The 47773-nt window shown below is 32.7% G+C and carries 45 protein-coding genes and 1 tRNA gene; 35 read left to right on the top strand and 11 right to left on the bottom strand.

The window, feature by feature from the left end; genetic code table 11:
- Nucleotides 1-1627, bottom strand: a 1627-nt coding sequence (locus F6464_RS13995) for a beta strand repeat-containing protein (protein WP_151108575.1), incomplete at its 3' end; no start/stop codon positions are given.
- 465 nt (nucleotides 1628-2092) lie between these two features.
- Nucleotides 2093-2166 (bottom strand) — tRNA-Met (locus F6464_RS13990).
- Nucleotides 2167-2318: 152 nt separating this feature from the next.
- Here F6464_RS13990 and F6464_RS13985 point away from each other — a divergent pair.
- Nucleotides 2319-2711 (top strand): START-like domain-containing protein, encoded by a 393-nt coding sequence (locus tag F6464_RS13985; RefSeq protein ID WP_151108574.1) that lies wholly within the window; start codon nucleotides 2319-2321, stop codon nucleotides 2709-2711.
- A 57-nt stretch (nucleotides 2712-2768) separates the two neighbouring features.
- Entirely contained in the window at nucleotides 2769-3605 is an 837-nt protein-coding gene (locus F6464_RS13980; protein WP_151108578.1) for an aminotransferase class IV, read from the top strand.
- Here F6464_RS13980 and F6464_RS13975 read toward each other — a convergent pair.
- Both F6464_RS13975 and F6464_RS13970 read right to left on the bottom strand, forming a co-directional pair.
- A complete protein-coding gene (locus F6464_RS13975; protein ID WP_151108573.1) occupies nucleotides 3602-4162 on the bottom strand; it encodes a YqgE/AlgH family protein in 561 nt (186 codons plus the stop codon). The two genes, F6464_RS13980 and F6464_RS13975, sit on opposite strands and share 4 nt — an antisense overlap.
- A gap of 123 nt (nucleotides 4163-4285) precedes the next feature.
- Complete coding sequence (locus tag F6464_RS13970) at nucleotides 4286-6424, bottom strand: beta-1,3-glucanase family protein (protein ID WP_151108572.1); 2139 nt, start codon at nucleotides 6422-6424, stop codon at nucleotides 4286-4288.
- Between the two features lie 59 nt (nucleotides 6425-6483).
- Here F6464_RS13970 and F6464_RS13965 point away from each other — a divergent pair, with 59 nt between their 5' ends.
- Both F6464_RS13965 and F6464_RS13960 read left to right on the top strand, forming a co-directional pair.
- Nucleotides 6484-7578 (top strand): acyloxyacyl hydrolase, encoded by a 1095-nt coding sequence (locus F6464_RS13965; RefSeq protein ID WP_151108571.1) that lies wholly within the window; start codon nucleotides 6484-6486, stop codon nucleotides 7576-7578.
- A 7-nt stretch (nucleotides 7579-7585) separates the two neighbouring features.
- The gene (locus F6464_RS13960; RefSeq protein WP_151108570.1) at nucleotides 7586-8338 is read left to right on the top strand and encodes a head GIN domain-containing protein; all 753 of its coding nucleotides are present in this window, start codon (nucleotides 7586-7588) and stop codon (nucleotides 8336-8338) included.
- Between the two features lie 16 nt (nucleotides 8339-8354).
- Here F6464_RS13960 and gldA read toward each other — a convergent pair whose 3' ends face one another.
- A complete protein-coding gene (gene gldA, locus F6464_RS13955) occupies nucleotides 8355-9254 on the bottom strand; it encodes a gliding motility-associated ABC transporter ATP-binding subunit GldA (RefSeq protein ID WP_151108569.1) in 900 nt (299 codons plus the stop codon).
- Between the two features lie 494 nt (nucleotides 9255-9748).
- Between gldA and F6464_RS13950 the strand changes: the two genes are divergently transcribed.
- From F6464_RS13950 to F6464_RS13895, 11 genes are all read left to right on the top strand, one after another.
- Nucleotides 9749-10576 carry a prephenate dehydratase gene (locus F6464_RS13950; protein ID WP_151108568.1) on the top strand — a complete coding sequence of 276 codons (828 nt, stop codon included), beginning with the start codon at nucleotides 9749-9751 and terminating at the stop codon, nucleotides 10574-10576.
- The gene (locus tag F6464_RS13945) at nucleotides 10573-11724 is read left to right on the top strand and encodes an aminotransferase class I/II-fold pyridoxal phosphate-dependent enzyme (protein WP_151108567.1); all 1152 of its coding nucleotides are present in this window, start codon (nucleotides 10573-10575) and stop codon (nucleotides 11722-11724) included. Before F6464_RS13950 ends, F6464_RS13945 begins: the two co-directional genes overlap by 4 nt.
- 67 nt (nucleotides 11725-11791) lie before the next feature.
- A complete protein-coding gene (locus tag F6464_RS13940) occupies nucleotides 11792-12643 on the top strand; it encodes a prephenate dehydrogenase (protein WP_151108566.1) in 852 nt (283 codons plus the stop codon).
- Between the two features lie 73 nt (nucleotides 12644-12716).
- A complete protein-coding gene (locus tag F6464_RS13935) occupies nucleotides 12717-13799 on the top strand; it encodes a bifunctional 3-deoxy-7-phosphoheptulonate synthase/chorismate mutase type II (RefSeq protein WP_151108565.1) in 1083 nt (360 codons plus the stop codon).
- Nucleotides 13800-13912: 113 nt separating this feature from the next.
- Entirely contained in the window at nucleotides 13913-14437 is a 525-nt protein-coding gene (locus F6464_RS13930; protein ID WP_151108564.1) for a hypothetical protein, read from the top strand.
- Nucleotides 14438-14593: 156 nt separating this feature from the next.
- Nucleotides 14594-15571: a ribosome small subunit-dependent GTPase A gene (rsgA, locus tag F6464_RS13925; protein ID WP_151108563.1), complete on the top strand. Its 978-nt coding sequence runs from the start codon at nucleotides 14594-14596 to the stop codon at nucleotides 15569-15571.
- Between the two features lie 61 nt (nucleotides 15572-15632).
- Entirely contained in the window at nucleotides 15633-16085 is a 453-nt protein-coding gene (gene dtd / locus F6464_RS13920; protein ID WP_151108562.1) for a D-aminoacyl-tRNA deacylase, read from the top strand.
- A 177-nt stretch (nucleotides 16086-16262) separates the two neighbouring features.
- Nucleotides 16263-16754: a hypothetical protein gene (locus F6464_RS13915; RefSeq protein WP_151108561.1), complete on the top strand. Its 492-nt coding sequence runs from the start codon at nucleotides 16263-16265 to the stop codon at nucleotides 16752-16754.
- A gap of 440 nt (nucleotides 16755-17194) precedes the next feature.
- Entirely contained in the window at nucleotides 17195-18433 is a 1239-nt protein-coding gene (locus F6464_RS13910) for a hypothetical protein (protein ID WP_151108560.1), read from the top strand.
- A gap of 185 nt (nucleotides 18434-18618) precedes the next feature.
- Nucleotides 18619-21150, top strand: a complete 2532-nt coding sequence (locus tag F6464_RS13905) for a hypothetical protein (protein ID WP_151108559.1) — start codon at nucleotides 18619-18621, stop codon at nucleotides 21148-21150.
- Between the two features lie 937 nt (nucleotides 21151-22087).
- A complete protein-coding gene (locus F6464_RS13895; protein ID WP_151108557.1) occupies nucleotides 22088-22666 on the top strand; it encodes a Crp/Fnr family transcriptional regulator in 579 nt (192 codons plus the stop codon).
- A gap of 3 nt (nucleotides 22667-22669) precedes the next feature.
- Here F6464_RS13895 and F6464_RS13890 read toward each other — a convergent pair whose 3' ends face one another.
- On the bottom strand, nucleotides 22670-23623 hold the full coding sequence (locus tag F6464_RS13890; protein WP_151108556.1) for an NAD(P)-dependent alcohol dehydrogenase: 954 nt from the start codon (nucleotides 23621-23623) through the stop codon (nucleotides 22670-22672).
- 308 nt (nucleotides 23624-23931) lie between these two features.
- Here F6464_RS13890 and F6464_RS13885 point away from each other — a divergent pair, with 308 nt between their 5' ends.
- The 9 genes from F6464_RS13885 to queA all read left to right on the top strand — a co-directional run bounded on the left by F6464_RS13885 (nucleotide 23932) and on the right by queA (nucleotide 31871).
- Nucleotides 23932-25422: a pyridoxal phosphate-dependent decarboxylase family protein gene (locus tag F6464_RS13885; RefSeq protein ID WP_151108555.1), complete on the top strand. Its 1491-nt coding sequence runs from the start codon at nucleotides 23932-23934 to the stop codon at nucleotides 25420-25422.
- A gap of 185 nt (nucleotides 25423-25607) precedes the next feature.
- Nucleotides 25608-25856, top strand: coding sequence for a DUF6364 family protein (locus F6464_RS13880; RefSeq protein ID WP_151108554.1), 249 nt, complete (start codon nucleotides 25608-25610; stop codon nucleotides 25854-25856).
- A complete protein-coding gene (locus F6464_RS13875; RefSeq protein WP_151108553.1) occupies nucleotides 25853-26266 on the top strand; it encodes a type II toxin-antitoxin system VapC family toxin in 414 nt (137 codons plus the stop codon). Before F6464_RS13880 ends, F6464_RS13875 begins: the two co-directional genes overlap by 4 nt.
- 199 nt (nucleotides 26267-26465) lie before the next feature.
- Complete coding sequence (locus tag F6464_RS13870) at nucleotides 26466-27662, top strand: PAS domain-containing sensor histidine kinase (protein ID WP_191963397.1); 1197 nt, start codon at nucleotides 26466-26468, stop codon at nucleotides 27660-27662.
- A gap of 540 nt (nucleotides 27663-28202) precedes the next feature.
- The gene (locus F6464_RS13865) at nucleotides 28203-28475 is read left to right on the top strand and encodes a muconolactone Delta-isomerase family protein (protein WP_151108551.1); all 273 of its coding nucleotides are present in this window, start codon (nucleotides 28203-28205) and stop codon (nucleotides 28473-28475) included.
- Nucleotides 28476-28567: 92 nt separating this feature from the next.
- On the top strand, nucleotides 28568-28930 hold the full coding sequence (locus tag F6464_RS13860; RefSeq protein ID WP_151108550.1) for a VOC family protein: 363 nt from the start codon (nucleotides 28568-28570) through the stop codon (nucleotides 28928-28930).
- Nucleotides 28931-28995: 65 nt separating this feature from the next.
- A complete protein-coding gene (locus F6464_RS13855) occupies nucleotides 28996-29322 on the top strand; it encodes a nucleotide pyrophosphohydrolase (protein ID WP_151108549.1) in 327 nt (108 codons plus the stop codon).
- A gap of 78 nt (nucleotides 29323-29400) precedes the next feature.
- Nucleotides 29401-30666, top strand: a complete 1266-nt coding sequence (gene aroA / locus F6464_RS13850; RefSeq protein ID WP_151108548.1) for a 3-phosphoshikimate 1-carboxyvinyltransferase — start codon at nucleotides 29401-29403, stop codon at nucleotides 30664-30666.
- A gap of 155 nt (nucleotides 30667-30821) precedes the next feature.
- Nucleotides 30822-31871, top strand: coding sequence for a tRNA preQ1(34) S-adenosylmethionine ribosyltransferase-isomerase QueA (gene queA, locus F6464_RS13845; protein ID WP_151108547.1), 1050 nt, complete (start codon nucleotides 30822-30824; stop codon nucleotides 31869-31871).
- A gap of 73 nt (nucleotides 31872-31944) precedes the next feature.
- On the opposite strand, the gene F6464_RS13840 is transcribed toward queA, so the two are convergent.
- From F6464_RS13840 to F6464_RS13830, 3 genes are all read right to left on the bottom strand, one after another.
- The gene (locus F6464_RS13840) at nucleotides 31945-32676 is read right to left on the bottom strand and encodes an SIMPL domain-containing protein (protein ID WP_151108546.1); all 732 of its coding nucleotides are present in this window, start codon (nucleotides 32674-32676) and stop codon (nucleotides 31945-31947) included.
- 62 nt (nucleotides 32677-32738) lie between these two features.
- Nucleotides 32739-33101 (bottom strand): cupin domain-containing protein, encoded by a 363-nt coding sequence (locus tag F6464_RS13835; protein ID WP_151108545.1) that lies wholly within the window; start codon nucleotides 33099-33101, stop codon nucleotides 32739-32741.
- Between the two features lies 1 nt (nucleotide 33102).
- Entirely contained in the window at nucleotides 33103-34611 is a 1509-nt protein-coding gene (locus F6464_RS13830) for a helicase HerA-like domain-containing protein (protein ID WP_151108544.1), read from the bottom strand.
- Between the two features lie 327 nt (nucleotides 34612-34938).
- Between F6464_RS13830 and F6464_RS13825 the strand changes: the two genes are divergently transcribed.
- The 9 genes from F6464_RS13825 (at nucleotide 34939) to F6464_RS13780 (ending at nucleotide 43289) form a co-directional block, all read left to right on the top strand.
- The gene (locus tag F6464_RS13825) at nucleotides 34939-35757 is read left to right on the top strand and encodes a MotA/TolQ/ExbB proton channel family protein (protein WP_151108543.1); all 819 of its coding nucleotides are present in this window, start codon (nucleotides 34939-34941) and stop codon (nucleotides 35755-35757) included.
- Between the two features lie 41 nt (nucleotides 35758-35798).
- Nucleotides 35799-36410 (top strand): ExbD/TolR family protein, encoded by a 612-nt coding sequence (locus F6464_RS13820; protein WP_151108542.1) that lies wholly within the window; start codon nucleotides 35799-35801, stop codon nucleotides 36408-36410.
- A gap of 19 nt (nucleotides 36411-36429) precedes the next feature.
- The gene (locus F6464_RS13815; protein WP_151108541.1) at nucleotides 36430-37011 is read left to right on the top strand and encodes an ExbD/TolR family protein; all 582 of its coding nucleotides are present in this window, start codon (nucleotides 36430-36432) and stop codon (nucleotides 37009-37011) included.
- Between the two features lie 17 nt (nucleotides 37012-37028).
- Nucleotides 37029-37820 (top strand): energy transducer TonB, encoded by a 792-nt coding sequence (locus tag F6464_RS13810; protein WP_151108540.1) that lies wholly within the window; start codon nucleotides 37029-37031, stop codon nucleotides 37818-37820.
- Nucleotides 37821-38039: 219 nt separating this feature from the next.
- Nucleotides 38040-38969, top strand: coding sequence for a substrate-binding domain-containing protein (locus F6464_RS13800; protein WP_225318097.1), 930 nt, complete (start codon nucleotides 38040-38042; stop codon nucleotides 38967-38969).
- Between the two features lie 16 nt (nucleotides 38970-38985).
- On the top strand, nucleotides 38986-40650 hold the full coding sequence (locus F6464_RS13795) for a tetratricopeptide repeat protein (RefSeq protein ID WP_151108538.1): 1665 nt from the start codon (nucleotides 38986-38988) through the stop codon (nucleotides 40648-40650).
- Between the two features lie 261 nt (nucleotides 40651-40911).
- Nucleotides 40912-41544: a 7-carboxy-7-deazaguanine synthase QueE gene (locus F6464_RS13790; protein WP_151108537.1), complete on the top strand. Its 633-nt coding sequence runs from the start codon at nucleotides 40912-40914 to the stop codon at nucleotides 41542-41544.
- Between the two features lie 2 nt (nucleotides 41545-41546).
- Nucleotides 41547-41939: an energy transducer TonB gene (locus F6464_RS13785; protein WP_151108536.1), complete on the top strand. Its 393-nt coding sequence runs from the start codon at nucleotides 41547-41549 to the stop codon at nucleotides 41937-41939.
- A 180-nt stretch (nucleotides 41940-42119) separates the two neighbouring features.
- Entirely contained in the window at nucleotides 42120-43289 is a 1170-nt protein-coding gene (locus tag F6464_RS13780; RefSeq protein WP_191963396.1) for a M43 family zinc metalloprotease, read from the top strand.
- Nucleotides 43290-43296: 7 nt separating this feature from the next.
- Here the strand turns inward: F6464_RS13780 and F6464_RS13775 are convergent, their stop codons facing one another.
- A complete protein-coding gene (locus tag F6464_RS13775) occupies nucleotides 43297-44004 on the bottom strand; it encodes a class I SAM-dependent methyltransferase (protein ID WP_151108576.1) in 708 nt (235 codons plus the stop codon).
- A 104-nt stretch (nucleotides 44005-44108) separates the two neighbouring features.
- On the opposite strand from F6464_RS13775, the gene F6464_RS13770 reads away from it, so the two are divergent.
- The gene (locus F6464_RS13770) at nucleotides 44109-44606 is read left to right on the top strand and encodes a YkgJ family cysteine cluster protein (RefSeq protein WP_151108534.1); all 498 of its coding nucleotides are present in this window, start codon (nucleotides 44109-44111) and stop codon (nucleotides 44604-44606) included.
- Between the two features lie 52 nt (nucleotides 44607-44658).
- Here the strand turns inward: F6464_RS13770 and F6464_RS13765 are convergent, their stop codons facing one another.
- Nucleotides 44659-45966, bottom strand: coding sequence for an exo-beta-N-acetylmuramidase NamZ family protein (locus F6464_RS13765; RefSeq protein WP_151108533.1), 1308 nt, complete (start codon nucleotides 45964-45966; stop codon nucleotides 44659-44661).
- Nucleotides 45967-46072: 106 nt separating this feature from the next.
- Here F6464_RS13765 and F6464_RS13760 point away from each other — a divergent pair, with 106 nt between their 5' ends.
- Complete coding sequence (locus F6464_RS13760) at nucleotides 46073-47308, top strand: ABC transporter permease (RefSeq protein ID WP_151108532.1); 1236 nt, start codon at nucleotides 46073-46075, stop codon at nucleotides 47306-47308.
- Nucleotides 47309-47773: the final 465 nt, after the last annotated feature.

The raw sequence follows: 47773 nt of genomic DNA, 5'->3' as shown, positions 1-47773 counted from the left end.
CAATTGTATTTAAAGGGGTAACTGTAATTGTTCCAGTAGTTGTCGCTGGAGTACAACCACCAGTGGTTGTAACGGTGTAGTTAAATGTTCCAGATGCTGTAGGCGTTCCGCTTATGGTAACAACATTAGAAGCCCAAGTTCCAGTCACCCCAGCAGGAAGTCCGCTAAATGTAGCCCCAGTAGCCCCTGATGTTGCTAAAGTAATGCTTGATATTGCAGTATTAATACAAGTTGTTCTGTTAATTCCTGTTGCAATTGTATTTAAAGGGGTAACTGTAATTGTTCCAGTAGTAGTTGCTGGAGTACAACCACCAGTAGTTGCAACGGTATAGTTAAATGTTCCAGATGCTGTAGGCGTTCCGCTTATGGTAACAACATTAGAAGCCCAAGTTCCAGTCACCCCAGCAGGAAGCCCTCCAAATGTAGCTCCTGTAGCACCAGTTGTTGCTAAAGTAATGCTTGATATTGCAGTATTAATACAAGCTGTTCTGTTAATTCCTGTTGCAATTGTATTTAAAGGTGTAACTGTAATTGTCACAGTATTGTTGCTAGTAATAGTATTCCCACATGAGGATATTAAAGCCAAATTTGTTACGGTAATAGTAGTTGATCCTGCATTTGCTAATGCTGTAGTAGTAAAAGTTCCAGTTCCTGGGCTACCAGCATTAAAAGTCATAATAGCCGTATATCCGGTTAAAGTATTTGAACCCGTAAGATTATAAATTACAGTATAATTCCCTGAAACCATTGTACTTGAACTAAGAGTAACATTAGATGTAGACCCTGAACAAATTGGACTTATTGCATTTGTTGCTGTTAATGCGTTAGAGGATGTACACGACCAAGTTAGAATTACTTGACCATTAGCTCCATTACCACCAACTACATCAGTTGTATTATTTCCATCTCCAGAACCACCACCACCACCACCAACAGCAGTAGCAGAGACACCATTATTTACGCTATCTCCACCATTTCCACCTATACCTCCACCAGCTGGTGCAGCTGTTGCAGCTAGTGTTGACCAGGGATTAGGTCCAGATGTTCCGTTTCCGATTATTCCAACGGCAGTTCCAGCAGATGAACCTCCTGGTCCACCTCTACCCGTAGTGCTATTTCTTCCGTACCCTCCATTACCTCCAGAATTTGTAATAGTTCCTACACCGCTAGTATTAGCTCCTCCAACTCCACCAGGAGCACCTGATATTAAAGTTCCTGAAATTCCCCCATTCCCTCCTTTGGCGAGCAAAGTTGAAGGAGTGCTAAACCAAGAATCTCCTCCATTTTTTCCGTTGTCTTGAATTCCTAAAACGACAACTCCAGTACCACCTGCTCCTCCAATACCAACAGTAACAATATAAGTAGTTCCTGGAGTAACAGCAATAGTTGAAGAACTACTGTAAGCACCGCCACCGCCACCGCCACCGCCATCTGTGTTTAAAGTGTTACCACCACCACCACCACCAGCTCCCCAAGCTTCAACTTGAATCGAAGTGACGCCAGCAGGACATGTCCATGTTCCTGAAGATGTAAATGTTTGAGATGATTGTGCAAATCCAATAAAGGTCACTAATAAAAGACCAATAAGTAAGTATATTTTTCTGTTTGTGTAAGTAATTCTTTTCATAACTTTTTTTCCCCCGAAAAATGATATTAAATGTTTATGCTTTTTTTAACACAACAAAAATATACTTCATAATTGAATTAACAAAATTTTTTATCGATAAAAAGCATTAAACATCGATGAAATACATAAAATAGTATATTTTGTAAGTAATAAAGTACAATAAATAAGTTAAACGAACATTTTTTTTAGTTATCCACTGTTTTTGCAAGTCAAAAACTTGTTTAAATCATTAGCTTTTAGAAGTAGTTTTTGGAAACAACACACTATCAATTAGTTGCAATATACTTCTAGAAGCACAAAAAAATAAATTGATTAAGGGTAAGAATTATTCTCTATTTAGAATAATCTCATTTGAATTTAAAAAATAAAAAAAAATAAATTTTAGGAAGAGAAAATAGAAAAAAATTTTTCAAATGACACATAAAAAAAATCTCTAAATGTTATGTTTAGAGATTTTAAAAAGTGTAGCGAAGACGGGAGTTGAACCCGTGACCTCAGGGTTATGAATCCTGCGCTCTAACCGACTGAGCTACCTCGCCATTATATTGCATTACTGAATACCTTAATGCGGGTGCAAATATAAAATTTAAATCATAGGGAACAAATATAAAAAGTAAAAAAAATTTTATTTTCAAAAATCCTTTTTTTTTGATTTAATATTTATATATTTCCAAAAAATTACACAAAGAAAATGGATCTAAAATCAAGATACGAATTAGAATTTCCAATAAATTCATCACCTCAGTTGCTATATCAATACATATCAACACCTTCGGGTTTATCTGAATGGTTTGCAGATAACGTAAATTCAAGAGGTGAATATTTTACTTTTATCTGGAATGATTCAGAGGAGAACGCTAGGCTTTCATCAAAAAAAACTGGGGAGAAAATAAAATTCAGATGGATAGACGAAAATAAAAAAGATACTGATTATTTTTTTGAATTGCGAATACTTGAAGATGAGATAACTAAAGATGTTTCTCTTATGGTTATAGATTTTGCCGAACCAGAAGAACTTGATGAAGCAAAGTTATTGTGGGAAAATCAAATTTCAGACCTAAAACATGTTATAGGTTCTGTTTAATATTTTGTTTTTTTAAACTTATATTTGTCCCGTGAAATCGGGACTTTTTTATTTATTATGATTAATTATAACGGAACAATTCTTCCATCTTCAACATATTTATTGCATGACAATCGAGCGTTTCTATATGGAGATGGGGTTTTTGAAACAGTTAAAATCATTAACAACACGATTCTTTTTCTTGAAGATCATTATTTTAGATTAATGTCATCTATGAGAATTCTTAGGATGGAAATTCCAATGAATTTTACCATGGAATATTTTGAAGAACAAATTAAATTAGTAACAAATGCAAATAATTGTTCGGTTGCTACACGAGCTAGAATTACAATTTATAGAAACCCAGGCGGTTATTATTTGCCAGAAACAAATACTATCTCATTTTTAATACATTCTGTTCCATTAGAGAATAAGATGTATGCAATGAATTCTGATGCATATGAAGTTGATTTATATAAAGATATTTATGTTTCAAAACAATTGTTATCAACTTTAAAAACCACCAACAAGATCATAAATATTACAGCTAGTATTTATGCAAAAGAGAATGGTTTGCAGAATTGTTTGCTACTGAATGAAAATAAAAATGTTGTAGAAGCGATACAAGGAAATATTTTTATGGTATTGGATAATACATTAAAAACACCACCAGTTTCTGAAGGATGTTTAAACGGAATAATGAGGAAACAAATTATAGCTTTAGCGAAGAAAATCGATGAAATGGAAGTACTTGAAGAGCCAATTTCACCTTTCGATCTTCAAAAAGCAGATGAATTGTTTATTACAAATGTTATAAAAGGAATTCAACCTATAACAAAATATAGAAAGAAAGAGTATAAAACAGCGTTTTCACAAAAAGTTTTAAATCTATTGAATGATTGTATTGTGACTTAATTCAAAAGTGGATTTTCAGGAGCGTTAGACCATAAAATGTAGTCACCACCTAATTCTAATATTTTTTCTTTCCAGAAATCGGTAGTCGATTTTCCAATAATCTTATTTTGATACAAATTTTCGGCAATAATCCATGAGTTTGTTGCCATTTCGTTTTCTAGTTGTTGCGCTTCCCAGCCCGTATAGCCCAGAAAAAAACGTATATTATCTTTCTTTATTTTCCCTTTATTGATTAAATTTCTAGTCAATTCAAAATCACCACCCCAAAAAATACCGCTTGAAATCTCTATACTTTCATTTATTAATTTAGGAACATTATGAATAAAATAAAGATTGTCTTGCTCAACTGGACCTCCGTTATAAATTTTAAAATTGGCCACAATATCAGGAACTAAATCTCTTATTGTATATTTTAGAGGCTTGTTTAGAATGAACCCTACTGATCCTTCTTTATTGTGTTCAGCTAATAAAATAACAGAACGATTAAATGATAAATCGCCAATTATAGAAGGTTCCGCAATGAGTAATTGCCCTTTTTTTAATTTTTCTGAAATCATTACATAGTAATTTTTAATAAATTTAACGCTATTTTTTCTAAATACACAAATAATTTTATAAAAAATAAAAAAAATTCTTCCTTTTGGAAGACTTTTTTTTATTTGAGCCAATCGAAAAAAAGATTAATTCACGTGTATTTTAAATGTTTTAACTTGACGTGAATTTTTCTGTATTACTTTCAATAGGTAAAACCCTTTCGATAAATCTGTAGTATTTATTAATAGTTCATTTTGGTCTTTAGTAACTATATTCTTAACTAATGTACCAATTAAAGAGTATATTAAGATTTCAGAGTTTTCAATTTCACCTAAAATTTTAAGATTTTGACCATTTGTAGGATTTGGATAAACAACTATTTTATCTGCCAACGCATTATTTGAAATGTTTAATGAATTACAACCTCCAATTGTTAAAGTATGTAATTTATTTACAGTAGTGTTTTCTCCACCTGTTGCTAAAGAATAAGTATAATAAAAATAAATTTTTTCTCCAAGTGTTGCACTAATTTGATAAGGTACATTTGGGGTTACATTATATCCGTTAAATGGTCCAGTTGCACTTTTACTATAATAAAGGATACAAACTTTGTTTCCAGTTGTTGAAATGGTTGGTTTAAATGTAATTGTTGGATTGGATGTATTGGTTACCGTATAACTGTATTGTCCATTTGCAGCGACTGAATTACAAGGATCAGTATTAATAGGTGTTGAATCTTCAACTGTAAATGTAATTGTTGAGAAAATGAATCCATCCGTTGCTTTTAGAGTTACAGGGCCAGAAAGTGTTGGGCTAAATAATCCATTTGGTGCTATTGTGCCATTTCCGTTAGTTATGCTCCAAATAATATTGGTTGGAAAGGCATTATTGTCAATATCATATCCTTGTGCTGAAAATTTTTGAGTTGAATTTAGATTCAAACTTGTAATTTGTGGCGTAATAGAAATTTTAGATAATGAAGCATTTTTGCCAACTAATCCTCCAATTATTACTTTTACATTAGTTGGATAAGTACATTGAATAGTTGAAGAATGATCCCCTACATCATCATAGGCGAAAGCATAGGTTTTAGAGTCATAACTTATATTGTCTTTATGAAAAAAAGCTACATATTCATTATACGGTTTTATTTTAAAAAATAAAGAGGAGTCATGCGTATATTGTATGGTTGAGCCAGTGATATTAGTATTAATAGCATGTCGATTTATTGCAGCTGAAATTTGAGCTTGAATCATTAAATCCTCATTATATTTAACAATATTGTTACTTGCATTAACAGGGGTATAAGCCATTGGTCCAGAACCATCAATTGCATTTGCAGTAGTTGGCTTAGAATAAATAGTTGCAATTGATCCATCTCTTGAATCAGTAAAGTTGAATACATCACCAGTTACTCTTCCAACCCAGACTCCATTTTCGCCAATATTTATTGTCAAATCTTTTGATGAATAGGTATTCCAAATGTCATTGATGTAAGAATCCAATGCCGTTTTTGAAAAAGCAGGCAGCTTTGTAGGCTGCTCTATTATTGGATTTCCGTCTAATGAATTGGTTTTTATGGTTTTGCAAACTAAATAATCATTAGAAACTGTGGTGTCCCACAAGGACATTATTTCATTATGTGATAGTAATTCTCCAACTTTACTGTATTTTGGCGTGCCTTCACCAGCTATTGCATTTGCATAGTTTTGTTCGTAGGTCAAGTTTGAGTTTACTGATCCCGTAAAACCATTTACCTCAATTCCCATAGGGTATTGATAAGCATCAACTCTACTAGTGTTAGTGAAAAGTCCAGAGCCACCCCATGTAAGTTCAATTAATTCCCAACGAATTCCGTCATTCGGATCGCTAGAAGAATTTAAATTGGCTCCAGCATAACCTCCTTTATCAAGAAAGTGCAAATACATTGGCGATTTGAATGATATAAAAATTCTACTGGCATATAATTCTTTAGGTATTTGGATAGTTTTATTAGGAATGTCACTTAGTTTCATAAAAATATTAGGGTATTTCCATTCTGCCGGTGAGCTCCAAGATGGTCCAGAAATGATATTATCATCAGCATTCATTTTTATAAGATTGCTTGTACTCATATTCATCCATACGTCTCCCATTGTTTCATACTTTCCTACTAATGTTATATAAATTTCAGAATCTAAATATTCAGAATTATTTTCAAAAACATAAGGAAGTTTTAGAGTTTGAGAAAAGCTATTGGGAACAAAAAAAAGTAAACTAATAAAAAATAGAGTAATTATCTTCATATTTGTAATTTTAACCCATAAAAGTACTAATAAAATCCTCTCTGACTATAATTTTATTAATGAAATTATTTATTCTGTTGCCTATAATTCTATTTACAAATTTAACTTTTTCACAAGAATTTGAGAATTCATATACTATTGATTTAAATTACTTTAGAGGAAATGTTATGGCACATTCTCCAGATTTATATCAACTAATTACGGGTCACCCTGATGGTCTAATGTTAAATTTTTCTAGAAAAACATCTGGCAAAGAAGAATGGAATTCGCTCTATAATTTCCCAGATTATGGCGGATATTTTTTATATCAAGATTACAAAAATGAATTACTTGGACAGAATTTTGCCGTTGGGGCTTTTTATAACTTCTATTTTTTAAACAGAAAGCTTAGTTTTAAAATAGCCCAAGGAATAGGAATTACAACTAATCCATACGATAAAGAAACAAATAGCAAAAATAAAGCACTTGGATCAAAAGTAATGGGAAACATTAATCTTGGTTTATATTATAAGAAAGAAAATGTAATTGATAATTTCGGATTTCAAGCGGGATTTCTCTTTACCCATTTTTCAAATGGCAGAATAAAGTCTCCCAATAGTGGCATAAATACCTATTGTTTGAATATGGGTGTGAATTATGTTTTTGATGAAATTAACAGGGTAAAGCCAGATTCAATTAGGGTTAAATTAAAATTTACCGAACCTATAAAATATAATGTTTTATTTCGTACGGGTTTTAATGAAAGCCCAGTTGTTGGAAGTGGTCAAAAACCATTTTACCACATCGGGTTTTATGCTGATAAAAGAATCAATAGAAAAAGTGCCATTCAGGTTGGGACAGAACTTTTTTTAACTACTTCTATTAAAGAGTATATACGTTTTAGATCTATTTCATTTCCAGAATACCAAGTTAATAGTTCTACAGATTTCAAGAGAGTTGGTGTTTTTGTAGGTCATGAATTATTTGTAAATAAGATATCATTAGAAGGGCAAATAGGATACTATATTTACAGGCCATTTAAGGATGGTGCTCCAATTTATGATAGAGTAGGTATGAAATATTACTTTTCAAAAAAGGTATTTACAGGAGTTTCTCTTGTAACACATGGTTTTTTAGCAGAAGCGATGGAGTTTGTAATAGGTGTTCGATTATAGTTGTATTATGACCAAAAAAATAGTCCCATTGTTGTTTATTCTTTTTTTTACAAGTTGTGAAAAACCTTTTGATTGCGTAAAATCGAGTGGAAAGTTATCTGCTAAAGTATATGAAGAATTAACTTTCACTAAAATAATTGTTCATAAAGGAATCGCTTTAGTCATTACCCAAGGCGATAATTACAAAGTTGAGGTCAAGACTGGTGAGAATTTAATAAATGATATTGAAGTAAAAAGCGACGGTAATACTTTAACACTTGAAGATAACACAACTTGTAATTGGGTACGTGATTATGGTGAAACAACAGTTTATATTACAGCTCCAAACCTTACCGATATCTATTGTAAAACCGATAAAGAAATTACCTCAAATGGCACCTTAAAGTATGAAAATTTGCGATTAATTTCAATGAATACAATTGATGGGTATAATGGAGTTGGAACCGGAGATTTTGTTTTACAAATAGATTGCGAAAAATTATTAGTAGAAAGCAATGAAGTTTCTCGATATTATATTTCGGGAAAAGCAAACCAAGCGAGTATTAATTTTTACGAACAAGACGGAATTTTTCATGGAGAAAATTTAATGTGTAATGCAATTAGCTTATTCCATCGAGGTTCAAATCATATGTTTGTTCATCCACTGGTATCATTATCGGGCGATATTTATAATGTAGGTAATGTCTTTTGCTATTCAAGACCGTCAGAAGAGAATATTAGAGTCAAACAGCACTATAAGGGAAAATTAATTTTTAAGTAGAAGTTCTATATAAAAACTACTTTTGAGTAATCTCTCTGAATACCGTTTCTAAGTTTTTGTTTTTCTGATTCAGTTGTAGCGTTTTCAAGCCATTATCGTGGGCAAAATCAAAAACGGAAGGCCTCATGTCTTTATCTGAAATAAAAGTCAGTTCCCAAGTCATATCATGAGTATTTTTATAGGACTTTAAATGTGGGATTTTAGCAATAGCTTCTTCTTCAATTTTATAGTCAAATTCAACTTCAATTATTTGCTCCTTGTTGGCAGAAATTAAAACATCAAGTTTTTTGTCAGCTACAATTTTTCCTTTATCAATAATGATTACTCTGTCACAAATTGCCTCTACTTCTTGCATAATATGTGTAGACAGAAAAATAGTTTTGTCTTTGCCGACACTTTTTATAACATTTCTAATTTCTACCAACTGATTCGGATCTAAACCGGTTGTAGGTTCGTCTAAAATTAACACATCTGGATTGTGTAAAAGCGCATTGGCTAATCCTACTCTTTGACGATATCCTTTAGAAAGTTGACTAATTTTTTTATGACTTTCAGATGACAAACCAGTTAACACAATCACTTCCTCTATTCTAGAATGAGCGACTTTATAGACATCGGCATTAAAAGCCAAATATTCTCTCACATACAAATCCAAATACAAAGGATTGTGTTCCGGCAAATATCCTATAGATTGCTGCACTGCTTTTTGTTGCAAATTAACATCGTTTCCATTTACAGAAGCCGAACCTTCATCAGCAGCAATATAAGTAGTTAATATTTTCATTAATGTTGATTTTCCAGCTCCATTCGGGCCAAGAAAACCTACAATTTCTCCTTTTTTTATAGAAAATGAGATATTGTCTAAAGCTTTTTGAGCTCCATAACTTTTTGAAATAGCATTAACTTCTATTGACATTTAATTTTTATTTAAAGCAAAAGTAAACAGAAAAAACTTCTTTAAGGGTAAAGAATTAAAAAATATATAATCTAAATTTTCCTTTAAAAAGATTGTTATTATTGACGAATAAAACATATAAAATTCACTTTAAATCATATTTCAAACAAAAGTATCTATAGTTAAAGTTGCATTTTGTAAAGATATAATTCAATTTCAGTAGAATATGAGTTGGTTTTATTGTCTTTTTTACAATAATAAACTTGTTTCACAAAGAATTCTTTTTTTGTTAGATAAAATCAAATATTTTTTTTGAAACACTTAAAATAAAGTATACATTTGCAGAGCATTAATATAAAAAAACAGAATAATGTTGAATAACCGTTTTTATTTTAGCAACACCTATTACTTCTTCTTTAGGAAGTAAAGGATTGTGCTATGGTTATTTGAAAATAAGAAACAAATAAAACTAATATACAATCCTGATGAAAATCAGGATTTTTTTTTGAGTAGAAATGAGAACTAAAATAGCGATACAAGGTATAAAAGGATCCTTCCACCATCAAGTGGCTCAAGATTATTTCTATCAGAATGTAGAAGTAGATGAATGCTTGTCTTTTGAAGAATTAGTAGATAGTTTGATGTCTGGTAAATCAGATCAGGCGGTTATGGCGATTGAAAATTCAATTGCAGGACCAATTATTCCTAATTATGCTTTAATAGATAAAAATAACTTGCATATTATTGGTGAACATTATTTAGATATTCATCAGAATTTAATGGCGCTAAAAGGTCAAAAAATAGAAGATATTTTAGAAGTACATTCACATCCTATGGCATTGCTGCAATGTATGGAGTTCTTAAAAAAACATCCAAACATAAAATTAGTTGAAGACAAAGATACTGCCGAAACTGCTAGAAGAATTCACAAAAATCAACTCAAAGGAATTGCTGCCATTGCCAGTAAAACCGCTTCAGAAATGTATGATTTAGAAATATTAGCTCCAGAAATTCAAACTATTAATAATAACATGACCCGTTTTGTTATTATAAATAAAGAGGATTCGTTTGCCGACGAAAATGAAATTAACAGAGCTTCCATAAAATTCGAATTGGATCACAAACGCGGAAGTCTTGCTGCCGTATTGAATGTGATGAGCGATTGCAAATTAAATTTAACAAAAATTCAATCCTTACCTAAGATTGAAACGCCTTGGAAATATTCTTTTTTTGTAGATGTGACGTTTGAAAAATATGAAGACTATGCAAAAGCAAAAGCATTATTGACCATTATGGCAGAATACTTTAAAGTTTTGGGAGAATATAAAAATACAAAGCCATGATTACTACTGCGAAACGATTAGATGTCATTGAAGAATACTATTTCTCCTCAAAACTGAGAGAAGTACGACAATTGGCTTCAGAAGGAAAACCAATTATCAACATGGGAATTGGAAGTCCAGATTTAAAACCTTCACAAGAAGTTATTGATGCTGTTGTTGAGGCCATGAAAGATGAAAATGCGCACCAATATCAAAGTTATCAGGGTTTACCGGAATTGCGTCAAGGAATGGACGATTTTTATCTAAATAATTATGGAGTTGCACTTAATACTGTAACCGAAATTTTGCCCTTAATGGGTTCTAAAGAAGGAATTATGCATATTTCGTTGGCTTTTTTAAATGAAGGCGATCATGTTTTGATTCCAAATCCGGGCTATCCAACGTATACATCGGTAACCAATTTAGTTGGAGCTGTTCCGGTTTATTATGATTTAAGAGAAAGTAATAATTGGGAACCTGATTTTGAAGCTTTAGAAAAATTAGATCTATCAAAAGTAAAGTTAATGTGGATAGGCTATCCTCACATGCCAACGGGAGCAAGAGGAAGTTTGCAATTGTTTGAGAAATTGGTGGCTTTTGCCAAAAAACATAATATATTGCTTGTTAATGACAATCCATACAGTTTTGTTTTAAATGACAATCCTATGAGTTTGCTGCAAGTAGATGGGGCCAAAGAGGTTGCATTGGAACTAAATTCTTTGTCAAAAACGTTCAATATGGCAGGTTGGCGAGTAGGAATGGTTTTAGGAAACGCGGCTTGCATTGATGCCGTTTTGAAAGTAAAAAGCAATATGGACAGTGGTATGTTTTACGGTATTCAAAAAGGCGCTATCGCAGCTTTAAAAAGTGATAAATCTTGGTTTGAATCAATGAATGTGATTTACAGAAAAAGAAGAATTCTTACCGAGCAATTGGCAGAAAAATTAGGTTGCAAAGTCTATAAAGAAGGTGTAGGTTTGTTTGTTTGGGCAAAATTACCAGAAGGAATTACATCTGCAGAAAAGTTTATAGATACTATATTATACGAAAAATCAATATTTATTACTCCAGGAACTATTTTTGGTTCTAATGGAGAAGGATACATTCGATTTGCACTTTGTGTCAAAGAAGAGAAAGTACAAGAAGCAATAGATAGATTTAGGAATTAGGATTTTTTGATTTAGGATTTCAAATTAATCCTAATTCCCAAATCCCAAATCCCAAATATTTTAAAATATGAATATACACGTAATAGGAATAGGATTAATAGGAGGTTCGATGGTATTGGACATCAAATCATTGCATCCTGATGCGACTATATATGGAATAGACACTAACGAAAATCATTTGGCGGAAGCTATTGCTTTAGGCGTTATTGATAAAGCAGCCACATTTGATGATTTAGGAACTGCCGATTTTGTAATTGTTTCTGTACCAGTCGATGTAGCGTTAATCGTTTTACCAAAAGTGTTGGACGCTATTGGAGAAAACACCATAGTTTTTGAAGTGGGTTCTACTAAAACACCTATTTGTGAGGCAATTGCCAATCATCCAAGAAGAAGAAATTTTATTGCTACCCACCCAATTGCAGGAACAGAATTCTCTGGACCATCAGCAGCAATAAGAAACTTGTTTCAAGGCAAAACAAATATCATTTGCGAAGTCGAAAAAACAACATTTAAATTGCAGGAAAAGGCAGTCGAGTTGTTTAAAAGCATGGGAATGAGAATCAGATACATGGATCCGAAATCACATGACAAACATATTGCTTATGTGTCTCATTTATCTCATATAAGTGCATTTATGCTAGGGAAAACAGTAATTAATAAAGAAAAAGACGAACAGGATATTTTTGATATGGCAGGTTCTGGATTTGAAAGCACCGTCCGTTTGGCTAAAAGTTCGCCAGCCATGTGGACACCCATTTTCAAACAAAATAAAAAACACGTCGTAAAAACTCTAGAAGAGTATATCTCTAATTTATCAAAGTTTAAAGACTTATTGATAAACGACGATTTTGAAGCAATTTATAACGAAATGCAAAGTGTAAATAAAATAAAAGAAATATTAAACGGAATGAAAAAATAATAAATAACTATAAAAATAATTTCAAAAAACAATACGAATAAAATAAATTTTAAAGAATAAATAACTAGAAAAGATGGAAAACAAGAAAGAAATGAGAGATTGGTTAAACGAATTCAATTTAACTCATCCCTTTGTAATTGCAGGACCTTGTAGTGCTGAAACTGAAGAGCAAGTATTAAAAATAGCTCATGAATTAAAAGATTCTGATGTAAGTGTTTTTAGAGCAGGAATCTGGAAACCAAGAACGCGCCCAGGAGGATTTGAAGGTGTGGGTGAAATAGGATTAAAGTGGTTAAAGAAAGCAAAAGCTGAAACAGGATTGCTAATGGGAACTGAAGTGGCTACTGCTGCACACTGTAAATTAGCTTTAGAGAATGATATCGATGTGCTATGGATTGGTGCTCGTACAACTGCTAATCCGTTTGCGGTTCAAGAAATTGCGGATACTTTAAAAGGAACAGATAAAATCGTTTTGATTAAAAATCCTGTAAACCCAGATATGGCTTTATGGTTAGGTGGAGTAGAGCGTTTGTATATGGCTGGTATTAAGAAATTAGGCGTAATACACAGAGGATTTTCTACCTACGAAAAAACAAAATACAGAAACATTCCAGAATGGCAAATTGCTATCGAATTGCAAAATAAATTCCCTGATTTGCCTTTAATCATTGACCCATCACACATTACAGGTGATCGTAAAATGATTCTTGAAGTGACTCAGGAAGCTTTAGATTTAAATTATGACGGAATGATTATCGAAACGCATTTCGACCCTGATAATGCTTGGAGCGATGCTGCACAACAAGTGACACCTACCGCTTTGAAACAAATTTTTAAAGATTTGAAAGTTAGAAAAGTGAGTGGTGACACACCTGATTTTGACAACAAAATGACAAAATTAAGAGCAAACATTGATGTTTTAGATGCTAATTTATTAGAGCTTTTAGGAAAACGTATGAAAGTGGCTGACGAAATTGGTCAAGTGAAAAAAGACAATAATGTAGCCGTTTTACAAAGCAGTCGTTGGAACGAAATTCAAGAAAAAATGGTTGCCGAAGGTTCTAAAAAAGGATTGACTGAAGAATTTATCATCAAATTATTCAAAGACATTCACCAAGAAAGTATTGGACACCAAGAAAAAATATTGAATTCATAATTCGTATTTGACAAAAAAGAATCTCCTCAGTTTTTTAATTGTGGAGATTTTTTTTAGAGTTATAAAATAGTAATGATTTTATATTATATTTGGAGAAATTAAAAACATAAAAAATGAAAAAAATTATTTTAGTATTTGCTATGATGATAGCAGGTTCCCTAGTAAACGCTCAAGTTGATGTAATTACAAAACACAGTGGCGAAGTTGTAAAAGGAAAAGTAGTGCGAGTTGAAGAGTACACTATTGTATACAAATACGATGGTGAAGATGCAGAAAATTCAATTGGTAAATACGCAATCGAAAAAATTGTTTACGGAAAAAGTGGTAGAGTTGAGGAAGTGACTGAAAAAATCGCGATTTCATCTGAAGACGATTGGGAAAAAGTAGTTATTTTAGAAGACAAAGCATACATTGCCGGTCTTAAAAAAGGAGAAGAAGTAAGAGGAAAAACAGGCTTGGTAAATTTTCAAACAGGAAATACTGGGGATAAAAAAGCAGAGAAAAAATTAAAAATGGCTGCGGCTGCAATAGGTTGTCCATTTATTTTGCTAACATCTGATAAAACTACAGTTGGTGCAAATTCTAATGCAATTGGTGGTTCACAAGCGATCAAAAAAGGAATTGGATACAAGTACTAGTTTTTAAAAAACTAAATTTCAAGACTGCTCCTTCATTTGGGCAGTCTTTTTTTTTGTCAAATTTATCAAGAAATACAAATTAATAGTTTACAAGTTTAAACTAATTATCTTTGCCAATAAATCCTAAATCAGAATTCGTAAATCGCAAATCAAAAAATGACAGGACTCGTTTATAAATCTACTGGAAGTTGGTACACCGTAAAATCAGAACAAGGCGATTTTATAGAATGTCGTATGAAAGGAAAATTCCGAATCAAAGGAATTAAAAGTACCAATCCTATAGCTGTTGGCGATGTTGTAGACTATGAACTCGAAGAAACATCAGACACCGTAACAGGTACCATTCATAAAATTCACGACAGAAAGAATTATATCGTTCGTAAATCAGTAAACCTATCGCATCAAATGCATATTATTGCATCAAACATCGATAGGGTTTTCTTGTTGGTAACGATAAATAATCCGCCAACAACCTTCAACTTTATCGATCGGTTTTTAGTAACCGCTGAGGCTTACGGAATTGAAACCATATTAGTCTTCAACAAAATAGATACCTTTGATGACGCTACTTTAAACGAGCAATTGTACATGCAACATGTCTATCAAGAAATAGGCTATCAATGTTTACGGGTTTCATCAACCGAAAGAACAGGAATTGATGCCTTAAAGGAAATGATGATGGGAAAAGTCAGTATGTTTTCAGGACATTCTGGAGTAGGAAAATCCACTTTGGTGAATGCCATGGAACCTGCTTTAGATTTAAAAACAAAAACCATTTCTGAAGCCAGCAAGCAAGGGCAGCACACCACCACTTTTGCCGAAATGTACGATTTGTCATTTGATGCTAAAATTATCGATACACCGGGAATTAAAGGTTTTGGCGTTGTAGATATGGAGCCTGCTGAAATTAGCGGTTATTTCCCAGAATTTTTCAAGCTGAAAGACCAATGCAAGTTCAACAATTGTTTGCACAAAGACGAACCCCATTGCGCCATAAAAACAGCTTTAGAAAACGACGAAATAGCATGGTCACGCTACAAAAGCTACCTTAAAATTCTTGAAGGCGATGATGAACATTATCGAACTGATATTCATAATGAAGATAGGATAATTAGCGATAAATCGAGGGAGTAATTTAACCAAACCCTCTCAGGGTTCATAACCCTGAGAGGGTTAAGTAATAAAAAAAGTTAAAATGAAAACCGTAATCCAAAGAGTATCTCATGCCTCTGTAACCGTTAACGAAAAAATCGTAGCCGAAATCCAAAAAGGGCTACTCATTTTGGTAGGAATTGAAGATGCCGATGCACAAGAAGACATCAATTGGTTAACCTCAAAAATTGTCAATCTTCGCATTTTTGGTGATGAAAACCACGTTATGAATCTATCCGTTCAGGACATAGCCGGCGATATAATTGTCATCAGTCAATTTACGCTTCAAGCCTCAACAAAAAAAGGCAACCGACCTTCTTATCTAAAAGCTTCAAAAGCCGAAATCGCCATCCCACTTTACGAGCGTTTTGTTCAAGAATTAGAAAACCAACTAGGCAAAAAAGTACAAACCGGTATATTTGCTGCCGATATGAAAGTTTCTTTGCTCAATGACGGACCGGTAACAATAGTAATAGACAGTAAAAACAAAGAGTAAGAAGCTTTTTTAATCACTACCCTATAAACATCCTGCAAAGGGTGTTTTTTTTTAATGCAAAAAAATCATCCAATTACGATTTCCCGTAAAAAAATCATTTTTAAACGGCCTAAGTTTAAAAATTATTAATCCAAAAGTCATTTTAAACAACACTGACTTTTTTAAAATCATGTAAGTATGCCATTTGAAAACCTGAACAACGTGCATTACACCGCAGCCGAAAAAACGCTGACCACAACTGCATTAACAGCCTTAGAAGCCGCCTTGGCAACTAAGTTTAGAAACCTCTCTCCTGAGGAACGCAAGAAATACGGGAGCATCAATGAGCAAAACAAACTCATTGTAAACAAAATTCTAGATTACAGAAACAATCAATCGGGCTTGAGCAGTGCCGATGTAGATTGGGACGAGTTTCAAAGCGATTATGATTCCAGGGTTTTTATTCAAGCCATTATTTCTAGGTTGCAAAGCCTCATCGACGGATTAGATAACAACAAAATCCTACACGATTATGACAACTACCAAGCGGCACTTACTGATTATGGCTACAGCCAATACAAAGCAGGAACCAAAACCGCAGGTTATGAAACCAAAGTAAACGAGTTGTCACAATTTTTTAGCAGAACAGGTACTTCAACTACTCCTGCATCTGACACTGCTACCCCATAAATACTGCAGTTGCAACAATGACAGTACCCTTTCAGACAATCTGAAAGGGTATTTTTTTTGTCTCAAAAGGCCAAAAACGCCAACGTTCACGTCAGGGACGTAAAGTTTCACGTCCTTGACGTGAAACTTCACATCAAGCACGCCAAATTTTACGTCATGCCACGTAAAGTTTCACATCAAGAACGTAAAGTTTTACATCAATAACGTGAAGTTTCACATCAAGGACGTAAAGTTTCACGTTTTTAAGATAAATTACGCACAATACATACTTAACACGGCACAATTATATATATTTGTGAAGAGACAAAAGGAGAACAGTCAGACAAAGCATGCTCTATGTGGGGGCTGATTTTATGAGACCTATAAACGAGTTAGTGGTAAGCTTACCGAAAATCGTAGAATTCGAGAGACTAAAAACAATTTTACAACAATAAAAAATTATGGAATATCTAAAAAAATTCAAGGAAAATAATCCTTACTCAAAAGTTGAGATAGAAACAAAACATATCAAAATATCAAAACCTTGGGATGATGATACATTCATAATTTTAATGGATAAATCTGAAGATTTAAGTGCGTTGGACAATGTTAAACTTGTTGATTATTTGGTTGCCATTTATCATTATAAAGAAAAAAAAATAGAATTTATTTTTGCTCCTATAGAAACAGACACAGGCATATTAAAAAGAAAATTTGACTATAACTTTCAAGGCAAAACATATAATTGTTATTTTGATAAATCTTCCAAAGCATTAGAAATATTAGCTAAAGGATTTCAACAAACAAAAACTTCTACTAAAACAAATTATAGAGAATTAAGAATGTATAATGATTTTTATACTCTTGATGAACAACCAGAATTCATAAAAGAATTTTATAAAGATTGTGAAGCTTTCTCTTTTTATATCAGTGGAGATTTTACTTCTATTGAAAATGATTTTACTTACTTTTTAAGATTATTAAACTTTTATATGGAGTATTTCGATAGAGAAAGTCCTAAAATAATATTGCACAGAAAGGAAACTCTAAAAGATGAGTTTATAATTCCTTGCTTAAGTGACGACGGCGATGAATTTCCTAAAAGTATAAATGCACATAATATAGAATTAACTGTTTTAGAAACCATAGATGTAGCAAACAAAACAGATGATATAAGATTACAATTTATCTTTTATTACCAAGTTTTAGAATATTGCACATATTATTTTCTTGATACTTCAATAAAAAAAGAACTAAACCAAATATTAAAAAAACCAGATATAAATTCTAAATCAAAAGAATACACTAAATCTATAATTGATAAATTACAAGACCATTATTATAAAAACAAAGATGATTCTGTAAAAATGGAGAAAACAATATTAGAGTTTATTTCAATTGATGATTTAAAATTAGAATTGTCTAAAAACTGCGAATTCTTTTGTAAAGACATAGAATTTGACGGCGGTTTAGTTGTGAAAAAATTATTTAATAAAGTTGAAGATTTAGATAGTGTAACGGAAAATTTACTAACTGCAATTAGAAAAAATATTGAAAAAATACGCAATGTATTGGTTCATTTAAGAGAGCAAAGAGAAAACAAAGTCATATTGCCAACACCAGACAACGATGTAAAATTAACGCCTTACCTTTTTCTAATAAAAAGAATGGCAGAAAAAATAGCACTTCAATTTGAATAAAAGCCAGCCGCTAACAGCCTTTTCTCGCAATTGCGAATTTTGTAGTAAATTCACGTTTGCGTTTCGCAAGAATTTTTATCTATGACAGTAAACATAAGGTTACGAAGTTCGCAACCTCGTCTAGCTGCGAATCGTTTTGCCCCAATTGTAAGAGAAACCCCGTAACAGAAGAACATTAACTAAGAATGAGATATAAAAACATCCGAGAAGAAGAATTAAAAAATAAAGTTGGAGCCGATTGGTTCAAACAATTTGATACTACCGAAATTATAGGAAACATCGATTTTACTGTTTTTCCGCAACAAGATAATTTATTCGGACGCACACCTTTGCTTTGGGCAGAAGCCAAAACAGGAAATTTTGATGTAGCTACTATGTTTGTGCAACTCATTTTAACCATTGGCAAAGCACGAACTTTTGATAAAACCATGCCACCTGCTTTTTTGGGTGCTTTCGATTTTAAAAAAGTAGCATTTGTTCCTTACATTAATATACAAGATATTTTTTACCTAAACGATTTCAATTGGAACGTTACACCAAGTAATCACGAAACCAAAGAATTTCAGCTCATTAAACAACGTATAGAATCGACACTAAAGCAAAACACCTACGTTTATGATTATCAAAAAGACGAAAAAGAACTCCAAGCATTTATAAAAAACAATGTAGCCAAAGCCACAACAACCAGTAAATTAAAAATTGATAAAAACAATTTCATACCAATATATTTACGTTGGTTAGAAATTGTAAAACCCATCATTGACGTTAATTGGGACGATTTAAATAAAGCCAATATTTTAGACAGCGATTTCTATCTGGCTGATTTGTTTGTTGATGATAAAGACACCCAAAACATTGGAGACGATTTATCGATTCGTGAAAATTTGTTTGTGATGTTTCAAAATGAAGGGTATAAAATAGCTAAGGAAAACCTCAAGCAAATGTTTGATGCCAACATTATGCTAAAAAACAAAGACACCTATTTGCATTTTTGGAAACGCTACAAACGACCACCACTCAAAGAGTTTCAAGATTATATTATAGAACGTCGCGATTTACTCGTGCCTCAAGACATTCGGGAGCGCAAAGGAGCTTTTTTTACACCCCGTATTTGGGTAGAATTATCACAAAAATACTTGACCGATTATTTAGGCGAAAACTGGCAAGATGAGTATTATATTTGGGATTGCGCCGCGGGAACCGGAAACCTTTTAGCCGGATTGACCAACAAATACAATATTTACGCCAGCACATTAGACCAAGCCGATGTAAATGTAATGCACGAGCGTATTGATCATGGCGCCAACTTGCTTAAAAACAATGTGTTTCAATTTGATTTTTTGAATGACGATTTTTCCAAGCTACCCGACCCACTGCAATTTATTATAAATAATCCAGAAAAGCGAAAAAAGTTAGTAATTTATATTAATCCGCCTTATGCTGAGGCAGATAATAGACTTGGAGATGGAAGATCAGGAGTTGCTGAATCTATGATACATAAAAAATATTCTAACTTAATGGGATATACAAAACGAGAAATGTATATTCAGTTTTTTACAAGAATTCATTGTGAAATTCCTGGGATAGTGCTTGCAAATTTTTCAACTTTGAAAAATTTGCAAGCACCTAAATTCTCAGAATTTCGCGATTTTTTTCAGGCAAAACTTGAAAAATTATTTATTACTCCAGCGGATACTTTTGATAATGTGAAAGGTCAATTTCCTATTGGTTTTTTTATATGGAATTTGAATAAAAAGGAAAGGTTTAATTATTTTGAAGCTGATGTTTTTAATAAACGTGAGGATTATGTAGGTCCAAAAAATATTTGGGCTTATGATAATTTTAAGCTTATAAATGAGTGGGTAAAAACATTTAGATATTCAAAGGGTGAATCAATAGCTACAATTATTGGTGTAGGTAGCGATTTTCAGAATCAAAGATTAGTCCGATTTGGAAAACCTTTTATGAAAGTACCTGCTTCGAATCATAATTGGCAAACGACTAAAGAAAATTTAATTGAAACTTCAATTTATTACACTGTACGTCATATTTTTGATTCTACTTGGTTAAATGATAGAGATCAATTTCTTTATCCAAATGAAAATTGGGAATCTGATAAGGAATTTCAAAATAACTGTTTAGTTAGTACACTTTTTAGTAATAATATTTCTTCCAGTTTTGGAACTAACCATTGGATACCCTTTACAGAATATGAAGTCAATGCACAAGCCAAGTTTGAAAGTAATTTCATGACCCATTTTATAAAAGGCAAAATAAAACAAGAAGTTCAAACCACAGATTTGTTTACCACTTCTTGTCAACCTGAACTCGTTTCAGGTTCTAATGAGATGCTGAAACGAGTTCAGCATGACACTAACGAAGGAGTTCAGCATGACACTAACAAAGGAGTTCAGCATGACACTAACGAAGGAGTTCAGCACAACAAAGCGTTAGTTTTTTCAGAAGAGGCCACAGCTGTTTTTGATGCCGGTCGTGAATTATGGAAATACTACCATGCGCAAAAAGACGTGAATGTTAACGCTTCTTTATATGACATCAGAGAATATTTTCAAGGCAGAAACGACAAAGGCAGAATGAATTCTAAAAGCAATGATGCAACCTACTCGCAACTAATTGCTAACCTTAGAAGTAAGCTATCAGTTTTAGCCGATAAAATAAAACCAAAAGTATATGAATATGGTTTTTTAAAAGCCTAACAAAAACAACTGGTACTAACACTTGCTAAAACTTATGGCTAGTTTTGTGGTAAATTGTGTGTTTCTTTTTCATAACTTCGCTCGGGCGGTTATTAAAAAAAGCTTTCCATAAGCCGCTCGAGCTTAGGCAAGGAACCGTTGGCGGTCATTATAAGGCGACCAACTACTAATGAAATTGAAGATATGAGTTGACAAGTGTTTAAAATAAATTCAAAATAAGAGTATCATTTATGAACTTTAGTGCAAAATGTAATTTAAAAATTACAAGGTTAAAACTTCAACATAATAAACTGACAATAATGATAGTTATACCAAATCAATGGTTTAGAAATACATTACTTGTAGAAACAAACTTTTTAAAGTCATATGAACTTGATTTTCAATAACACAATAAAAATATTTTTAGGGTTACTGTTTTTGGTAATCCTATTTCATATTTGCATAATAGTAAAGATAATTCCCTACAACATAGCTTGGGGTGGCAGACTTACAAACGACAATGAAATGTACGTGTTTGAAACTATTTCAATACTCATAAATGTATTTTTATCTTGGATTTTATTAATGAAAGGCAATTTTGTGAAATTCAAATTTTCAATTAAAACAGTTAATATAATTTTATGGATTTTCTTGGGGCTGTTTGTTCTAAATACATTCGGAAACATTTTCGCAAAAACAAATTTTGAAAAATTTTTCGCATTGTTAACAGGACTATCGGCAATATTCATTTGGAAAATCATAGAACAGAAAAAAACAACGAACCGCTAACAAATGCTAAATCTCATGGCTAGTTTTTCGGTAAATTGTGTGTTTCTTTTTCATAACTTCGCTTGGGCGGTTATGATAAAAAGCTTTCTATAAGCAGCTCGAGCTCTAGTAATGAACCGTTAGCCGTCATTGTAACGGGCGACACAGAAAGACCAAATAGACAAAAATTATGGAAAAAAAACTCCTTGAATATTTCCAAAGAATTATGCCTCTTTCAGACGAAGAGATTAGTGCTATTATTGAAACTATGAGCATTCAGCATTATAAAAAAGGGGCTGTTTTACTTAAAGAAGGGCAAATATCTAATGAAGTTTATTTTGTTTTAGAAGGTTGTGTTAGACAATTTTATTTGGTTGATGGTGACGAAAAAACCAATAACTTTTTTACTGAGGAACAATGGGTAATTTCAATGAATAGCTTTAGTCTGAGTGCTCCATCAAATCATTTTTTGGATTGCTGTATGGATAGTGCTTTGGTAGTTGGTAATAGTGAAAAAGCAGAAAGCCTTTATAAAAGATTTCCAAAATTTGAAACCGTTTCACGAAAAGTAATGGAAAAAGTATTTGCTGAACAACAAGAAATTATGTCTTCATATACAACAGACACCGCAGAACAGCGGTATTTGAAATTATTAAAATCTAGACCCGACTTATTTCAAAAAATACCTCAATACCAAATAGCAAGTTATGTAGGAGTAAAACCAGAATCATTAAGCCGAATCAGAAAACGTATAGCCAATAGAATTTAATACTTATATCTCTATTGCTACATTTCCTTTTTTATGTCCTTTTTCAACATAAGTGTGTGCTTCTTTCATCTGTTCTAATGTATAGGTTCTGTCAATAATGGGTTTCAAATTACCGTCTTCAATAAGTTGCTTAAGAAAAAGGATGTCTTCTGCATTGTGTTTTATTAAACCTGATAATACTTTTATGTTGGTTGTTTTTGAAATCCATAATCCTTGAAACATCTCTTTAGCCATTCCTGCACTTAAAATCAGTGTTCCTTTTTTATTCAATGATTTTAAAGAACGGAATATAGGGATTGTTTTAACCGCATCAAAAATCACATCATAGGTTTTACCATTTTCTGAAAAATCTTCTTTTGTGTAATCTATAACCTCGTCTGCTCCTATAGATTTTAGCAAAGCAATATTTGCAGTGCTACAAACACCTGTAACAACAGCACCAAAATATTTTGCTAATTGTATAGCCGCAGTGCCAACAGCACCAGACGCCCCAACAATAAGCACTTTTTGCCCTTGTTTTATGTTTGCCTTCTTGATAAAGTGTAATGCTGTAGTTCCTCCAAATGGAATAACTGCAGCTTCTTTATGAGAAATGTGAGCAGGTTTTAAAGCTATTGAACCATTTTCACGCATACATTTATATTCTGCATAAGTTCCAAAACTCATATCTGTATGACCAAAGACTTCGTCTCCGATCTTAAAAGTTTTCACATCCTTACCTATGCTTTCCACTTCACCTGAGAAAACGACTCCCAAAATATTTATTTTAGGCTTTGTTAAACCAAATAAAAAACGAACAGCAAATGGGTCTGCTTTTCTAAGTCGAACTTCACCCGAATTGACTGCTGTCGCTTTTATTCTTAAAAGAATTTCATTGTCTTTTGGTGTTGGTTTTGCAACCTGTTTGACTTGGAGAACCTCTGGAGAACCATACTGTGTAAAAACTACTGCTTTCATCCTTTTTTTTATTAATTATTTAACAGGACAAAAGTATATGACTCATTTTCTAATTTCGTTGACTTTGGTTAAGAAATAAAATAATACTTTTAAGAACGAAAGAAATAACAACGAACCGCTATACATGCTAAATCTCATGGCTAGTTTTGAGATAAATTGTTCGTTTCTTTTTCATAACTTCGCTCGGGCGGTTATGGCAAAAAGCTTTCTATAAGCAGCTCGAGCAATAGCAAGGAACCGTTGGCACAATAATAACTTGATTTTTTTTTAAAATTAACTTTGTTAAATAAATAAAAATAATTAAAGACATGACAGACAAAAGAGAATCACCAATTGAAATTAGTGGGGATGACTTCAAAAAAACCGGATATCAGTTAGTAGACGCTATAGCCAATTTCATTGAAACTATTAATGAAAAACCGGTTACTACAGGAGAAAATCCCAAACAAATTCAACAGTTATTAGGAAACGCTTCATTACCAGATGATGGGATAGCCGTATCAGAAATAGTGGCTAAGTCTACTGATTTGTTACTGGAACATTCTTTGCTCAATGGGCATCCTAAATTTTTTGGATACATTACTTCTTCACCCACTCCCATAGGTGCATTGGCTGATTTTTTAGCGGCTGCCGTTAACCCCAATGTGGGTGCAAATATTTTAAGCCCGATGGCTACAGCTATTGAAAAGCAAACCATAAAATGGCTTTCGGAATTTATTGGGGCTCCCTCTAGTTGTGGAGGACTATTAGTAAGCGGTGGGAACATGGCGAACTTCACTGCATTTTTAGCAGCAAGAACGGCAAAAGCACCGAAGAGTTTAAAGGAAGATGGTTTGACGAATACAGCAGGTGAAATGGTTTTCTATTGCTCAAAAGCAACCCACACATGGATTGAAAAAGCGGCTGTTTTATTTGGACACGGCACAAAAGCCATCCGATGGATAGAAACAGATGCCGCCAACAAAATGAACACCGCTATTTTAGAGCAAACAATTAATGATGATTTAAAAATTGGCAAAAAACCTTTCCTGGTAATTGGAAATGCAGGCGATGTTAGCACCGGAGTCGTAGATGACCTTTCTGCCATAGCCACTATTTGTAAAGCACATGAGCTATGGTTTCATATTGATGGCGCATATGGCATTCCAGCAGCCATAATTCCAGAATATAAAAAACTATTTGAAGGAATCCAGGAAGCCGATTCTATTGCGCTTGACCCGCACAAATGGTTGTATGCACCATTAGAGGCAGGTTGCACATTGGTAAAGAATCCGCAACATTTGATAGACACGTACAGTTCTCATCCGGCCTACTACAATTTCAGCAGTCACGAAGATGAGCCTTCACTCAATTACTATGAATTTGGGTTTCAAAATTCAAGAGGGTTCAGAGCACTAAAAGTGTGGATGGCTTTGCAGCAAGTAGGAAAAAAGGGTTACATAGAAATGATAGGAGAAGACATAGCATTAGCACAACTGCTGTTTGAAGAGGCAAATAAACATCAGGAGCTTGAAGCGGTAAGTCAAAATTTAAGCATCACCACATTTCAATATGTTCCTCCCGCTTATGTGCATTCAGAGAAAGAGAGTCAGGAGTATTTAAACAGCTTAAATGAAAACTTGTTAAATAAGTTACAGGAAGCAGGCGAGGTGTTTTTATCAAATGCTGTTGTTGCTGGAAAATATTGTTTGAGAGCTTGTATTGTGAATTTCAGAACGTCAAAAAAAGACATTCATGAAGTAATTGAAATTGTAGTTCGTGAGGGCCGAAAAGTTCACGAAACACTTCAAAACAAGTGATAGCTAGTTTTCGGTAAGTTGTTCGTTTACTTTTCATAACTTCGCTCGGGCGGTTATGATAAAAAGCTTTTCATAAGCAACTCGAGCTTAGGCAAGGAACCGTTAGGAGAAACTGCAAAAAAAAATGCAACTACTTTTGCTTACGTTCAAAAATTCATATATTTGTACGTATAAAATGTATAATTATGGACACTAAACTGACATTAAAGCTAAATCAAGAAATTATTGAAAGAGCTAAACAGTATGCTTCTGAAAAAAAATTAAGCTTGTCGAGATTAATCGAAAATTATCTCAATTCTTTGACTTCCGGGAAAACTAATGATGATATACAAATATCTGATTTTGTAAAAAGTATGTCTTCTGATAGTAAGCTTCCTGCTGATTTTGACTATAAAAAAGAGCGTGCAAATTATTTAGAACAAAAACACAAATGAGCAGAATATTTTTAGATACAAACGTAATCTTAGATTTATTAGCGCAAAGAGCTCCTTTTTTTGATTCAATAGCAAGACTAGCCACTTTAGCAGATCAAAAAAAACTTATTTTAGTAGCCTCGCCGCTTTCATTTACAACAGTTGATTATGTTTTAAATAGATATGAATCTTCTGAATCGGTATTAAGCAAACTAAGAAAATTTAAAATCATTTGTGAAGTTTGTGAAGTTAATGAAGAAACCGTTGAAAAAGGATTGAATTCAAATTTTAAGGATTTTGAAGATTCAATACAATATTATAGTGCTGTACAATCTAATTGTTCAATTATAATAACTCGAAATGGTAAAGATTTTAAGAATTCAAATATTCCAATTATGACCGCTGAGGAATATTTAAGCAGTATAATTTAAAAGAGCAGCTTCTCCTAACACTTGCTAAATCTCATGGCTAGTTTTCGGTAGATTGTGTGTTTATTTTTCCTAACTTCGTTTTCGGTAATAGAGAAAATAATTTCCATTAGTCGCAACGAGCTCCAGCAAGGAACCTTTATATACAATGGCGGCAGACACAACAACACAACAATTCATCATAGTAGCTAAAATAAATTCAATGGAAAACAAACAAGACAATCAAAAGATTCTTAAAAATAAATACATACCAACTGCCGAGTTTTATAGCCAAATAATTGACAGCTTACAAGATTATTCTATTTTTACTTTAGATAAAGAATTCATCATAAACAGTTGGAGTTCTGGCTCGACAAAAATATTTGGTTACGAAACAGAGGAAGTTATCGGAGAATCCTTCGATTTAATTTTTACAGAAGAGGATTTAAAAAATGGTATTCCAAAAAAGGAAATCGAACTTGCTTTAAAAGAAGGGAGAGCAACAGACAATAGATGGCACATTGCTAAAGACAAAAGTCTGTTTTATGCTTACGGGTTGGTTTTTCCACTCATTGGTTTAGATGGAGAAATGTTGGGCTATGTTAAAATTTTACGCGACTTAACAGAAAGGAAACAATCAGAAGATGCTATAAAAAAATATATTAAAGAGTTAGAGGAACTAAATACACATAAAGAGAGTGTTCTTGCTATTCTTTCACACGATTTAAGAAGCCCTCTTTCGGCTATAATAGGTACAGCAAAATATTTGAAAGAAAATTTTCATAAAATGAAACAGGATTCTGTTCAGGAAATGCTCGACTTACTTTATAAATCATCAACTGATGAATTAGAGATGTTAGATTATTTAGTAGAATGGGCAAGAATCAAATATGCTGCGGACGTATTTTCCCCGACAAAAATAAAGCTAACAGAATACATCAATAAAGTTTTTGAAACATTAAACGAAACGGCTTCAATTAACACTATAAATCTTCATAACGAAATTGAAGAGAATACTTCTGTTTTTGCAGATGGTAAAATGTTAGTATCCATTATTCAAAACATCGTTTCAAATGCTATAAAACATATAGAAAAAGGAGGCGCAATAACAGTTTCGGCAAAAAGCAAAGACGATAAAATTATTGTTCAGATTAAGGATACTGGAATTGGAATGTCAAAAGAAATAATGGCAAAACTTTTTACGCCACAAATGAAAACCCTTTCAGAAACAAGAAAAAAGGATAAGGGTGCAGGAATTGGATTATTATTAGTAAAGGGTTTTTTAGAAAAAAATGGTGGCGAAATATGGGTAGAAAGTATTGAAGGTGAGGGTTCATCATTTTATTTTACATTACCTATTGAGAAACCATTATATAAAATAGGTAGTTCAGACGAAATTATGTTTGATGAAAGTGTGTAACACAACTACTGGTGAATGACATTGAAATAGCCACAGCATATACAAAGGCAGCTGTTGCACAACTCCCTATTTTAAAAATAGCCCAAAGCTTCGGGACAAAAAATATTAAAATCAAGCTCCTTTAGTGACTTCTAAGCGAGCTTGATTTTTTAGTTATAACTCAGTTTTAGGATTATTTACCTTCGTTTTGTTTTCAAGAGTAAAAATTGCAAAAAATTACCTTCGAAATAATTCTAGAGAGTAAAAAATTAAAAAAAATACCTTCGTTCTTCTCAAAAAGAAGTAGTTGTCAACTGCTTTGTCTAACTCTTCGCTGATGATTTTGGCATATATATGGGTTTTAAGAAATTGAGGTTTTAGAGCTTAATTTGAAGTTGGTTTTGTATTTGAAATAAAAGTGATAATCCGAAAGAAAAATATTAACTTAGTCCCAAAATCCGAGCAAAGCATCGGAATCGTTAGTAGCAAATTATAAGGAAATTTACCTATAAATGATACTCCTGATTTAAGATTATCAATTAAACAAAAAAGACTAAAAAAATGAAAAAATTTATGCTTAATATCCTTTTAGAAGGATTAGATAACGAAACAAGAATGAAACTACTCCCAAGAGAGCAAGAGGTTGTAAAAGAGTTAGAACAGAATGGAACTATTGTAAATAATTTTATTAAACTCGATATGTCTGGTATTTATATCGTAATGATGGCTACAGATCCTGAGGATGTGCATTCAAAACTTTCAGCTTTACCCTATTATCCTTACATGAAAATTGAAATTATTCCAGTGAGGGTGGTTAACAGCATTAATCAATAGCACGAGTTATAACAATACCATAGCGTCAGTTTTTTTAAAAAAAACGAAGCAAACTTGCAAAATGTTTACAATAACATAAAAAAACAAAAATCATGCAACACAAAGCTACCTCCATTCGACCGTTTTTAGGCGCCGAAAACTTTGAAATTTCTCGCAGTTTTTATAGAGACTTGGGTTTTAAGGAAAGTATTTTAAGTCCTAATATGTCCTATTTTAGTACTGCAGGAATAGGGTTTTATTTGCAGGATGCCTATGTTAAGGATTGGATAGACAATACCATGGTTTTTTTAGAAGTAGACAATGTAGCGCGCTACTGGAACGAACTATCGGCCTTAGATTTACCCGCTAAATATCCAACGGTACGACTAACAAAAATTAAAAATTTAGATTGGGGAAGAGAATGTTTTCTGCACGACCCATCAGGAATTCTATGGCATTTTGGCGAGTTTATATAAAAATGCAGGTGCTTCGGGGAAACGCAATGGCTAACAAAACGCAATGATTAACAAAACACAATGACATGAACCTAAAAAATGCCCAACTCGAAGTAGATACTTGGATAAAAGAACACGGTGTGCGCTACTTTAACGAACTTACAAACATGGCACAACTTACTGAAGAAGTAGGCGAAGTAGCCCGTATTATTGCCCGACGTTATGGAGAACAATCGGAAAAAGAATCAGATAAAAACAAAGACTTAGGCGAGGAATTGGCCGATGTGGTTTTTGTAGTCTTATGTCTCGCCAACCAAACCGGAATCGATTTGCAAGCCGCTTTCGACAAGAAAATGGACTTAAAGTCAATACGGGATAAAGACCGCCATAAGAATAATGACAAATTAAAATAAGATGGAAGTTAGGAGTTGGGAGTTGGAAGTTTAATGTTTCTATACCTATATTTGCACTTTCTGTGAAATAATAAAAAAATGAACCTATTTTTACAGGCTTCCAGCCTCCAACTTCCAGCTTCAATCTCAATTACGGGTTCTAAATCTGAAACTAACCGACTATTACTATTACAGGCTTTGTTTCCGAATATTACTTTAGCCAATACTTCAAATTCGGATGATAGTGAGGTAATGCAAAAAGCCCTAAAAGGCAATGAATCTCTAGTAGACATTCATCACGCAGGAACAGCCATGCGTTTTCTAACAGCTTATTTTGCTGTAAATGAAGGCAGAGAAGTTATTTTAACAGGTTCGCAACGCATGACCGAGCGCCCTATAAAAGTTTTGGTCGAAGCCTTACAACAATTAGGAGCACAAATTTCATATGAAAATCAAGAGGGTTATCCGCCCATTCGAATAAAAGGACAAAAAATAACTGCTAATAAAGTGAGCATTCCTGCTAATGTAAGCAGTCAATACATTTCGGCTTTGCTGTTAGTAGCTCCAAAATTAAAAAATGGAATTGAATTGAATTTAGTGGGCGAAATCACCTCTATTCCGTATATTAAAATGACATTAGCTTTGTTGCATGAAATAGGAGTAGTGACCCATTTTGAAGGGAATACTATAACAGTTAAACCATTAACAACATCTTTAAAGCCACAAACGATAACAGTTGAATCAGATTGGAGTTCAGCATCCTACTTTTTTAGTATAGTGGCTTTGTCACAAGAGGCTTCTATAACTTTATCAAGTTATAACAAATCGAGTTTGCAAGGTGATTCTGCTTTAGTTGAAATTTATGCTAAAATGGGAGTGGAGACCCGTTTTGAAGAAAACAAAATGACTTTGGTCAAGTTGCCTAACTTTAAACTCGAGACTTTAAATTTAGATTTGAATCATACTCCAGATATAGCCCAAACAATAGTAGTTACTTGTCTAGGTCTTGGAATAGGCTGTCATTTAACAGGGCTTCACACATTAAAAATTAAAGAAACCGATAGGTTAGAGGCATTGCGAATTGAGCTTACAAAGCTTGGCGCAAACATTACGGTTACTAATGAAAGTTTAACGCTTGTAGCTTCAAACCAAATTAATCCTAATGTTACGATTGCTACCTATAACGACCATAGAATGGCAATGGCTTTTGCACCATTAGCTTTAAAAGTACCCATAAATATAGAAAATGCAGAAGTGGTTTCGAAATCCTATCCTGATTTTTGGGAAGATTTAAAAGGCTTAGGGTTTAGCTGCGCTCCGTTCGGCGATGCCTCGGGTCAAATTTCGGAAATAAATTACATCTAATTTATTGCCCTTGTGCCTTTGTGGCATTGGTTTTTTTAAAATAATCCTCGAAACACTTGACAACGCCTATCTCACAATCGTATATTTGCACACGATTTAAAAATTTGGGATTATAAATGTCCTAAATCCTAAATCCTAAATCTAAAAATATAAAGATGAAATTATCACATTTTCAATTCAATTTACCAAAAGAACTTCTTGCAGAATATCCAGCAGAAAATAGGGACGAATCACGTTTGATGGTTATTAATAGAGAGAAAAAAACTATTGAGCATAAAACATTCAAAGACGTTATTGATTATTTTGGAGATGGAGATGTATTAATTTTAAATAATACTAAAGTTTTTCCAGCTCGTTTATACGGAAATAAAGAAAAAACAGGCGCTAGAATAGAAGTCTTTTTATTAAGAGAATTAAATTCAGAGCAACGCCTTTGGGATGTTTTAGTTGATCCGGCTCGTAAAATTAGAATCGGAAACAAATTGTATTTTGGTGATGACGATTCATTAGTTGCCGAAGTAATTGATAATACAACTTCACGTGGTAGAACCCTTCGTTTTCTATACGATGGTTCTTATGATGAATTCAGAAATAAATTAACAGAACTTGGCGAAACTCCAATTCCTAAATACATCAATCGTGAAGTAACTCCTGAAGATGCGGAGCGTTATCAAACCATTTATGCTAAAGAAGAAGGTGCTGTTGCGGCTCCTACTGCAGGCTTGCATTTCTCCAAACATTTATTGAAAAGATTAGAGATAAAAGGAGTAAAATTGGCCGAAGTAACATTACACGTTGGTCTTGGAACTTTCAATCCAGTTGAGGTTGAAGATTTATCAAAACACAAAATGGACTCGGAAGAGTTGCGTATATCACAAGCAGCTTGCGATATTGTGAACAGTGCAAAAGAAAAAAAGAAACGTATTTGTGCTGTAGGAACAACTTCAATGCGCGCCATAGAAAGTTCGGTTTCGTCAGCAAGAACATTAAACCCTTTTGATGGTTGGACAAATAAATTTATATTTCCTCCACACGATTTTAGCATTGCTACTTGTATGATTACGAATTTCCATACTCCAAAATCTACTTTAATGATGATGGTTTCAGCATTTTGCGGTCATGATTTAATGAAAAAAGCATATGAAGAAGCTATCAAAGAGCAATACAAGTTTTATTCTTACGGTGATGCGATGTTAATTATCTAAAGAACGATATAACATTTATATATAAAAAAATCTCGTTAGTAATAACGAGATTTTTTGTTGTAAAAAAGAAATTTTAATCTACTTGGTAGACTAGCTTTACAGTAATATTTGCTGTTTTATTTTTTGAAAAAGTATTAAACGAACCTCCATACGAAAAATCTTCAGACGAGTTTTGTCCCGTAATTTGAAAAACCCCCATATCCGATTTTTTTAAGTTTCCTAAACCAGCTCCTGCATTTTCGGCAATACTTTTTGCTCTAATATTGGCGTCTTTTGTAGCTTCTGCAATCATTTGTATTTTTAATTCCGCCAGTTTAGTATAATAATATTCAGGTGCATTAGAGTAAAACTCAATGCCAGAGTTAATAAGTTCACTAGATTGTCTAGAAATATCTTCAATTTTGTTCACTTCTTTAGATTGTATCGTAACATTTTGAGTTAACGTAAAACCAGTAAATAATTGTTGTTTTAAAGTACCATTTTCATTGTAAGTAGTCTCAAAATCTTTATTAAAACTTACTGCCGAAAAAACAATTTCTGAGTCAGCAATTCCTTTAGAGGATAAGTAATTTTTTATTTTTGCTCTATCAGCATCTAAGGAGGCATAGGCTTCTTTTAGAGTGAAACTTTTCTTAGAAAAAGAACCGCTCCAAACAATTAAATCAGAAGTAAAATCTTTTTTTCCTAATCCCGTAACACTAATCGTATCATTACTTTGATTCCTGTTTTGAAAAGCATTTGAGAATAGATAAGCCGAAAGTATTATAGCAACTGCAATAATGATAGAATTAGCATTGGTTTTCATAAAAATGGTTTTAATGACATAAAGGTATGCCAATTTTGTTGAATGTATTTTAAGATAAATAATTAATCTTCTCGATGTACTTTCATAAAATCAAATGCGGGCTTGCAAATGGCAATATATTCGCAAGGTTCTTCAAACGGGTTAGAGTATTGTACTCTGGTATTTTTTTCTATTTTTATTGATTGGCCTGTTTCTAATGTAACAATTTCGCCTTCAATAATAAACTGTTTTTTGCCTGAAATCACGTAGGTATATTCATCAAATTCAGGCGTTTGAAAAGGTTCGCTCCAATGTGGGGGTGCAATCATGTGAGCAATAGAAATTTCGGAGTTTCCTGTGGTTGGAATTCCGTGGTGCTCTTCTATAAGTTTCCCGTCAGAGGTAGGAACTACAAAAGGTGATTTTTGAACAAAATATTTTTTCATGTTATTTTTTTAATATCTTCATTAAAATACCAAAAGCTCCACGAATAAAAGTAGCACTAGTAACTACTTTCAAAACCGATTTAGTCACTACTTCGGCAGTGCTAGGTTCTGGTTTGTTCTCTTTTTCCACTTGTGCTTCTGTAATTTCCTCTTGATCCGAAATGATTTTTTTTGTTAGCATTTCATAAGCACTCTCACGATCAATTTCTTCGTTGTATTTTCGAACTAATTTCGACTTCGAATTAATTTCAGTAATTTCAGCTTCAGTTAAAATATCCATTCGGCTTTGCGGTGCTCGCATCATTGACGCTACAAGCGGTGTTGGGATTCCTTTTTCATTTAAAGCAGTTACCAATGCTTCTCCAATTCCAAGAGAAGTGATAAGCTCATCAGTTTTATAAAATTCTGAAGTTGGATAATTATCGGCTGTCATTTTAATTGCCTTTCTATCATTGGCTGTAAATGCTCTTAATGCATGTTGAATTTTCAATCCTAATTGTGCTAAAACGCCACTAGGAATGTCCATAGGGTTTTGGGTGATGAAAAACACACCAATTCCTTTAGAACGAATAAGCTTAACAATAGTTTCAATTTGATCTAATAAAGTTTTACTAGCTTCATTAAAAATTAAATGTGCTTCGTCAATAAACAAGACCAATTCTGGTTGGTCAGCATCTCCCTTTTCTGGCATTTGCTGATAAATTTCAGCCAATAAACTCAACATAAATGTAGAAAACAATTTTGGTTTGTCTTGAATGTCTGTCAAGCGAATAATATTTACATAACCCTTTCCATTTTCGTCAAAGCGAAGCAAATCATTAATGTCAAAAGAAGTTTCGCCAAAGAATAAGTCAGCTCCTTGTTGCTCTAATTCGATAATTTTTCTTAAAATAGTGCCTGTTGTTGAGGCAGAAATCTTCCCGTAACTCTCTTCAATTTCTTCTTTTCCTTCTTCAGTAATATAATTGATTACTTTTTTAATATCTTTTAAATCTAAAAGTGGCATTTTATGATCATCACAATATTTAAAAATAACTGAAATTACTCCTGATTGCGTATCATTTAAATCGAGAATTCTTGAAAATAGAACTGGGCCAAACTCCGAAATGGTTGAACGAAGCCGAACACCATTTTGTTGTGATAAAGTGAGTAGTTCAACAGGAAAGCTTGATGTGGAATAGGGTATATTTATTTTTTGATGCCGTTCTGTTACAAATGATTTTTCTTCACCTTCTTTTGCAATTCCACTAAAGTCACCCTTTATATCCATCATTAACACAGGAATGCCAAAGGATGATAATTGTTCAGATAAGACTTGAATAGTTTTAGTTTTTCCTGTACCAGTTGCTCCAGCAATTAGTCCGTGACGGTTGAGTGTTTTAAGGGGAATCTTAACATGAACATTACTAATTGCTTCACCATCTAGCATAGCTCCTCCTAAAATGATGCTTCCCCCTTTTGAAGTATACCCTTCGTTTAAAATCTGAATGAAATTGTCTTTTTTGGACATCCTTAAAAAAATTGAAAATTAAAATCTACGCAAGATACTAATAATTTTTAAAAATATCTTTTCATGAATTTATTATCCAATTCGTATTCAATTATCAACAAAAAAGTATCCTAAATCCTTGGTTATGATTTGTTTTTAATGATTTTTAAATAAAGAAGATTTATGCTGTTTCACGCAATAAATTAGGCACGAAAACGTTTTTGCTACAAATAACAATTTAAAAATAGAAAAAAGTTTTTTTATTTAAACTAAAAAATTAAATTTGTCCTTAATGAAGTTTAAAATCAACTGAAATATAAATTATTAAAACTATTAAAATTAAAAAAAATGGCAAACGTTAAAAAAGAAAGCAGTTCAAACGGTGGAGGAATGATCTCGACTATTATCATTGTAGCTTGTGTTGTTGTAGGATTTTTTGTATGGAAATTTCTAATGGGAGCTGCGTCGAATTTTGAAGGAGGAGATCCAGAAAAAGGACATCCAATAAATACTTTAGGAATGGTTTACAAAGGAGGATTTATTGTTCCGGTATTATTAGGAATGTTATTAATGGTTGTAGTGTTTTCTATTGAAAGATTTCTTGTTATAGCTAAAGCTGCTGGGAAAGGAAATCTAGATGCTTTTATGAAAAAAGTACAGGGTGATATTAAAGAGGGTAAAATAGATGAGGCCATTGGAGTTTGCGACAAACAACAAGGATCAGTTGCAAATGCAATTCGTTCGGCTTTAGTAAAATACCAAGACGTTAAAAAAGAAGGATTTAATAGCGAAGAAGCTGCTGAAACAATTCACAAAGAAATAGAAGAGGCAACTTCACTTGAAATGCCAATGCTTGAAAAAAATATGACTATTATTTCGACTTTAGTTTCTTTAGGAACACTTGGAGGATTATTAGGTACAGTATCAGGTATGATTAAAGCGTTTGGGGCATTAGCAAGCGCGGGTACTCCTGATCAAGCTGCACTTGCAACAGGTATTTCTGAGGCACTTATCAATACAGCAACTGGTATTTCTACCTCTGTATTAGCCATTATTGCTTACAATTTATTTACTTCTAAAATTGATGATTTAACATACTCAATTGATGAAGCGGGTACTACTATTGTAAATACTTACAGAAGATTCAGAGGAAGTTTAAAACAATAGTAATGTTTTGATGTTCAAAACATTAAATAATATATAAAAAAATGGCTAAAATAAAAATGAAAAAAAAGTCAACAGGCACCGATATGACGGCCATGTGTGACGTAGCGTTTCTATTGCTTACATTCTTTATTTTGACTGCTACAGCTAAAGTACCTGAAGTTTTACCTGTTGATACTCCGGCATCTACAGTTCAAACAAAGTTGCCTGAAACTGATTTAGCAACATTAACAGTTGGGAAAGGAAAAGTGTTTTTTGACTTAAAAGGAAGAGAGATTCGTAAAAGAACTCTTGAGTTAATGGCTCAAAAATACAAAGTAAATTTCTCTGATTCAGACATGGATAAGTTTGCATTAATGGAAAGTTTTGGTGTTCCCGTTCAAAGTTTAAAACAAATTTTGGATATGAAAAGTGCCGATAGGTCTAAAGCCAATCAGCCAGGAATTCCTAAAGATTCATTAGACAATCAGTTAGCAGATTGGGTTCAGAATGCTCGTATCGCTAATATTGAAGTTAACGATAAAGAATTGCAAATTGCTATAAAAGGCGATGCAAAGGAAGAATATCCAGCGATTCGAAAAGTAATGGATATTTTACAAGAGCAAAAAATAAATAGCTTTAGCCTAGTTACAGGTTTGAGAGGTAAAGAAAAATAATTAAAAAACATACACTAAAATGGCTGAATTAAATACCGGCGACGGTGGTGGCGGAAAAGGTGGTAAAGTAAGAAGTAAAAAACAAAACTCTAAAGTAGACTTAACTGCTATGGTAGATTTGGCTTTCTTATTAATTACATTCTTTATGCTTACTACCACTTTGTCTAAACCTCAATCCATGAGTTTGGGGTTGCCAGATAAAGATCCTAAAGATAAAACACCTCCCGTAAAAGTAGATGAAAATAGAACCATGACTATTATGTTGGGAGATAACAACAAAATAATTCGTTATGTTGGTTTACTTGCAACTCCTGTTGCTGGTGGAGCTCCAAAAGATTTTGCATATGGAAAAGGCGGAATTCGTGAAGAATTGCTTAAAAGAAAGAAATTAGTTTTAGAGTATTCTGCGGCTAAAGGAAAACCAAAAGACGGAATTATCGTAATTATAAAGCCTACTAAGAAATCGAATTATCGTAATCTTGTAGATATACTTGATGAAATGGTAATTGCTGGTGTTGAAACCTATGCAATTGTTCCTGAGTTTACTCCTGAAGAAGCAGCATTGTTAGATGGTAAAAAAAGTAATCCTTTACCCCAATAACCTAATAATTAAGAAACATGAAATTAGACTTATTTAAAAGACAATGGTTAGAGATTGTTTTTGAAGGACGAAACAAAAGTTACGGTGCTTACGAATTGAGAAAAACGAATTCTAAGACATCTGTAAGAGCACTTGTAATTGGAACATTAATTTTCGCACTGTCTATAGGTGCTCCACTAATTGCTAAATTATTACCTGACTCTTCTGATGCTGATGAAAATAGAGATATAAAAATCACTACAGTAAAATTACCACCTAAAGAGCAACCTAAAGAAAATATTCCACCACCACCACCGCCACCGCCAAAGGTAGATCAAGTAAAATTTGTAAAGCCTGTTGTAGCTAAAGCGGATGAAGTTACTGAAGAGCCACCAAAAATTGAAGAAATTAAAGACAAGAAAATCGGTGCTGAAACTATTAAAGGTGATCCAGATGCTGAATTAACCGTTGAACCTGTGGGTAACGGACCAAAAGACGTAGTCGAAGAAGATAATTCAGTTTATAACACTGCAGGAATTGAGGTTAAACCAGATTTCCCAGGTGGAATGGAAAAATTCTACAAATTTGTAGGTAAAAATTACCAAACTCCTGAAGAAGAAGGACTAAAAGGAAAAGTGTTTGTTTCTTTTGTTGTAGAAAAAGATGGTTCACTAACTGATATTAAAGTTATTAGAGATATAGGTTACGGAACAGGTAAAGAAGCAATTCGTGTTTTGAAATCTTGTCCAAAATGGTCACCTGGAGAGCAAAACGGAAAGAAAGTTAGAGTTCTTTATTCGTTGCCAATCAATATACAATCGGCTGAATAATGTTTGAAAAAACAATAATTAATTTCAAGAAGAAATCGCTAAAAGAGCGGTTTCTTCTCGTTATAGGAATACTTTTTTTCTTGTTATATCTAGTACTTGGGTTAGTTATCATTTTTTGGAAAGAATTCCCTATAAACATGAAACCTAGCTATAGAGTAGCTTTCGGAATTGTTCTAATAGTGTATTCTTTTTTTCGATTTATGCGTTTTTTTAATTCTAATGAAGAATAAAATGAAGATGTATTTTAAAATTATAGGAGTTTTTTTTATCTTATTTTTTGTTTCCTGCAATCAAAAATCAGAAACTAAAAATGCAAATGAAACTATATTAACTGGTAATACAACAATTGAAGTTGATGAAACCTTGAAGCCTATTATTGAATCCCAAATTCAAGTTTTCGAAAGTCTTTACAAAGCGAAAATTAACATTGCAGTAAAGTCAGAAAAAGAAGTGATTCAATCGTTATTAAATAATAGTTCTCGAATTGCCATACTTTCGAGAGTTTTAACAAAACAAGAAACCACTTTTTTTGAAAATAAAAAGTTAATTCCTAAAACCACACTTTTTGCAAAAGACGCAATTGCATTAATAGCGAACAAAAATAATAAAGATACATTAATAGCGTTACAAGAAGTAATTGATTTTGTTCAAAATAAAAAGCAATCAAAAATTAAAGGGTTGGTTTTTGATAATCCAAATTCAAGTACTGCCAGATTTATTTGTGAAAAAGCAGGTATAAAAAACTTGCCTGAGAATGGCGTTTTTTCATTTAAAACAAATGATGAAGTTTTAAAATACGTTTCGCAAAACAATGGAATGATTGGTGTAGTTGGTGTAAATTGTGTTTTTGAACCAATTCCTGAAATGCAGAGCTATATAGATAAAATAAATGTGTTAGAGGTAAAAGACATCAACAACATCAATTACTATAGCCCAACTCAAAATAATATTGCGGAAGGCAAATATCCTTTGGCACGTGATTTGTATATTATAAATTGTCAGGGATATTCAGGCTTAGGAATGGGATTTGCATCATTTATAGCGGGTGATATTGGGCAAAGAATCGTATTGAAGTCAGGACTTGTTCCTGTAACTTTTCCTTCGAGAAAACTTTATATTCGCAAAGAAATCAGTAATGATAAAAAATAAAATTAATTTAAAAACGATGAATACATTTAAAATTTTTAGCTTTTTAGTATTAGCAACCATAACAGGAACTAACGCTCAAGATATTGAATTAGCAAAGAAAACTATCGATGCTGAACAGTATGAAAAAGCCAAAATAATGATTAAAACACTTATTCAGTCAAAACCTAGTAACGGCAAAGCTTTTTTTCTTTTAGGAAATATTTATCTCAAACAAGATATTGAAGATTCTGCTAAAATATATTTTCAAAAAGGATTAACAGCTTCAGATGGCGCGAAACTTAATTACATTGGTTTAGGTCAATTAGATTTAGACAACGATAATGCAGTAGCAGCTCAAGCTAACTTTGCTTTGGCAACTAAAGACCTCAAGAAAAAAGACATCGAAGAATATATTTATATTGCTAGAGCATATATGAATGCGAATAAGCCTGATTATAAAGCAGCTATAGCGATATTAAACAAAGCTAAATTGGTTAATCCTAATGATGCTAACTTACAGTTGGCTTTTGGTGATGCCTTTTACGGAGATAAAAATCAAAATGAATCCTATGCAGCTTACAGATCAGCTTTTGGGACAGACAATACTTTAATTAGAGCCAATATGCAATTAGGGGTTCTGTTAAAAGGTGCTAAAGCCTATACCGAAGCAGTAAAATCATTTGATAATGTAATTGCAACAAATCCGAATTACGGACCAGTATACAGGGAATTAGCCGAAACTTACTACTATTGGGGAAATAATGAGCCTAAAAAATACAACGAATACATTCAAAAAGCTCTTGGTTATTATGAAAAATATCTGAGTATGACCGATTATTCGCTTACATCACGTATGCGCCATGCCGATTTCTTAATCTTAGCAAAAGATTATAAATCATTAGAAATCGAAGCCAATAAAATGAAAGAATTAGATAACGTAAATCCAAGAATTTTACGCTATTTAGGATATTCGGCTTATGAAAACGGTAATATAGATGTGGCTATAAAATCGCTTCAAGATTTCATTGCAAATCCTAGCAATAAAATAATTGCAAGAGATTATTTGTATTTGGGTTTAGCCAAGCTTAAAAAAGCAAACAATTTAGAAACTAAAATAGTTGATCAAACTGTTTTTGAAGCAGGTGTTGCCGATATTAAAAAATCAGTAGAAATGGAAATTTCTATGACCAATGATTTAAGTGAAATAGGTAAGAAACTCTACGAACAAAAATTATACAGAGAAGCCGCTGCCATCTATGAAATTGCTGTTACGAATCCAGAATCTAGAAATTTTTTATTAGACAATTTTTACTTAGGAAATTCTATCTACTTTAGCAATACTAAAAAAGATGTGGTAAAAGTTGACCCAATTGCACTTCAAAAAGCCGATGCCGCTTTTGCAAGAGTGATTGAAGCTTCGCCTACTACTCAGGATGCCTACATTTATAGAGCAAGAACAAACAGATTGTTAGAAAATGATGAAATGATGGCTAAATTTTATGAGGAATACATTAGAATTGTTACTGAAAAAGGCCCTGAGGAAGTTGCTAAAAACAAAAATAAGTTCATAGAATCCTACAATTTAATTGCAGCTAATTATGCCAATACCGATAAGGTTAAAGCAAAAGAATATTTCAATAAAACGTTAACTTTAGATCCAACAAATCAGTACGCAACCGAATCTTTAGCAACATTAAAATAAACTTTCAATATAATTTAAGAAAACCGATTGTTACCAAATAATCGGTTTTCTGTTTTTAGGAGCATCGGTTTTAGGTATTTTTACAATACCTTTTACCTGCTGTCCATTACAATCCACGAGATTGCTTCGTACCCTCGCAATAACGTTGGATTTCCATTTTCATCAGGGCTAAAGATTAATTTACGGCATTTCTACAATTCCTAAATCCTAAATCTAAAATCCCAAATTCAATTCCCTATCTTTGCACTTTATTTACAACAAATGTTAGCAAAAGAAATTCAAGTAGCAGTCGAAAAAGGAACAATGCTTCCGCTGATGGAAGAGTTCTATACCATTCAAGGCGAAGGTTTTCATACGGGAACAGCAGCCTATTTTATTAGAATTGGCGGTTGTGATGTAGGTTGCCATTGGTGTGATGTAAAAGAAAGTTGGAACGCCGCTTTGCATCCACCAACAGCTATTAATAAAATCGTCACCAATGCTAAAAATATTGCGGATACTGTTGTAGTAACAGGTGGAGAGCCTTTAATGTGGGATATGACTTTATTGACTCAAAATCTTAAAAACGAGAATTTGAAAGTGCATATAGAAACCTCAGGAGCGTATCCTTTAACCGGAAATTGGGACTGGATTTGTCTTTCTCCTAAGAAAAACATGTTGCCAACAGCAACTGTTTATGATAATGCTCACGAATTAAAAGTAATTATCTACAACAAACATGATTTTATTTTTGCCGAAGAACAAGCGGAAAAAGTTAATAAAAATGCCATATTATTTTTACAGCCAGAGTGGAGCAAAAAAGAAGAAATGACACCACTTATTGTAGATTATGTTATGAAGAACCCAAAATGGCGCGTTTCTTTACAAACTCATAAATATTTGAATATACCTTAAATATGAAAAATATAGTCTTACTTTCTTTTCTTTTTTTATTTCAAATTGGTAGTGCGCAAGAGCAAACTTCAATTCCAGTAGAAGATGTTTTTGAAGTAGATGCAGTGGACTATCCGCCAAGTTTTCCTGGTGGAATCGATAATTTTTACATGTTTTTCGATACAAACTTTAAAAAACCAAATGTGCCTCAGCTATTAGGAAAAATATTTGTATCCTTTATTGTTGAAGTTGACGGTTCAATTTCCGATATTAAAACATTAAAAGATGTTGGTTTTGGCTCTGGCTTAGAAGCCGAAAGAGTCATGCAACTTTCTCCAAAATGGAACGCTGGAACAAAAAATGGCAAGCGAGTGAGGGTTTTGTATACTATACCAATACCCATTCAAACCAAATGAAATCACAATTCCTTAATAATTTATTGAATTGTTAAATAAGAGTTCAATAATAAAGTATCCCATAAATATTTTGTATTATTGTGGATGAAATAAATTATTATGAATAAGATTTGCATTCTTTTTTTACTACTGTTTTCTAACTTGATTTTCGCACAAAAAAAATGCGGGACCGATACTAAATTGCAAAATCTAATTAAAAACAAACCAGGGTTTGCTGCAAAATACAAAGAGATGAAAGATTTTATTTATAATCCTAATCCACAAAAAAATGTATATAGCAGACAAAGCAGCTTAACAAATACGATAATTACTATACCTGTAGTGTTTCATGTTTTATATAAAAACACCAATCAAAATATTAGTGAAGCTCAAATACAATCGCAACTAGATGTCATTAATAAAGACTTCAGAAAATTAAATACTGATTTTAGCACTGTTGTTCCTACTGTTTTTAAACCTTTTGCAGCCGATATAGAAATTAATTTTTGCAAAGCAACAATAGATCCTAACGGAGCTGTTACGACAGGTATTACAAGAAAATTAGTGCCAGATACCTTTGTGTTTGAAGAAGAATACTCTACTAGTTCAGGTCAAACTCCTTGGGATACTTCAAAATATCTGAATGTTTGGGTGGGTAGTTTTACAGATATTGATAAACTTGGTCTTTTAGGGTTTGCTATTCCTCCAACTATTCCTGTTCAGGATAATGACGGAATAATTATAAGTTATAAAGCTTTTGGAACTTCGGGTACAGCAGTTACACCGCATAGAAAAGGAAGGACTGTAACTCATGAAATAGGACATTATTTAGGTTTACTTCATCCTTGGGCAGATGGTAATGATTCCTGTGGTTTTGGTGATGGTATTGCAGATACCCCAGAAACATTCGATTCTTATGGTGATTGTCCTACATTTCCTAGTAATCAGTATGCTTGCGTAACTACAACAAACGGCTCTATGTTTATGAATTATATGGATTATGTAGATGACGCTTGTATGGCTTTTTTTACGTTAGGGCAAAAAGAAGTAATGCGAAATATATTGGCTGGACCCAGATTGAGTTTGTTAACTTCTAACGGTTGTGGTAATTTAGGGTTAAACGATTTCGAAGCAATAAATGCAATAGCGCTATATCCAAATCCTGTTTCTCAATATTTCATGATTACTTCTCCTCAAATTCAAATAGATAAAGTTGAAATTTATACTGTTTTAGGGCAATTAGTAAAAACTCAAAAATTAATTCAAACCAATAATGAAATTAATATAGAGGAATTTCCTAGAGGAACATATTATCTGAGAATTTATAATCAAGGTAAATTTTTAAAATCAGATAAAATTATTAAGAAATAAGGTTTGGCTAATAAAAAAGCCTTGCTAAATAATCATAATGTTCGCCTTCTAAAACCAATTCGCAATTTAAACTATTTGCTGAGGCTGCATTTTGTAAAGTATTATAATCAATATACATCCAATCGAAAGTGTCTTCCTTTTGACCTTTGTAGCTAATATTAAAAACGACTTCACCATAATAGGAATGTTGTGAAGGAATCCATTTTCCGCCATCTTCATCTTCGTCAAACATGTAAATAATGTCAGAACTGTCAAGTAGAATCTGTCCGTTTTCATTTAATAGTGATTTCAATTTCAATAAAAATTTAGAAACATTTTTTAACTTACCACACATTCCAGCTCCGTTCATTAAAAGTAAAATGGTATCATACTTTTCGTTTTCTAAAGTCATTATATCTTGAACTCTAGTTTTCTTCAATCCACGCAGTGAGCAAGCTTTAATAGCATTTTCAGAAATATCGATAGCAGTAACATCAAAATTGCATTCATTTTGCAAATACAAACTATGACTCCCGGCACCACAACCTACATCGAGAATATTCCCTTTGGCTAATTTTAATGCCTTTTGTTCTAGTTTTGGCATGGCTTCAAAATCCCTAAATAAATAAGCAACACTCATTTCGTCTTCTTCGGAAATGGAGGTTTCTGTAATTAAATCTTCAGGTGAATTATTAGTTTGATAGTCAAGAATCGCTTTTCCGAAAAGATCTTTCATAGTCATTGCTAGGAGTTAAAAGGCAAAAGCAAAGCAATCATTCCTCCAGTTTTTTAGTTATTAATATAGAAGTTGTTTAAATTTGCAAAAGAAAAACAATAATAATGCCCAAGCCGTCATTAAATGAAATTCAAAAGCTCGCCAAAGATAAGCATATCGAAAACAAAAAGTATTTCGATAAGCTAAAAAAGAAAGCACCCAAGAATTTAGATTATATCATGCAAGAATTGCACGATACCGAATTTAAAAAAACGGATTGTTTGTCATGTGCTAATTGCTGTAAAACTACTGGGCCGCTTTTTACATTTGCTGATATCGAACGAATTGCTAAACACTTGCGATTAAAACCACAACAATTTATTGATAACTATTTACGAATAGATGAAGACAAGGATTATGTTTTGCAAAGTGTTCCGTGCACGTTTCTTGACAAAGACAATACTTGTTTTATTTATGATGTCAGACCAAAAGCATGTCGAGAATTTCCTCATACTGATAGAAAAAAGTTTCAACAAATTTCAGATTTGACTCTGCAGAATGTAGCAATTTGTCCAGCAGCATTTAATATAGTAGAGGAAATGAAAAAAAAATTGCTATTGTAAAAAAAAATCAATTTCTAGCCTCTCTCTCCTTCGGAGAGGGCTAGGAAGAGGATTAATAAATTAAATATTTATTTCTCATTTTTTTAAATTCTTCTAAATCTTTTTGCCAAGAGGCTCTTATTTCAGGTTCAGGAATGCCAGACTCAATTTGTTGTTGTAGTTTTTTGGTCCCTGCTAGTTTGGTGAAAAATGAATTAAAGAACTTTGATTTATCTTCGGTTTCATTATAGGCTTTCATCAACCATTTTAATTCTAACTGTTTCACTTTTGGTATGCTAGATAAGTCTTCGCCATAACAATCAATACCATTATAAACAGGATCTTTAGCTCCAATATTGGGCATCGGAACAAAACAAAAATCTATATTTGGTAGATAAGGTGAGCCATAAATTTGAAATTGTTTGTCCGTTCCTCTTCCCACACTAACATTAGTTCCTTCAAAAAAGCATAAGCTTGCATAAAGATTTATAGATTGATCGTTAGGTAAATTGGGAGATGGTTTTATAGGTAAGCTATATGGCATACTTCTGAGGTAATTTTCGCAAGGCACTATCTTTAAATGACACTGTATACTGTCTTTAAGCCATTTCTGCCCATTAATCATTAAAGCATATTCGCCTATGGTCATTCCGTGTAAAACAGGAATTGGATGCATTCCTACAAAGCTGCTATATTCTTTTTCTAATAGTGGTCCATCTACAATTCCTCCGTTAGGATTAGGTCGGTCTAAAATTATAAGTTGCACATTATTCTGAGCACAAGCTTCCATTATATAATGCAATGAAGAAATGTAAGTATAAAATCGCGCTCCAACATCTTGTAAATCAAAAACCAATACATCAATTCCTGCTAATTGTTCAGGAGTTGGTTTTTTGTTGTTTCCATATAACGATATAATTGGAAGTCCAGTTTTAGTGTCTTTACCATCAATAATCAATTCTCCAGCGTCTGCAGTTCCCCGAAAACCATGCTCTGGAGCATAGATTTTAACAAGCTCAATTTTAGTTTTTTCTTTAATATAATCTACAATATGTAATGTTTTCTTGTTTACAATATCAATATGAGAATCTAATATGGTATCAAAAACAGTATAAATAGAATCATAAGCAATCATTCCAGTTTGGTTGGTTACGATGCCTACTTTCTTATTTTTTAAAAGAGAAAAATAACTTTTTATATTGTCAGCTCCTGTCAAAAATTTTGTCGATTTTATTTTGCTTTTTATAGTAGTTTCGGCTGGGGTTGAGTAATTTGTTGGCTTCGCTGTTTTACAAGAAATTACAAACAAGAGTACTAGTACTGGTAAAAGTGACTTACTTAATATATTTTTGAAAGAAATGCAAACGGTACAAGAAATCATAGTATTGATGTGCTTTTTAATAATTAAATCCTCTAAATCTATTAATAATAGTATCTAAAACTGTATTTTTGACTCAAATCAATTAAAATCAAAACAGACTATACCATTGAATTTAGAATATTTTATAGCAAAAAGATTAATTACTGCTAAAAGTCGCAAAAGTAGTATTTCTAGTCCTATTATAAAAATTGCAATCGCTGCAATTGCAATCGGAATGGTTATGATGATTATCTCGGTGGCTACAGGCATCGGTTTACAACAAAAAATAAGAGAAAAAATAGCGGCTTTCAATGGTCATATTATCATTTCAAATTATGATGATAATCAATCTCAAGTTAGTATTACGCCAATTGCTTTACACCAAAGTTTTTATCCAAAGTTTAATGCTGTTCAAGGAATCAATCACATTCAAGCTGTTGCTAGTAAAGCAGGAATTATTAGAACCGCAACTGCTTTTGAAGGAATAATCTTCAAAGGAGTAGGAAAAGATTATCAATGGAAAAATCTAGAGGAATACCTTGTCGAAGGAAAATTGCCTAATTTTTCAAATGATTTAAACAATCAAATCCTCATTTCTCAATTTCTTGCTGATAGATTACAGTTAAAAGTGGGTGACAAATGCAACACTTTTTTCATGAAAGAGCAAAGCAATCAGTTGCCTAATTTGAGAGTTTTTCAAGTTGTAGGGATTTACAATTCAGGATTTCAAGAATTTGATGCTACATATATAGTAGGAGATATCCGACACGTGCAACGCATTAATAAATGGAAACCAGATCAAATTGGATCTTTCGAAGTTTTTATTGATGATTTTAGTAAAATTAAAGAAAAAGGAGAGGAAGTTTATGCCCAAACCAGTTCTACTCTTGATTCAAAAACTATTGAAGAAAAATATTATTACATCTTCGAGTGGCTCCAATTATTCGATTTCAATATCATCACTATACTAATAATCATGATTATTGTCGCAACCATAAACATGGTAGTGGCTCTATTAGTGCTCATTCTCGAGCGAACACAAATGATAGGAATCCTCAAGTCCTTAGGCGCAAACAATTGGGCTGTTCGAAAAATATTTCTCTATAATGCCTTCTATTTAATAGTTCACGGATTATTTTTGGGAAACTTAATAGGTATAGGACTAATTTTAATCCAGCACTATTTCGGAATAATTAAATTAAATCCAGAAAATTATTACGTCAATGAAGCACCAGTATATCTCAATTGGGTTTATATTTTGTTGTTAAATCTAGGAACAATAACTATTTGTTTGCTAGTTCTATTAATTCCTTCCTACATAATCACGAAGATTTCGCCAGTAAGAGCCATAAAATTCGAATAAAATTAAATCTCTGTTTTTATCAGGAGCTATTTCCTGCTATTCGTTACAATCTTTTTCTTGCTAAAGAAGCAAGAAAAAGGATTTCCACTTCTATCAGGGCTATTGACATTTGATTTCAAAAGCACATTTGAATGACTTTTGAGACTTTTGCAGTTTGTTTTTCCAATGAACTTTGTTTCTTAGCGCCTTTGCGAGTAAAATTTAAAAGTTGCAACCCACGCTTGTCCAACGATTTATAAACAAAGTAAAAAAAAGGTTAATAAAGTTTTGGAAAAAAGTAAGATAAGTGTTTATCTTTGCACCCCGCGAAAGAGGGATGTTCTTATAAAATACTGATAACGAGGTTTAAGAAATAAAATCAAAAAAATTATTTAAAAAAGCTTGTTAGATAGAAAAGAATGTTTACTTTTGCACCCGCTTTGAGAATGAAAGCGCAATAAAAGAAGAAGAACACGTTCCTAGACA

The organism is Flavobacterium luteum (genome assembly GCF_008806775.1).
In the GTDB taxonomy this organism is placed as follows: Bacteria; Bacteroidota; Bacteroidia; order Flavobacteriales; family Flavobacteriaceae; genus Flavobacterium; species Flavobacterium luteum.
This window is presented reverse-complemented; position numbering and strand designations above follow the sequence as displayed.

Excerpts from the sequence above, each read along its gene's own strand:
- F6464_RS13985 (WP_151108574.1), top strand. The coding sequence starts at position 2,319 with ATGGATCTAAAATCAAGATACGAATTAGAATTTCCAATAAATTCATCA.
- F6464_RS13980 (WP_151108578.1), top strand. The coding sequence starts at position 2,769 with ATGATTAATTATAACGGAACAATTCTTCCATCTTCAACATATTTATTG.
- F6464_RS13975 (WP_151108573.1), bottom strand. The coding sequence starts at position 4,162 with ATGATTTCAGAAAAATTAAAAAAAGGGCAATTACTCATTGCGGAACCT.
- F6464_RS13970 (WP_151108572.1), bottom strand. The coding sequence starts at position 6,424 with ATGAAGATAATTACTCTATTTTTTATTAGTTTACTTTTTTTTGTTCCC.
- F6464_RS13965 (WP_151108571.1), top strand. The coding sequence starts at position 6,484 with ATGAAATTATTTATTCTGTTGCCTATAATTCTATTTACAAATTTAACT.
- F6464_RS13960 (WP_151108570.1), top strand. The coding sequence starts at position 7,586 with ATGACCAAAAAAATAGTCCCATTGTTGTTTATTCTTTTTTTTACAAGT.
- gldA (WP_151108569.1), bottom strand. The coding sequence starts at position 9,254 with ATGTCAATAGAAGTTAATGCTATTTCAAAAAGTTATGGAGCTCAAAAA.
- F6464_RS13950 (WP_151108568.1), top strand. The coding sequence starts at position 9,749 with ATGAGAACTAAAATAGCGATACAAGGTATAAAAGGATCCTTCCACCAT.
- F6464_RS13945 (WP_151108567.1), top strand. The coding sequence starts at position 10,573 with ATGATTACTACTGCGAAACGATTAGATGTCATTGAAGAATACTATTTC.
- F6464_RS13940 (WP_151108566.1), top strand. The coding sequence starts at position 11,792 with ATGAATATACACGTAATAGGAATAGGATTAATAGGAGGTTCGATGGTA.
- F6464_RS13935 (WP_151108565.1), top strand. The coding sequence starts at position 12,717 with ATGGAAAACAAGAAAGAAATGAGAGATTGGTTAAACGAATTCAATTTA.
- F6464_RS13930 (WP_151108564.1), top strand. The coding sequence starts at position 13,913 with ATGAAAAAAATTATTTTAGTATTTGCTATGATGATAGCAGGTTCCCTA.
- rsgA (WP_151108563.1), top strand. The coding sequence starts at position 14,594 with ATGACAGGACTCGTTTATAAATCTACTGGAAGTTGGTACACCGTAAAA.
- dtd (WP_151108562.1), top strand. The coding sequence starts at position 15,633 with ATGAAAACCGTAATCCAAAGAGTATCTCATGCCTCTGTAACCGTTAAC.
- F6464_RS13915 (WP_151108561.1), top strand. The coding sequence starts at position 16,263 with ATGCCATTTGAAAACCTGAACAACGTGCATTACACCGCAGCCGAAAAA.
- F6464_RS13910 (WP_151108560.1), top strand. The coding sequence starts at position 17,195 with ATGGAATATCTAAAAAAATTCAAGGAAAATAATCCTTACTCAAAAGTT.
- F6464_RS13905 (WP_151108559.1), top strand. The coding sequence starts at position 18,619 with ATGAGATATAAAAACATCCGAGAAGAAGAATTAAAAAATAAAGTTGGA.
- F6464_RS13895 (WP_151108557.1), top strand. The coding sequence starts at position 22,088 with ATGGAAAAAAAACTCCTTGAATATTTCCAAAGAATTATGCCTCTTTCA.
- F6464_RS13890 (WP_151108556.1), bottom strand. The coding sequence starts at position 23,623 with ATGAAAGCAGTAGTTTTTACACAGTATGGTTCTCCAGAGGTTCTCCAA.
- F6464_RS13885 (WP_151108555.1), top strand. The coding sequence starts at position 23,932 with ATGACAGACAAAAGAGAATCACCAATTGAAATTAGTGGGGATGACTTC.
- F6464_RS13880 (WP_151108554.1), top strand. The coding sequence starts at position 25,608 with ATGGACACTAAACTGACATTAAAGCTAAATCAAGAAATTATTGAAAGA.
- F6464_RS13875 (WP_151108553.1), top strand. The coding sequence starts at position 25,853 with ATGAGCAGAATATTTTTAGATACAAACGTAATCTTAGATTTATTAGCG.
- F6464_RS13870 (WP_191963397.1), top strand. The coding sequence starts at position 26,466 with ATGGAAAACAAACAAGACAATCAAAAGATTCTTAAAAATAAATACATA.
- F6464_RS13865 (WP_151108551.1), top strand. The coding sequence starts at position 28,203 with ATGAAAAAATTTATGCTTAATATCCTTTTAGAAGGATTAGATAACGAA.
- F6464_RS13860 (WP_151108550.1), top strand. The coding sequence starts at position 28,568 with ATGCAACACAAAGCTACCTCCATTCGACCGTTTTTAGGCGCCGAAAAC.
- F6464_RS13855 (WP_151108549.1), top strand. The coding sequence starts at position 28,996 with ATGAACCTAAAAAATGCCCAACTCGAAGTAGATACTTGGATAAAAGAA.
- aroA (WP_151108548.1), top strand. The coding sequence starts at position 29,401 with ATGAACCTATTTTTACAGGCTTCCAGCCTCCAACTTCCAGCTTCAATC.
- queA (WP_151108547.1), top strand. The coding sequence starts at position 30,822 with ATGAAATTATCACATTTTCAATTCAATTTACCAAAAGAACTTCTTGCA.
- F6464_RS13840 (WP_151108546.1), bottom strand. The coding sequence starts at position 32,676 with ATGAAAACCAATGCTAATTCTATCATTATTGCAGTTGCTATAATACTT.
- F6464_RS13835 (WP_151108545.1), bottom strand. The coding sequence starts at position 33,101 with ATGAAAAAATATTTTGTTCAAAAATCACCTTTTGTAGTTCCTACCTCT.
- F6464_RS13830 (WP_151108544.1), bottom strand. The coding sequence starts at position 34,611 with ATGTCCAAAAAAGACAATTTCATTCAGATTTTAAACGAAGGGTATACT.
- F6464_RS13825 (WP_151108543.1), top strand. The coding sequence starts at position 34,939 with ATGGCAAACGTTAAAAAAGAAAGCAGTTCAAACGGTGGAGGAATGATC.
- F6464_RS13820 (WP_151108542.1), top strand. The coding sequence starts at position 35,799 with ATGGCTAAAATAAAAATGAAAAAAAAGTCAACAGGCACCGATATGACG.
- F6464_RS13815 (WP_151108541.1), top strand. The coding sequence starts at position 36,430 with ATGGCTGAATTAAATACCGGCGACGGTGGTGGCGGAAAAGGTGGTAAA.
- F6464_RS13810 (WP_151108540.1), top strand. The coding sequence starts at position 37,029 with ATGAAATTAGACTTATTTAAAAGACAATGGTTAGAGATTGTTTTTGAA.
- F6464_RS13800 (WP_225318097.1), top strand. The coding sequence starts at position 38,040 with ATGAAGAATAAAATGAAGATGTATTTTAAAATTATAGGAGTTTTTTTT.
- F6464_RS13795 (WP_151108538.1), top strand. The coding sequence starts at position 38,986 with ATGAATACATTTAAAATTTTTAGCTTTTTAGTATTAGCAACCATAACA.
- F6464_RS13790 (WP_151108537.1), top strand. The coding sequence starts at position 40,912 with ATGTTAGCAAAAGAAATTCAAGTAGCAGTCGAAAAAGGAACAATGCTT.
- F6464_RS13785 (WP_151108536.1), top strand. The coding sequence starts at position 41,547 with ATGAAAAATATAGTCTTACTTTCTTTTCTTTTTTTATTTCAAATTGGT.
- F6464_RS13775 (WP_151108576.1), bottom strand. The coding sequence starts at position 44,004 with ATGAAAGATCTTTTCGGAAAAGCGATTCTTGACTATCAAACTAATAAT.
- F6464_RS13770 (WP_151108534.1), top strand. The coding sequence starts at position 44,109 with ATGCCCAAGCCGTCATTAAATGAAATTCAAAAGCTCGCCAAAGATAAG.
- F6464_RS13765 (WP_151108533.1), bottom strand. The coding sequence starts at position 45,966 with ATGATTTCTTGTACCGTTTGCATTTCTTTCAAAAATATATTAAGTAAG.